Origin of the sequence: Mesorhizobium sp. B2-3-13 (assembly GCF_006442195.1) — a bacterium.
GTDB classification, from domain to species: Bacteria; Pseudomonadota; Alphaproteobacteria; order Rhizobiales; family Rhizobiaceae; genus Mesorhizobium; species Mesorhizobium salmacidum.
Genome location: NZ_VFVQ01000017.1, coordinates 54,156 through 109,105, shown reverse-complemented (window position 1 = coordinate 109,105; position 54,950 = coordinate 54,156). Strand labels below are relative to the sequence as shown.

The 54,950-nt window shown below is 63.9% G+C and carries 58 protein-coding genes (1 of these 58 only partly in view); 25 read left to right on the top strand and 33 right to left on the bottom strand.

The window, feature by feature from the left end; all coding sequences use genetic code 11:
• Both bchE and FJ941_RS20470 read right to left on the bottom strand, forming a co-directional pair.
• Positions 1-1,399, bottom strand: partial view of a magnesium-protoporphyrin IX monomethyl ester anaerobic oxidative cyclase gene (gene bchE, locus FJ941_RS20475; protein ID WP_140508398.1) — the 5' portion only. Its footprint begins 188 nt before the window's first position; 1,399 of the gene's 1,587 nt are visible here — the first part of the coding sequence; the start codon lies at positions 1,397-1,399; its stop codon lies beyond the left edge, outside the window.
• 109 nt (positions 1,400-1,508) lie between these two features.
• Positions 1,509-1,985 carry an Lrp/AsnC family transcriptional regulator gene (locus tag FJ941_RS20470; protein ID WP_027143838.1) on the bottom strand — a complete coding sequence of 159 codons (477 nt, stop codon included), beginning with the start codon at positions 1,983-1,985 and terminating at the stop codon, positions 1,509-1,511.
• Positions 1,986-2,124: 139 nt separating this feature from the next.
• On the opposite strand from FJ941_RS20470, the gene phhA reads away from it, so the two are divergent.
• Entirely contained in the window at positions 2,125-2,961 is an 837-nt protein-coding gene (phhA, locus tag FJ941_RS20465; protein ID WP_140508396.1) for a phenylalanine 4-monooxygenase, read from the top strand.
• A gap of 66 nt (positions 2,962-3,027) precedes the next feature.
• Here phhA and FJ941_RS20460 read toward each other — a convergent pair whose 3' ends face one another.
• Positions 3,028-3,474: an Lrp/AsnC family transcriptional regulator gene (locus FJ941_RS20460; protein WP_246673902.1), complete on the bottom strand. Its 447-nt coding sequence runs from the start codon at positions 3,472-3,474 to the stop codon at positions 3,028-3,030.
• A 430-nt stretch (positions 3,475-3,904) separates the two neighbouring features.
• On the opposite strand from FJ941_RS20460, the gene FJ941_RS20455 reads away from it, so the two are divergent.
• The 3 genes from FJ941_RS20455 (at position 3,905) to FJ941_RS20445 (ending at position 7,011) form a co-directional block, all read left to right on the top strand.
• Positions 3,905-4,669: a transporter substrate-binding domain-containing protein gene (locus FJ941_RS20455; protein WP_245262126.1), complete on the top strand. Its 765-nt coding sequence runs from the start codon at positions 3,905-3,907 to the stop codon at positions 4,667-4,669.
• 72 nt (positions 4,670-4,741) lie between these two features.
• Positions 4,742-6,046 carry an FAD-binding oxidoreductase gene (locus FJ941_RS20450; protein ID WP_140508393.1) on the top strand — a complete coding sequence of 435 codons (1,305 nt, stop codon included), beginning with the start codon at positions 4,742-4,744 and terminating at the stop codon, positions 6,044-6,046.
• Positions 6,043-7,011 carry an amino acid ABC transporter permease gene (locus FJ941_RS20445; RefSeq protein WP_140508391.1) on the top strand — a complete coding sequence of 323 codons (969 nt, stop codon included), beginning with the start codon at positions 6,043-6,045 and terminating at the stop codon, positions 7,009-7,011. Before FJ941_RS20450 ends, FJ941_RS20445 begins: the two co-directional genes overlap by 4 nt.
• Here the strand turns inward: FJ941_RS20445 and FJ941_RS20440 are convergent.
• The gene (locus FJ941_RS20440) at positions 7,008-7,520 is read right to left on the bottom strand and encodes a MarR family transcriptional regulator (protein WP_140508390.1); all 513 of its coding nucleotides are present in this window, start codon (positions 7,518-7,520) and stop codon (positions 7,008-7,010) included. The two genes, FJ941_RS20445 and FJ941_RS20440, sit on opposite strands and share 4 nt — an antisense overlap.
• 94 nt (positions 7,521-7,614) lie before the next feature.
• Here FJ941_RS20440 and FJ941_RS29040 point away from each other — a divergent pair, with 94 nt between their 5' ends.
• Positions 7,615-7,782 (top strand): hypothetical protein, encoded by a 168-nt coding sequence (locus FJ941_RS29040; protein ID WP_181169890.1) that lies wholly within the window; start codon positions 7,615-7,617, stop codon positions 7,780-7,782.
• 232 nt (positions 7,783-8,014) lie between these two features.
• On the opposite strand, the gene FJ941_RS20435 is transcribed toward FJ941_RS29040, so the two are convergent.
• Positions 8,015-8,776, bottom strand: coding sequence for a GGDEF domain-containing protein (locus tag FJ941_RS20435; protein WP_140508388.1), 762 nt, complete (start codon positions 8,774-8,776; stop codon positions 8,015-8,017).
• A 161-nt stretch (positions 8,777-8,937) separates the two neighbouring features.
• On the opposite strand from FJ941_RS20435, the gene FJ941_RS20430 reads away from it, so the two are divergent.
• A complete protein-coding gene (locus tag FJ941_RS20430; protein ID WP_140508386.1) occupies positions 8,938-9,642 on the top strand; it encodes a pyrimidine 5'-nucleotidase in 705 nt (234 codons plus the stop codon).
• 84 nt (positions 9,643-9,726) lie between these two features.
• Here FJ941_RS20430 and FJ941_RS20425 read toward each other — a convergent pair whose 3' ends face one another.
• A complete protein-coding gene (locus FJ941_RS20425; protein ID WP_140508385.1) occupies positions 9,727-10,572 on the bottom strand; it encodes an LOG family protein in 846 nt (281 codons plus the stop codon).
• A gap of 143 nt (positions 10,573-10,715) precedes the next feature.
• Here FJ941_RS20425 and dapD point away from each other — a divergent pair, with 143 nt between their 5' ends.
• From dapD to FJ941_RS20405, 4 genes are all read left to right on the top strand, one after another.
• Positions 10,716-11,570, top strand: coding sequence for a 2,3,4,5-tetrahydropyridine-2,6-dicarboxylate N-succinyltransferase (dapD, locus tag FJ941_RS20420; RefSeq protein WP_140508383.1), 855 nt, complete (start codon positions 10,716-10,718; stop codon positions 11,568-11,570).
• A gap of 72 nt (positions 11,571-11,642) precedes the next feature.
• Positions 11,643-12,005, top strand: a complete 363-nt coding sequence (locus FJ941_RS20415) for a DUF805 domain-containing protein (protein WP_027143827.1) — start codon at positions 11,643-11,645, stop codon at positions 12,003-12,005.
• Positions 11,998-12,381, top strand: coding sequence for a DUF805 domain-containing protein (locus tag FJ941_RS20410; RefSeq protein WP_246672860.1), 384 nt, complete (start codon positions 11,998-12,000; stop codon positions 12,379-12,381). Before FJ941_RS20415 ends, FJ941_RS20410 begins: the two co-directional genes overlap by 8 nt.
• An 85-nt stretch (positions 12,382-12,466) precedes the next feature.
• On the top strand, positions 12,467-13,243 hold the full coding sequence (locus tag FJ941_RS20405) for a hypothetical protein (protein ID WP_140508379.1): 777 nt from the start codon (positions 12,467-12,469) through the stop codon (positions 13,241-13,243).
• Here FJ941_RS20405 and FJ941_RS20400 read toward each other — a convergent pair.
• Positions 13,143-14,186 carry a 2-dehydropantoate 2-reductase gene (locus FJ941_RS20400; protein ID WP_140508378.1) on the bottom strand — a complete coding sequence of 348 codons (1,044 nt, stop codon included), beginning with the start codon at positions 14,184-14,186 and terminating at the stop codon, positions 13,143-13,145. The two genes, FJ941_RS20405 and FJ941_RS20400, sit on opposite strands and share 101 nt — an antisense overlap.
• A gap of 125 nt (positions 14,187-14,311) precedes the next feature.
• Here FJ941_RS20400 and dapE point away from each other — a divergent pair, with 125 nt between their 5' ends.
• Together dapE and FJ941_RS20390 are read left to right on the top strand one after the other, a co-directional pair.
• On the top strand, positions 14,312-15,505 hold the full coding sequence (dapE, locus tag FJ941_RS20395; protein WP_140508376.1) for a succinyl-diaminopimelate desuccinylase: 1,194 nt from the start codon (positions 14,312-14,314) through the stop codon (positions 15,503-15,505).
• Between the two features lie 2 nt (positions 15,506-15,507).
• Positions 15,508-16,140, top strand: a complete 633-nt coding sequence (locus tag FJ941_RS20390) for a transporter (protein ID WP_140508374.1) — start codon at positions 15,508-15,510, stop codon at positions 16,138-16,140.
• Positions 16,141-16,172: 32 nt separating this feature from the next.
• On the opposite strand, the gene truA is transcribed toward FJ941_RS20390, so the two are convergent.
• From truA to def, 6 genes are all read right to left on the bottom strand, one after another.
• Entirely contained in the window at positions 16,173-16,922 is a 750-nt protein-coding gene (truA, locus tag FJ941_RS20385; RefSeq protein ID WP_140508372.1) for a tRNA pseudouridine(38-40) synthase TruA, read from the bottom strand.
• A gap of 23 nt (positions 16,923-16,945) precedes the next feature.
• Positions 16,946-17,452 (bottom strand): N-acetyltransferase, encoded by a 507-nt coding sequence (locus FJ941_RS20380; RefSeq protein WP_140508371.1) that lies wholly within the window; start codon positions 17,450-17,452, stop codon positions 16,946-16,948.
• Positions 17,449-18,402 (bottom strand): methionyl-tRNA formyltransferase, encoded by a 954-nt coding sequence (gene fmt, locus FJ941_RS20375; protein ID WP_140508369.1) that lies wholly within the window; start codon positions 18,400-18,402, stop codon positions 17,449-17,451. The genes FJ941_RS20380 and fmt overlap by 4 nt, the downstream gene beginning before the upstream one ends.
• A 40-nt stretch (positions 18,403-18,442) precedes the next feature.
• Positions 18,443-18,868 carry a type II toxin-antitoxin system VapC family toxin gene (locus FJ941_RS20370; protein WP_140508367.1) on the bottom strand — a complete coding sequence of 142 codons (426 nt, stop codon included), beginning with the start codon at positions 18,866-18,868 and terminating at the stop codon, positions 18,443-18,445.
• Complete coding sequence (locus FJ941_RS20365) at positions 18,865-19,152, bottom strand: plasmid stabilization protein (protein WP_140508365.1); 288 nt, start codon at positions 19,150-19,152, stop codon at positions 18,865-18,867. Before FJ941_RS20365 ends, FJ941_RS20370 begins: the two co-directional genes overlap by 4 nt.
• 72 nt (positions 19,153-19,224) lie before the next feature.
• Positions 19,225-19,755 carry a peptide deformylase gene (gene def, locus FJ941_RS20360; RefSeq protein WP_140508364.1) on the bottom strand — a complete coding sequence of 177 codons (531 nt, stop codon included), beginning with the start codon at positions 19,753-19,755 and terminating at the stop codon, positions 19,225-19,227.
• Positions 19,756-19,858: 103 nt separating this feature from the next.
• Between def and FJ941_RS20355 the strand changes: the two genes are divergently transcribed.
• Positions 19,859-21,109 carry a DNA recombination protein RmuC gene (locus tag FJ941_RS20355; protein ID WP_140508362.1) on the top strand — a complete coding sequence of 417 codons (1,251 nt, stop codon included), beginning with the start codon at positions 19,859-19,861 and terminating at the stop codon, positions 21,107-21,109.
• A 3-nt stretch (positions 21,110-21,112) separates the two neighbouring features.
• On the opposite strand, the gene FJ941_RS20350 is transcribed toward FJ941_RS20355, so the two are convergent.
• The 3 genes from FJ941_RS20350 to FJ941_RS20340 all read right to left on the bottom strand — a co-directional run bounded on the left by FJ941_RS20350 (position 21,113) and on the right by FJ941_RS20340 (position 23,522).
• Entirely contained in the window at positions 21,113-21,517 is a 405-nt protein-coding gene (locus tag FJ941_RS20350) for a GFA family protein (protein ID WP_027143814.1), read from the bottom strand.
• A gap of 123 nt (positions 21,518-21,640) precedes the next feature.
• Positions 21,641-22,594 (bottom strand): cation diffusion facilitator family transporter, encoded by a 954-nt coding sequence (locus tag FJ941_RS20345; RefSeq protein ID WP_140508360.1) that lies wholly within the window; start codon positions 22,592-22,594, stop codon positions 21,641-21,643.
• 118 nt (positions 22,595-22,712) lie between these two features.
• Positions 22,713-23,522 carry a transglutaminase family protein gene (locus FJ941_RS20340; protein WP_140508358.1) on the bottom strand — a complete coding sequence of 270 codons (810 nt, stop codon included), beginning with the start codon at positions 23,520-23,522 and terminating at the stop codon, positions 22,713-22,715.
• A gap of 211 nt (positions 23,523-23,733) precedes the next feature.
• Here FJ941_RS20340 and FJ941_RS29690 point away from each other — a divergent pair, with 211 nt between their 5' ends.
• Positions 23,734-23,859, top strand: a complete 126-nt coding sequence (locus FJ941_RS29690) for a hypothetical protein (RefSeq protein WP_023772267.1) — start codon at positions 23,734-23,736, stop codon at positions 23,857-23,859.
• A gap of 201 nt (positions 23,860-24,060) precedes the next feature.
• Positions 24,061-24,375, top strand: a complete 315-nt coding sequence (sugE, locus tag FJ941_RS20330; RefSeq protein WP_135921973.1) for a quaternary ammonium compound efflux SMR transporter SugE — start codon at positions 24,061-24,063, stop codon at positions 24,373-24,375.
• Positions 24,376-24,619: 244 nt separating this feature from the next.
• On the opposite strand, the gene FJ941_RS20325 is transcribed toward sugE, so the two are convergent.
• Complete coding sequence (locus tag FJ941_RS20325) at positions 24,620-25,048, bottom strand: DUF6481 family protein (protein ID WP_015314444.1); 429 nt, start codon at positions 25,046-25,048, stop codon at positions 24,620-24,622.
• A gap of 221 nt (positions 25,049-25,269) precedes the next feature.
• Between FJ941_RS20325 and FJ941_RS20320 the strand changes: the two genes are divergently transcribed.
• Positions 25,270-26,331, top strand: a complete 1,062-nt coding sequence (locus FJ941_RS20320) for an LLM class flavin-dependent oxidoreductase (RefSeq protein ID WP_140508356.1) — start codon at positions 25,270-25,272, stop codon at positions 26,329-26,331.
• An 88-nt stretch (positions 26,332-26,419) separates the two neighbouring features.
• On the opposite strand, the gene FJ941_RS20315 is transcribed toward FJ941_RS20320, so the two are convergent.
• Positions 26,420-26,947 (bottom strand): hypothetical protein, encoded by a 528-nt coding sequence (locus FJ941_RS20315; RefSeq protein ID WP_246673900.1) that lies wholly within the window; start codon positions 26,945-26,947, stop codon positions 26,420-26,422.
• 490 nt (positions 26,948-27,437) lie between these two features.
• Between FJ941_RS20315 and FJ941_RS20305 the strand changes: the two genes are divergently transcribed.
• From FJ941_RS20305 to FJ941_RS20290, 4 genes are all read left to right on the top strand, one after another.
• Positions 27,438-28,607, top strand: a complete 1,170-nt coding sequence (locus tag FJ941_RS20305) for an AI-2E family transporter (protein WP_140508354.1) — start codon at positions 27,438-27,440, stop codon at positions 28,605-28,607.
• Positions 28,608-28,676: 69 nt separating this feature from the next.
• Complete coding sequence (locus tag FJ941_RS20300; RefSeq protein ID WP_140508352.1) at positions 28,677-29,510, top strand: arylamine N-acetyltransferase; 834 nt, start codon at positions 28,677-28,679, stop codon at positions 29,508-29,510.
• Complete coding sequence (locus FJ941_RS20295) at positions 29,507-30,508, top strand: LLM class flavin-dependent oxidoreductase (RefSeq protein ID WP_140508350.1); 1,002 nt, start codon at positions 29,507-29,509, stop codon at positions 30,506-30,508. Before FJ941_RS20300 ends, FJ941_RS20295 begins: the two co-directional genes overlap by 4 nt.
• 80 nt (positions 30,509-30,588) lie before the next feature.
• Positions 30,589-31,383, top strand: a complete 795-nt coding sequence (locus tag FJ941_RS20290) for an inositol monophosphatase family protein (RefSeq protein ID WP_140508348.1) — start codon at positions 30,589-30,591, stop codon at positions 31,381-31,383.
• 47 nt (positions 31,384-31,430) lie between these two features.
• Here FJ941_RS20290 and FJ941_RS20285 read toward each other — a convergent pair whose 3' ends face one another.
• Positions 31,431-32,450 carry a LacI family DNA-binding transcriptional regulator gene (locus FJ941_RS20285; protein ID WP_140508347.1) on the bottom strand — a complete coding sequence of 340 codons (1,020 nt, stop codon included), beginning with the start codon at positions 32,448-32,450 and terminating at the stop codon, positions 31,431-31,433.
• 219 nt (positions 32,451-32,669) lie between these two features.
• Between FJ941_RS20285 and FJ941_RS20280 the strand changes: the two genes are divergently transcribed.
• Genes FJ941_RS20280 through FJ941_RS20270 form a run of 3 tightly spaced genes read left to right on the top strand, consistent with a single transcriptional unit; the run spans position 32,670 to position 36,531 of the window.
• Positions 32,670-34,256, top strand: a complete 1,587-nt coding sequence (locus FJ941_RS20280) for a sugar ABC transporter ATP-binding protein (protein WP_140508345.1) — start codon at positions 32,670-32,672, stop codon at positions 34,254-34,256.
• Positions 34,253-35,566: an ABC transporter permease gene (locus tag FJ941_RS20275; protein ID WP_140508343.1), complete on the top strand. Its 1,314-nt coding sequence runs from the start codon at positions 34,253-34,255 to the stop codon at positions 35,564-35,566. The genes FJ941_RS20280 and FJ941_RS20275 overlap by 4 nt, the downstream gene beginning before the upstream one ends.
• On the top strand, positions 35,563-36,531 hold the full coding sequence (locus FJ941_RS20270; protein ID WP_140508341.1) for a substrate-binding domain-containing protein: 969 nt from the start codon (positions 35,563-35,565) through the stop codon (positions 36,529-36,531). Before FJ941_RS20275 ends, FJ941_RS20270 begins: the two co-directional genes overlap by 4 nt.
• Positions 36,532-36,577: 46 nt before the next feature.
• Here the strand turns inward: FJ941_RS20270 and FJ941_RS20265 are convergent, their stop codons facing one another.
• Genes FJ941_RS20265 through FJ941_RS20240 form a run of 6 tightly spaced genes read right to left on the bottom strand, consistent with a single transcriptional unit; the run spans position 36,578 to position 43,639 of the window.
• The gene (locus FJ941_RS20265) at positions 36,578-37,039 is read right to left on the bottom strand and encodes a MarR family transcriptional regulator (protein WP_140508339.1); all 462 of its coding nucleotides are present in this window, start codon (positions 37,037-37,039) and stop codon (positions 36,578-36,580) included.
• Positions 37,036-37,620 (bottom strand): amino acid synthesis family protein, encoded by a 585-nt coding sequence (locus FJ941_RS20260; protein ID WP_140508337.1) that lies wholly within the window; start codon positions 37,618-37,620, stop codon positions 37,036-37,038. Before FJ941_RS20260 ends, FJ941_RS20265 begins: the two co-directional genes overlap by 4 nt.
• Entirely contained in the window at positions 37,613-38,497 is an 885-nt protein-coding gene (locus FJ941_RS20255; RefSeq protein WP_140508335.1) for a UPF0280 family protein, read from the bottom strand. The genes FJ941_RS20260 and FJ941_RS20255 overlap by 8 nt, the downstream gene beginning before the upstream one ends.
• Positions 38,497-40,038, bottom strand: coding sequence for a 6-hydroxynicotinate reductase (locus tag FJ941_RS20250; RefSeq protein ID WP_140508333.1), 1,542 nt, complete (start codon positions 40,036-40,038; stop codon positions 38,497-38,499). The genes FJ941_RS20255 and FJ941_RS20250 overlap by 1 nt, the downstream gene beginning before the upstream one ends.
• Positions 40,035-42,788: a molybdopterin-dependent oxidoreductase gene (locus FJ941_RS20245; protein ID WP_140508331.1), complete on the bottom strand. Its 2,754-nt coding sequence runs from the start codon at positions 42,786-42,788 to the stop codon at positions 40,035-40,037. Before FJ941_RS20245 ends, FJ941_RS20250 begins: the two co-directional genes overlap by 4 nt.
• A complete protein-coding gene (locus FJ941_RS20240; protein WP_140508329.1) occupies positions 42,785-43,639 on the bottom strand; it encodes a xanthine dehydrogenase family protein subunit M in 855 nt (284 codons plus the stop codon). The genes FJ941_RS20245 and FJ941_RS20240 overlap by 4 nt, the downstream gene beginning before the upstream one ends.
• 331 nt (positions 43,640-43,970) lie before the next feature.
• Between FJ941_RS20240 and pncA the strand changes: the two genes are divergently transcribed.
• Both pncA and FJ941_RS20230 read left to right on the top strand, forming a co-directional pair.
• Positions 43,971-44,585 (top strand): bifunctional nicotinamidase/pyrazinamidase, encoded by a 615-nt coding sequence (gene pncA, locus FJ941_RS20235; protein WP_140508327.1) that lies wholly within the window; start codon positions 43,971-43,973, stop codon positions 44,583-44,585.
• Between the two features lie 34 nt (positions 44,586-44,619).
• Positions 44,620-46,038 (top strand): sodium:proton antiporter, encoded by a 1,419-nt coding sequence (locus FJ941_RS20230; RefSeq protein WP_140508325.1) that lies wholly within the window; start codon positions 44,620-44,622, stop codon positions 46,036-46,038.
• 84 nt (positions 46,039-46,122) lie between these two features.
• Here the strand turns inward: FJ941_RS20230 and FJ941_RS20225 are convergent, their stop codons facing one another.
• The 8 genes from FJ941_RS20225 to gcvA form a co-directional block, all read right to left on the bottom strand.
• Positions 46,123-46,845, bottom strand: a complete 723-nt coding sequence (locus FJ941_RS20225; protein WP_140508323.1) for an ABC transporter ATP-binding protein — start codon at positions 46,843-46,845, stop codon at positions 46,123-46,125.
• Entirely contained in the window at positions 46,842-47,567 is a 726-nt protein-coding gene (locus FJ941_RS20220) for an ABC transporter ATP-binding protein (protein WP_140508321.1), read from the bottom strand. Before FJ941_RS20220 ends, FJ941_RS20225 begins: the two co-directional genes overlap by 4 nt.
• The gene (locus FJ941_RS20215; RefSeq protein ID WP_140508319.1) at positions 47,564-48,526 is read right to left on the bottom strand and encodes a branched-chain amino acid ABC transporter permease; all 963 of its coding nucleotides are present in this window, start codon (positions 48,524-48,526) and stop codon (positions 47,564-47,566) included. The genes FJ941_RS20220 and FJ941_RS20215 overlap by 4 nt, the downstream gene beginning before the upstream one ends.
• Positions 48,523-49,404, bottom strand: a complete 882-nt coding sequence (locus FJ941_RS20210; protein WP_140508317.1) for a branched-chain amino acid ABC transporter permease — start codon at positions 49,402-49,404, stop codon at positions 48,523-48,525. Before FJ941_RS20210 ends, FJ941_RS20215 begins: the two co-directional genes overlap by 4 nt.
• A gap of 131 nt (positions 49,405-49,535) precedes the next feature.
• Positions 49,536-50,840, bottom strand: coding sequence for an ABC transporter substrate-binding protein (locus tag FJ941_RS20205; RefSeq protein WP_140508315.1), 1,305 nt, complete (start codon positions 50,838-50,840; stop codon positions 49,536-49,538).
• 156 nt (positions 50,841-50,996) lie between these two features.
• Positions 50,997-52,427 (bottom strand): hypothetical protein, encoded by a 1,431-nt coding sequence (locus tag FJ941_RS20200; RefSeq protein WP_140508313.1) that lies wholly within the window; start codon positions 52,425-52,427, stop codon positions 50,997-50,999.
• Between the two features lie 19 nt (positions 52,428-52,446).
• Positions 52,447-53,751: a nicotinate phosphoribosyltransferase gene (pncB, locus tag FJ941_RS20195; protein WP_140508311.1), complete on the bottom strand. Its 1,305-nt coding sequence runs from the start codon at positions 53,749-53,751 to the stop codon at positions 52,447-52,449.
• A gap of 119 nt (positions 53,752-53,870) precedes the next feature.
• On the bottom strand, positions 53,871-54,842 hold the full coding sequence (gene gcvA / locus FJ941_RS20190; RefSeq protein WP_140508309.1) for a transcriptional regulator GcvA: 972 nt from the start codon (positions 54,840-54,842) through the stop codon (positions 53,871-53,873).
• Between the last annotated feature and the right edge of the window lie 108 nt (positions 54,843-54,950).

The window sequence follows — 54,950 nt, the reverse complement described above, 5'->3', positions numbered from 1 at the left end:
AACCCCAGACTTCGCGGAACCAGACGCGGCGGCCCATTTTTGTGTACCAGCGCATCGAATGCCGCTGCTCGGGGTCGGGATGGAACAGGATGCGCGCCAGCGCCTTCGGCCGCGACTGCACCGCCAGTTCGATCAGCTTGACCGAAAAGAACAGCATCCACGGCTTGAGCCGGCTCATGTGCAGCACCTGGTGCTTGTAGTCCCACAGGCGGGCGTCCCTTTGGATGATCCTGCGGTCGCGAGCGATGCGGAAGAACGGCGTCCACCGATGCGGCGTCACATAGAGCGCCTGGATCTGGTCCGGGTCATAAGCGATGAGTTGGCGAAAGCCGCGCCAGAGATCGCGGAACCCCTCATCCTCGAAGCCGGCCACCCAGGTCGCCATCGACAGGATGCCGTGCCTTCGCAGCAGCCGTATCGCCTCGCGATCGGACGAAGTGCTGCCGCCCTTGCGGATCAATTGCAAGGTCTGCTCGTCGGTGTTTTCCATCCCGAGCAACCAGCGGATGACGCCGGCCTTGCGGTAAAGGTGCAGCATGTCGGCGTCGCGCACGATGTCGTCGGCGCGAGTCGAACCGACGATCAGCACCGGCACGTCCTCGGCGATCATCGCCTCCAGGAAAGCGCGCCAGGCCTTCTTCGAGACGGTCGGGTTCTCGTCGGCGAGGTTGATCAGCTCGACGCCGTGCTGGCGGTGCAGCCAGGCGATCTCCTTGGCGAACTTGACGGGGTCGCGATGCCGCCAGCGGGTCCAGAAACCGCGCTGGCCGCAATAGTTGCACAGATGCGGGCAGCCGCGCGAAAACTGCATGACCACGGCGCGCTTGCCGCCCCAGTAACTGTATCTGCGGTGGTCGATCAGTTCCCAACCGACGCGGTAGGCGTCGAGGTCGGCGATGGTCATCGCCGCTTGAGTGGCGAAAGGACGATTGAGATCGTCGCGATAGGCGATGCCGGCAACGCTTGCCGGCGGCTGGCGCATTTCCATCGCCTCGACCAGCGCCACCACGGTCGCCTCGCCCTCGCCGCACACGATGAAGTCGAAAACGTCCGTTTCGGCGAGGATGTCGCGCCAGTGATAGGTCGGGAACACGCCGCCGTAGAGGATGATCGTCGCCGGTTCGCGCGCCTTGATCATCCCCGCTATCAACAAGGCGGTCGGGTGCGCCGAGGTCGATCCGGAATGGCCGATCAGGACGAAGTCGGGGCAGTCCTTCAGGGCTTCCGCGACGACCGAGGCGAGCGGCATCGGCCCGAACTCGGCATCGACGAGCCGCACCTCGTGGCCGGCGTCGATCAGCGGGCCGCCGATCGCCAGAAGACCAAGCGGCGGCAAATGATCGTCAGGCACGCGGCTGCCGATGGCTGTGTGCGGCGGATTGATCAGGACGATGTTCATGGCGGACCTCCAGGGAGTTGGTCCGCGCATGCTGGCCGGCGATAGTGCCGCCCGATTGGCCCGTTTCAGCAGTTTGCTTGCAGCTTTTCCGCAAAAACGAGGAATAGCATCAGCGTCTGAGATGCGCGAGCGGCACGTGGCCGGGTCCCTTGATGTTCTGCAGCACCAGTTGCGTGTGGACGTCGCGCACGCCGTCGAGCCGCATCAGCCGGTGCATGACGAAGGCGTTGAGCTCGTCGACCGACGGCACCATGACATGCAGCAGGAAGTCATGGTCGCCGGTCATCGTCCAGCACGACGACACCTCGTCCATGCGCTGCACCGCGGCGATGAAGCTTTCGGGCGAGCCGTCGCTATGGCTAACGAGGCGCACCTGGATGAACACCTCGACCATCAATCCGACCGCGCGGCGGCTAATCATTGCGGCAAATCCCTTGATGATGCCGGCTTCCTGCAACGCTTCGAAGCGCCGCGCGCAGGGCGTGGTGGAGAGGCCGATCTCCTGCGCCAGCTCGGAGACGGGCTTGCGCCCGTCGCGTTGCAGGACATCGAGCATCCTGATTTCGAAATCGTCGAATTGAGGCATTTTTACTCCTCTCATGCGGATTATGAGTGAATGTTATCCCGAATATGGCGAGGGGTCCATCATCAAAACCGATTTGCCTCGGCAGATCCGGTTACGCTCCGCGTACGTTAGCCATTGATGCTTTGCGAGGAGAAAAACCATGACGACGATGAGCGTTGCCGAATATGCCCGCGACTGCGCGGCGCAGGGGTTGCGTGGTGACTACTCGGTATGTCGCGCCGATTTTACCGTGGCGCAGGGTTATGACTATTCGGCCGAGGAGCAGGCGGTGTGGCGCACGCTGTGCGACCGCCAGACCAAATTGACGCGCAAGCTCGCCCACCACTCCTACCTCGATGGCGTCGAGAAGCTCGGCCTTCTCGATCGCATCCCCGATTTCGAGGACGTCAGCGCCAAGCTGCGCAAGCTGACCGGCTGGGAAATAGTCGCCGTGCCCGGCCTCATTCCGGCCGCCCCCTTCTTCGATCACCTCGCCAACCGCCGCTTCCCGGTCACCAACTGGCTGCGCACCAGGCAGGAACTCGATTACATCGTCGAGCCGGACATGTTCCATGACTTCTTCGGCCATGTGCCGGTGCTGTCGCAGCCGGTGTTCGCCGACTTCATGCAGATGTATGGCAAGAAGGCCGGCGACATCATCGCGCTCGGCGGCGACGAGATGATCACCCGGCTCTACTGGTACACGGCGGAATACGGCCTGATGCAGGAGGCTGGCCAGCCGCTGAAGGCGTTTGGCGCCGGGCTGATGTCATCGTTTACCGAGTTGCAGTTCGCGGTCGAGAGCACGGAGGCACACCATGTGCCGTTCGACCTGGAGACGGTGATGCGCACCGGCTACGAGATCGACAAATTCCAGCGCGCCTATTTCGTGTTGCCGTCCTTCGACGCCTTGCGCGATGCCTTCCAGACCGCGGATTTCGAGGCGATCGTCGCGCGCCGCAAGGGCCAGCCGGCGCTCGATCCGGCGACGGTCTAGTCCGACTGCATGGCGGCCCCGGCTGGCGGAGCGTTCTCCTCCGCCGCCGGGACATCCCGCCACCTCCTACAATGCGTAGATGGTCCGGTTGAACTTCGTCTCCATCACCACATGGGAAGCGGTTTTGATGACGCCGCCGATTTCATTCAGCGCATTCACCTCCCGGTTCAGCTTCTCGAGCGTCTCGGCGGCAAGGTGGATGATCAGGTCCCATTCGCCGGTTATGGCGTAGACCGCCTGGATCGAAGGCATCGCCTTGATCTTTCTGGAGACGTCCGGATAGCTCTTGTTGTTCAGGGCGGCGAGCGTGAAACAGTGGACGGCGTTCTGGGACGCCGCCTTGGTCAGCCGCACGGTATAGCCTTCGATGATGCCGCCGGCCTCCAGCTTCTGGATCCGCTCCTGCAACGCTGTCCGCGATACGCCGAGCTGACGTGCCAGTGACGCGACCGGCTCACGCGCATTCTTCTGCATCAGCGCGAGCAGCTGACGATCCTTCTCGGTCAATTCCACAAACAAATCCTCTCGCTCGATCCGCGCTGCAACCATCACACCCGCCGCGCGATCCTATCGGCTGAACAGCCCCCGCGACAATCCGGAAGACGGGCCGGCGCGGACGGAACAAAGCGAACATATCCGGCATTTTGCCGTCTCAAGGCACGCAATGACTGCGCGATCGTCATTATCCCGCATTTCGCCGGGTAGAACCCTTCCTTTTGCGACCTGACTGTCTGGGGTCACAAACGCCGGTCCATCAGGGGAACCAGCTTCGGCTGTGGTGGGCACAAACCGAAACCGGTCCACGTTGAAGCTGTGGCTGAAAGCGCTGAGATCCGACGTCAAGCATCCTATCAGTTTCAACCACAAGGGAGGGATAACTTTGAAAAAGCTACTCGATTTAGCCGTTCTTGCCGCCGCGACATTCGCGATCACAACGGCTGCCATGGCCGGGGAAACCCTGGACCGCGTCACGTCGAAAAAGGCGATGGTCATCGCCACCAACGCGGCCTGGCCACCACAGAGCTTTCTCAACGACAGCAACGAACTCGCCGGATTCGACATCGATGTCTCGCGCGAGATCGGCAAGCGGCTTGGCGTCGAGGTCTCGTTCGAAACGCCCGATTGGGCGACGCTGACCGGCGGGCGCTGGCAGGGACGCTACGACCTCGGCGTCGGGTCGGTCACGCCGACGAAAGCCCGTTCCAAGGTGATCGACTTTGTCGGCATCTATTATTACAGCCCCTATGTCTACGTCCTGCACAAGGACAGCGGCGCGAAATCGGTCGCCGATCTGAACGGCAAGATCATCGGCGTCGAGACGGCCACCACGTCGGAGGATTTCATCCGCCGCAAGCTCGAAATCGACGCACCCGGCCTGGCTCCCATCGAATACAAGCTCGAGCCGGGCGAGATCCGCACCTATGCGGATTCCATGCTTCCCTTCGATGACCTGCGGCTTGGCGACGGCGTGCGCCTGAACGCCGTGATCGCCCCGGAGCAGACGGCGCAGAATGCCATCAAGAACGGCTATCCCGTGAAGATCCTGGAAGGCGAGTACGCCTTCCGCGAGCCGCTCGTCGTCATCGCCGAGAAGAAGGATCCCGAGTGGACCGCAAAGGTCGCGGGCATCATCACCGGGATGAAGACGGACGGCACGCTCGCCGCGCTGACCACGAAGTGGTACGGCAAGGACTACAGCGCCAAGTAAAGTCATTCCGCCGGCTGTCCTTGGGCAGCCGGCGGCGTCACCAAACGCAGGCCCCTCACCGCAAAGTCATCGATGGCCTATCCGGACACCTATTACGCCCGCACTCTGACCGACCGGAAGACGAGGCCTCCGCTGCAAGGCGAGGCGCAATGTGACGTGGCCGTCGTCGGCGCCGGACTGGCCGGGCTGACGACGGCGCTGCAGCTGGCGCGCGCCGGACTGCACGTCGCCGTGCTGGAAGCCCAGGTCGTCGGGTTCGGCGCTTCGGGCCGCAATGGCGGTTTCGTCACGCCCGGCTTCGCCACCGGCGGCGACAATATCGCCGCACGGGTCGGCGGGGAGGCGGCGCGCGACCTGCATCGGCTGTCGATCGAAGGCGTGGAATTCGTGCGCGACACCATCGAGACGCTCGGAATATCGGCCGCCCTGCCGCGTGCCGGCCTGCTCAGCGTCTTGCGCTATGACGACGGCGATGCGCTGAAGGCCTATGCCGACCAGATGGCCCGCGACCATGGCTATGAACTTCAGTATCTCGATAGAGAAGACGTCCGTGCGGTGCTGAAGTCCGTCCGTTACCACCAGGGCCTGCGCGACCCGAACGCCTTTCACATCCATCCGCTGAACTATCTGCGTTGCCTGGCTGACGAGATCGAGCGCCTAGGTGGCAAAATCCATGAAAGCTCGGAGGTCGTAGAATGCGATCTCTCGGGGTCGCAAAAGATGCTTCGCACCAGACAGGGCACGCTTCGGGCACCCCAGATCGTGCTCGCGACCGGCGGCTACACCGGCCCGGTGTTCGGCCAGCTCTACCGCGCCTTTCTGCCCATCGCGACCTATGTGATGGTTTCCGAGGCGGCTCCCCGCCTCATTGCGCAAGCCGTCGCCACCACGGATGCCGTCGGTGACAACAGGCGGGCCGGTGACTATTATCGCCTGGTCGAGGGCGGCAATCGCCTTTTGTGGGGCGGGCGCATCACCACGCGCGCCGCTTCCGCCGACGCGCTGGCGCACGAGTTGCGCCGTGAGATGGTCGGCACCTACCCGCAGCTTGCCGGTCTCAGGACCGAGCTGGCCTGGTCCGGGCTGATGTCCTACGCCCGGCATCTGATGCCCCAGATCGGAGAGCTGCGCTCAGGCGTCTGGTACTGCACCGCTTTCGGTGGCCATGGCCTCAACACCACGGCGATTGCCGGAAAAATTGTCGCGGAGGGCATTCTGGGCGTTTCCGACCGGTACCGGCAGTTCGCGCCGTTCGGACTGAGCTGGGCCGGCGGCGCCGCCGGCCTGGCCGCCGCGCAGCTCACCTACTGGAAACTGCAGACGCAGGACTGGTGGCGGGAACGCCGCGCCACCGCCAAGGACAAGGTGACGGCATGATCGGCAGGCTGATGCTCTCCTATCCAGGGCTTGTTCGCCACGCGGCGGCGGCGCTTTTTCCGGCGCTGCTGGCCGCGGCCCTCTACGCCATGGGAATCAAGTCGAGCTGGATCGGCTCGTTGATGCCGCTTGCATCCGACTGGTTGCATGCCAACCCAGCCCTGTCGCGCGCCCTCTCGGCCGTGTTGATCGCGCTCCTGGTGCTGGTGAACTGCAAGCTGCTGCTGCTCCTGCCCCGACGCCAGCAGATCGCCGGCGTCTGGATCGAGCTGTTCGCGCTGCTGATGCTGTTCTTCTATTCCTTCGACCTCTCCTTTGCCTTCATCGCCAGGAAGGTCGGCTTCCTGATCACCCAGGGCGTCACCACGACGCTTTACATTTCGGCGATCTCGATCCTTATCGCGACCTTGATCGCGCTGGTCGGCGCCATCGCCAAACTGACTGGCAACGGCATCGTTTACGGACTGGCCACCTTCTACACGTCGCTGTTTCGTGGCCTGCCGTTGCTGATGCAGATCTACATCATCTATCTCGGCCTGCCGCAGGTCGGCTACGTGATCGGCGCGGTGCCGGCTGGCATCGTGGCGCTGTCGCTGTGTTATGGCGCCTACATGACCGAGATCTTCCGCGCCGGCATCGAAAGCATTCCGCGCGGCCAAAGCGAAGGCGCAACGGCGCTCGGCCTGAGTCCGGGCCAGACCATGGCGCTGGTCATCCTGCCGCAGGCCATGCGCGTCATCATTCCGCCGACCGGCAACCAGTTCATCGCCATGTTGAAGGATTCCTCGCTGGTATCGGTCGTCGGCGTCTGGGAGATCATGTATCTCGCCCGCACGATGGGTCAGACGGTGTTCCGTCACATCGAGATGCTGATCACCGCCTCGATGATCTACTGGGTCCTATCGATCGCGCTAGAATTCGGCCAAGCCTATCTCGAACGGCGCTTCGGCCGATCGGAACGCTAGGCGGTTGACGATTCAAATCGGCGCGGTTGCGGCGCCTCGGCCTTCAGCCGCACAAGCTGGTCGCGTTGCAGATCGAGCGCGGCGGTGACGAAGCGCCGAATGGTGGCAAGCTCGGCGTCGCTGAATGAGGCAATGACCTTCTCGCCTTCCCGCGCGATGGCGCCGTAATATCGCGACGACAGCTCCCGTGTTGCCTCCGTTGCCTCGATGACCACCTTGCGCCTGTCCTCGAGGCTGCGCTTGCGCGTCAACAGGCCGCGCGCCTCCAGTCGATCGATCAGCGCCGTCACCGCGGCCGGTGTCAGCCCGGTCGCGGCTGCGATCGCACCGGCCGATTGCGGGCCGCCATGGAGCAAACCAATGCAATGGCGCTCAGCCATGTTGAGGCCGAGTCTCGCCCCCACCGCCTCGTCATAGGCCTGCGTCGCGTCCTGCCACTGCATGATGGCAAGGCCGATCGCGGTCGCCAGTTCGGTGCGATCTCCGCTTGACGAATTTGTTTCGATCATCTAATTATCAATCCGTCTAACATTTAGACTGTTATAGCAATATGCGGCCGCGGCTTGCTATAGGCAAGGGTCGGCCGCCAACGAGGAGTGGAAAATGAGCCCGATCCAACGGCATGCGCCTCTCTCGCATGAGGAAGAGTTCAAATATGCCAAGCTGGCGATGGAATGGTATGGCTGGGGCTCGCCCATCGGCGTCGGCATCCTGCTGGTGTCGCTGGCAGCCGCCGCCGTACTGATGCGCATCGCCGTCTACGGCCTGTAATGATGGCTGTCGCCGCCACCGAGGCATTGCCGGTCGCCATCATTGGCGCCGGCATCGCCGGGCTGGCTCTTGCGCCATGCTTCGTCGGCAAACAGTTGGCGTCTGCCTACTCGAGGCGCGATCGCGCGAAGCCTCTAGCGAAGGTGCGTTCCTCACCCTGGCGCCCACCATTGAGGACGCCGTGCTGTGGCCGCCTGCCTCGTTGCGACGGCCGACGGGCATTAGTGATCAGTCACGCGGCGGCCGAGATATCCGTGCCCAGGATCGTCAGGTTGCGGCCCGCATGCTTGGCCTGGTAGAGACACCGGTCCGCGGCGCGCATCAGCTCCGATACGTTGACATCCTCGCCGCAGACGGTGCCGCCTATGCTGACCGTCAACGGGATGGTCCGTTCATCGACAGGCCGGAAGCGGATCAACTCGACCTCGCGGCGGATCCGTTCGGCAACGCGCTTGGCCTCCTGTTCCGTGGCTCCGGTCAAAAACGCGCCGAACTCCTCGCCGCCGATGCGGCCGAGCACGTCACCGCTGCGCACGCCGCGCTCGATGGCGCTGGCGATCAACAGCAGCGCGTCGTCACCGGTCAGGTGGCCGAAATTGTCATTGATCGTCTTGAAATGATCGGCGTCGATGATCAGCAGCGCGCCGCGGTCGGACTTGCGCCGGGAGCCGTCCAGCGCGGCAAAGAAGCTTTCCCGGTTGAGCATGCCGGTCATGTCGTCGCGGCTCGCCTTTTCCGCCAGGCGGCGGTGCGCTGCGGCGAGTTGGGCATGGGCACGGGCAAGTTCGCGATGGGCGTTCTTCAGCCTGTCGCTCTGCCAGAACGTGCCGGCGCATGCCGTCCAGGCAAGGACCAGCGGACAGAGCGTCGATGTCAGCCAGATCGTGCGGGTGACCGGGAATCCCATGGCTGGCACGATGATCAACGTCAGCAGGAGAGAGGCCGCGACGGAGGCGAAGGCGATGGCGGCGGCTTTGAGAATAATGCTGTTCATCGCAGGCTCCCCACAGGACTGTCTCTGTGCCAGCAAGCCCTGAAGGCTATCTTTCCGGGATGCATAAAATTTGAATCGTGTGGCTATTTCTGCAACTTCAACGCGCAGAAGTTGTGGATAAAGTCCCTTTCAGAATCCCTGTTTCATGCCATAAGGAGCGCATGACCACGCTTCCCGACCCCGCCCGCTTCGCCCATGTCACCGACTGGGTATTCGACCTCGACAACACGCTCTATCCGCACCACTCGAATCTGTTCTCGCAGATCGACGTCAAGATGACCGCCTATGTCGGGGAACTGCTGGCGCTGCCGCGCGAGGAGGCGCGCAAGCTGCAAAAGGAGCTGTATCGCGAATACGGCACGACGCTGAACGGGCTGATGACGCGCCACGGCATCGATCCCGACGACTTCCTCGAGAAGGTCCATGACATCGATTATTCGTGGCTGGTGCCCGATCCCGTTCTCGGCACCGCCATCCGCCAGCTTCCCGGCCGCAAGTTCATCTTCACCAATGGCGACCGCAGACACGCCGAGCGCACCGCGCGCCAGCTCGGCATCCTCGAGCATTTCGATGACATCTTCGATATCGTCGCCGCCGGCCTCAACCCCAAGCCGGCGCGCCAGACCTACGAGAAGTTCGCAGAACTGCACGCCGTCACCGGCCACAATGCGGTGATGTTCGAGGATCTCGCCCGCAACCTTTCCGTGCCGAAGTCGCTTGGCATGACCACGGTTCTCGTGGTGCCGCGCAATTTCGAGCCGACCTTCTCGGAAATCTGGGAACGCGACCCGGCCAACGAGGATGACGTCGATTTCGTCACCGACGATCTCGCCACGTTCCTCACGACCATAATCGTGAGTGAGTGAGGAATTGAGGGATTGAGGAATTGGTCAGGACGCCCCAGTTCCTATTCATTTCCCCAGTTCCTCATTTCCCTGCTCCCGCAATTCCTATTCCCCTAGCTTGTAGAAGCGGTTGATGATGCTCCAGGCTTCGTCGGCTGTGTCGACGAAATCGATGATGTCCTGGTCGCCCGGGCTGATGGTGCCTTGCTCGGCGAGGAAGTCGAGGTCGATCGCCCGCTTCCAGAAGGATTTGCCGAACAGGATCACCGGCACGCGCTCCATGCGCCCGGTCTGGATCAGCGTCAGCGTCTCGAAGAACTCGTCCATCGTGCCGAAGCCGCCGGGAAACACCGCCACGGCCTTTGCGCGCATGACGAAGTGCATCTTGCGGATGGCAAAATAGTGGAAGTTGAAACAGAGCTCCGGCGTAACATAGGGGTTCGGTGCCTGCTCGTGCGGCAACACGATGTTGAGCCCGATCGACGGCGCGCCGACATCGGCGGCGCCGCGGTTTCCCGCCTCCATCACGCCAGGCCCGCCGCCGGTCACCACGACATATTCGCGATAATATGACGTGGCCGACTGCTGCGAGCAGAGGCGGGCGAATTTGCGCGCCTCTTCGTAATATTTGCTGTTTTCCTCGAGGTTCTTCTTCTGCGTCTCGTTCTTGGCGGCCCAGGCCTCGCCGCCCGGTTCGGGCAGGCGCGCGCCGCCGAACAGGATCACCGTCGAACGGATGCCGCGCTCGGCCAGGATCATTTCCGGCTTCAGCAGTTCCAGTTGCAGCCTGACCGCTCGCAATTCGCGCCGCGTCATGAAGTCGGGATCGTTCCAGGCCAGGCGGTAGGTTTCGGCCCGCGTCTGCGGCGTGTCCGGCACGCTTTTCGACCGCTCCAGATCCTCGTCCGAATGCGGCAGCGGCGTCCATCCCGCCTTTTCCATGGGAGTCATCGAATCCACCCGTCCATTCCTTTACTTGCGTCGTCCCGTGACGCAGCCGCGATTGACCCCCATTGAGCCTTAACATAGGGTCCGCGCGACTTTTAAACAGGTTAAGGCGCAGCCCCTTAACAGCTTGGTAATGGAGCAAATTCATGTCGAAGCCCGATCTGGCGAGCCTCGAAAAGACCATCGACAGGGCCTTTGAGGAACGCGACGCCATTTCGACCGCGACCCGCGGCGAGGTGCGCGACGCCATCCAGTCGGCACTCGACCTACTCGACCGCGGCACCGCCCGCGTCGCCGAACGGCAGGCCGACGGCAAATGGCACGTCAACCAGTGGCTGAAGAAGGCCGTGCTGCTCTCCTTCCGGCTCAATCCGATGGAGATCATCAAGGGCGGCCCCGGCGAGGCCGTGTGGTGGGACAAAGTGGCGTCCAAGTTCGACGGCTGGAGCGCCGTCGATTTCGAGAAGGCGGGCTTCCGCGCCGTGCCGTCATCGATCGTGCGCCGTTCAGCCTATGTCGCGCCCGGCGCCGTCTTGATGCCGTCCTTCGTCAATGTCGGCGCCTATGTCGATAGCGGCACCATGGTCGATACCTGGGCTTCGGTCGGCTCCTGTGCCCAGATAGGCAAGAATGTCCACCTTTCGGGCGGCGTCGGCATCGGCGGCGTGCTGGAGCCGATGCAGGCCGGCCCCACCATCATCGAGGACAATTGCTTCATCGGCGCGCGTTCCGAAGTGGTCGAGGGCTGCATCGTGCGCGAAGGCTCGGTGCTCGGCATGGGCGTCTTCATCGGCCAGTCGACCAAGATCGTCGACCGCGCCACCGGCGAGGTCTTCTACGGCGAGGTGCCGCCGAATTCCGTTGTCGTCGCCGGATCGATGCCGGGCAAGGCGTTTCCAAACAACGAACCGGGCCCAGGCCTCTACTGCGCCGTCATCGTCAAGCGGGTCGACGCCAGGACCCGGTCCAAGACCTCGATCAACGAATTGCTGCGCGATTGATCTTTCAGCCGGGCAGGTGCACCTTCCGCCGGCGCGACGATCGGTCGCGCTGGTTCAACATGGAGGGGTGACATGGACTGGAAATATCTGCTCACAAGCTTTGACGGTCGCATCAACCGGGGCAAGTTCTGGGCTGGCATCGGCGTATTCATCGTTATCGGCGTTATTGCTTTCATTCTCGATGCGATCCTCGGCACGCGTTTCACCACGGCCAGCGGTGCCCAGATCGGCATCATCGGCATCCTCTTCGCGCTGGCATCGATCTATTTCGCGATTGCCCTCTATGCCAAACGCTGGCACGACCGCAACAAGTCGGGCTGGTGGACGCTGATCGGCTTCGTACCCGTCATCGGCGGCATCTGGCTGCTGGTCGAACTCGGCATCCTCGAAGGCACCAGGGGTGCCAATCAATATGGATCGGACCCGCTTGCCTGAAAAATCGGATCTCAACTGGCTTTTCTTCAAGACCTCGGGCCGCGTCAGCCGCGCGGCCTATTTTCTCGGCGGATTGCTCGTCGCCATCATCCAGGCATTCCCGCTGTACCGCTTCACGCTGGTGCCGGAGGGCTCGGCCGAGAGCAACATGTGGTCGTTCATCTTTTTCATCGCCTTCATCGCCTCGCTGTGGTCGAACATCGCGCTGGCGGTGAAGCGGCTGCACGACCTCGACAAGCCGGGCATCGCCGCGCTGATCCTGTTCGTGCCGGTCGTCTCGATCGTCGCCTTCCTTGTGTTGTGCCTGTTTCCAGGGCAGCCAGGGCCCAACCGCTACGGCCGGCGCACCAACGAGCCGGCTGAATCAAAGAAATAGAGCATGATGTCGTCCGAAACCGCTTCACACTTTTCGGCATCACGCTCTAAGGGAGCCGACAAGGGGGCCGATCGGATATCTCGCCATGCGCTACCGCACGCTTGATCCGAAACTGATCATCGAAACCGCCGAGCGGCTTGAAGGCCGCGTGGCTGACCGTTTCCCGGACGCCGGGTTGCGCGGCGTCGCCGCCGAACTGGTGTCGTTGTCGCGCGATCTGGCCAAGGCCGCCAAGGCCCTGGAAGCGCCGATCTGGTGGCTGCGTGGCATCATTGTCGCCGCCGTGATCGCCGGTGGGCTGATCTTTCTCTTCGTCGGCACCATCCTGCCGCTCATTCACATCTCCCAGGCCGACGACGCGGTGCAGTCGGTGCAAGGCATCGAAGCCACGATCAACATGATCATCCTCGCCGTGCTCGGCTTCCTCGCCCTGATCCGCACCGAGGAGCGCATCAAGCGCAAGCAGGTGTTTCGCCAGTTGCACGGCCTGCGTTCGCTGATCCACGTCATCGACATGCATCAGCTGACCAAGGATCCGGCGGCGCTGTCGGCCAGTTTCAAACCGACCTCGCATTCGCCGGCCCGCATCACCAACGCCGCGGATCTCGCGCGCTATCTCGACTATTGCTCCGAAATGCTGTCGATCACCGGCAAGATCGCGGCGCTGTTCGCCCAGTCCGTCAATGACGCTGTCGTCATCGACGGCGTCAACGACGTCGAGAACCTGGCATCCAACCTGTCGCGCAAAATCTGGCAGAAGATCACGTTGATCGACGGCCGGCCGGCGACGCCACAACCTTCTCCGGCGCCAGGCCCGGCGAGCCGAGCCGCTCGGCTTCCGCCACGCGCACCAGGGCCCTGATCCGCTGGACCGTCGGCGCCGGCGTGCCGGCTTTTTCAGCGAGCCGCAAAACAGCACCCTGCAGGTCGTCGATCTCGGTCGGCCGGTCGCGCCGCAGATCGTCCCACATCGACGAACGCGCCTCGGGGTCGATCGCCAGCATGCGCCGCGCCAGCAATTTGAACAGCCAGTCGGGCAGCCTGAGCACCTTCGACAGCAGCGCCGGCCGCACGCCGGCGATGCGCGCCGGCTCAACGCCGGAGGCCTTCATGGCCCGCAGCGCCTCGTCGATCTGGCCGGCGAGGATCAGCCGCCAGCGCCTGTCGGCGAGTTCGGTTGCCAGCGGAAGGCCCGACAGCGCCACCAACGCATTGTTCAGGTTCATCAGAAGCTTGCCCCACAGCACGGCCTTCATGTCGCCATGCGCTTGGACAGCGAGACCTTCGACGTCGAGAAGGCCGGCAAGGCCGGCATCCCCATCCTCGACCATCACCTTGCCATCGCTGGCGCGGTGGACGCGCAGCGGCAGCTCTCCATCGGCTGATTGCACGACATTGAACGGCACCATGCCGGCCAGCACCGTTTGCCGGCCAAGCGCCGCGCGCAGCCTGTCGGCATTGTCGACGCCGTTCTGCAGGCTCACGACCACGGCATCCGGACCGGCATGGGCCCTGATGAGTGCTGCCATATCCTGCGTCGCGCCGCTCTTGACGGTGACCAGGATCACGTCGGCCTCCGCCAAGGCGGCGGCAGGATCGGTGGTGACGGCAAGCGCTTCGGGCTTGATCAGGCGATCGCGGCCGTCGAGGTCGCTGACGCGCAATCCGCCCTGCCGCAGCGCTGCCTCGACGCGCGGCCTGGCGAGCAGGACAACCCGCCGCCCGGCGAGCGCCAGGCAGCCGCCGGTATAACAGCCTATGCTGCCGGCGCCGGCAATGACGATCCTCTTTTCGTCGTTTGCCATCTCTTACTCCGCGTCGGCCAGAACTATACGACATGAAAACCATAATGTCGGCGGTATCGTCGGCCATTGGCTTGGCCCTATGTCTGGCAGTGACAGGCCTTTCGCTTTCGACTATCGCTTTTGCCATGACGCTGCCGACTGACCCCGCCGCAAACCTCGTCTCTCTCATCCGCTGTGCCTCGGTGACGCCAGCCGAAGGCGGCGCCCTGAGCGCGCTGGAGGCTATGCTGGAACCGCTCGGCTTTCTGGTTGATCGGCCGGTGTTCTCCGAGGACGGCACGCCCGATATCGAGAACCTCTATGCACGGCGCTCCGGCAACGGCCCGCATCTGATGTTCGCGGGCCATACCGACGTCGTGCCCATCGGCGACGAAGCCGCCTGGACGCATCCGCCTTTCGCCGCCGAGATCGCCAATGGCGAGATGTATGGCCGCGGCGCCGTCGACATGAAGGGCGGCATTGCCTGCTTCATCGCCGCGGTGGCGCGCCATGTCGAGGCAAATGGCGGCCCGAAGGGCTCGGTATCGCTGCTGATCACCGGCGACGAGGAAGGTCCGGCCATCAACGGCACGGTCAAGCTGCTCGAATGGGCCGCGTCCAAAGGCGAAAAGTGGGACGCCTCGATTGTTGGCGAGCCGACCAATCCGGACACGCTCGGCGACATGATCAAGATCGGCCGGCGCGGCTCGATGTCGGGCAGCATCACCGTCAATGGCCGCCAGGGCCATGCCGCCTATCCGCAGCTTGCCGACAATCCGGTGCGCGGGCTGATGAGCCTGGTGGACGCCTTGCTGCATCCCGTCTTCGACAAGGGAACCAAGGATTTCCAGCCGACCAATCTGGAGGTGACCTCCATCGATGTCGGCAACCCGGCCACCAACGTCATTCCTGCCAAGGCGACCGCCACCTTCAACATCCGCTTCAACGACAGCTGGACGGCAGAGACGGTCCAGGCGGAAATCCACAACCGCCTCGATCAGGCCGCGGGGCGCAAGAAATACCGGCCAGGCAAGAAGACGCCGGTCGACTATGACTTGGTCTGGCGCGACCGGCCGAGCCATGTCTTCCTGACCCGCGACGACAGGCTGGTCGAGACGCTGAGCGGCTCGGTCAAGGCGGTGGTCGGCAAAACGCCGGCGCTGTCCACCTCCGGCGGCACATCGGATGCGCGCTTCATCAAGGATTATTGCCCGGTGGTGGAATTCGGCCTGGTCGGCAAGACCATGCACATGGTCGACGAGCGCGTCGCCATCGCCGATCTGGAAACGCTGACGCGGATCTACCAGCGCTTCATCGATGACTGGTTCGGACAGGGCTGAGCATGCTTACCGCGGACGAAACCCAAGCTTCGCTGACCGGCGCCTGGCGGCTGATGCTCGGCAAGGTCGACGGGCTGCGCCTGCTCGACCTGTCGGCCGACGGCTTCTGGAATTCGTTCTTCGCCATCATCGTCGCGGCACCGGCGCTGATCGTCGGCTGGGTCGGCATCGCCAACGAGATCAGCGATCCCGATGCCTTCGCTGGCCGCTTCAGCATGCTGGTGCGGCTGGCGACGGTCGATATCGGCTCCTGGGTGCTGCCGCTGGTCGCGCTCGCCTTGGTGGCACCACGCGCCGGCATTGGCGGGCGCTTCGTCCACTATGTCGTCGCCAGCAACTGGGCCTCGGCCATCACCGCCTGGCTGATGCTGCCTTCGGCGCTGATCAGGCTTTTCCTGTCGTCGACAAGCCAGGTCGCGAGCCTGGTGTCGCTGCTGTTGTTTTCCCTGTCGATGGTGCTGACCTGGCGCATGACCACCGCCACGATCGGCAGGGGCGCGGCGGTCGGCACCGCCGTTTTCGTCGGCATGTTCATCGCTTCGCTGCTGGCGCTGTTCGGGCTGCAGATGCTGCTTGGGATCAGCGTGCCGGACGATGTCGGGCCCCAGAGCCTTTCCGGGCTCTATTCCGGATAGAGCGAGGCTCTTATCCCGGATAGAACCGTGTTCTATCCGGGATAATCGACGCCTATCAGGAAAAGTCCATCGGGCGGCGCTACCTGACCGCAGGCGGCGCGGTCTCGCGCCTCGAGCGCGGTCTTGAGATCGCCTGATGTCCAGCCGCCGTCGCCGACCCGCTTGAGCGAGCCGACCATGGAGCGCACCTGGTTGTGCAGGAAGGACCGCGCCGAGGCTCTCACCTCGATCACGTCGCCCGTCCGGCTCACATCGAGCCGCTCCAATGTCCTGAGCGGGCTGTTGGCCTGGCACTGGGTGGAGCGGAAGGTGGTGAAGTCGTGCCGGCCGAGCAGGAGCTTCGCCGCCTCATGCATGGCGGCGGCATCGAGCCGCTTCGGCACCCACCACACCTTACCCTTCTCCAGCGCCGAGGGCGCCCGCCGGTTGAGAATGCGGTAGAGATAGTGCCGGCCGATGGCCGAGAAACGGGCATCGAAATCGTCCGGGGCGATCGTGGCCTTCAGGATGACGATGCGCGCGCCGGCCACCTGCAGGTGTGCATTGATGGCATCGCGCACCTTGTCGTCGGGCCACGCCTTGGCAAGGTCGACATGCGCCACCTGCGCGGTCGCGTGCACGCCGGCATCGGTGCGGCCGGCGGCGCGCAGCCGGACCGCCTCGCCGCAGAATTTCTCGATCGCCTGTTCGATCGCCTGCTGCACCGAAGGCTGATCGGCCTGGTGCTGCCAGCCGGCAAACAGGCTGCCGTCATATTCGATATCGAGGCGAAAACGCGGCATGCCGGTCGGTTATACGCCCTCGCCTAGGCGGCGAGAGCGGTAAAGGCGGAGGCGTAGACCAGTCTGCCGGCTTCGGGTGCGTCGCCCCAGGCCAGCGCCTGCAGCGCTTCGCCTTGGTATTCGCTTTCGAACTTTTCAGCCCGGGCGTGGCTATAGCCGAAACGGCCGTAATAGGCCGGATCGCCCAGCACGATAGCCAGCGTCTCGCCGGCATCCCTGAGCCGGATATGGGCCTCGCGGATCAGCGCGCCGCCGATGCCGGAGCCGTGAAAAGACGGCTCCACCGCCAACGGGGCAAGCGCCACGGCGGCAAAACTGTTGCCGCCGTTCTGCACGAACAGCCGCGAAAACAGGATGTGGCCAACGGCCTGGCCGTCCTCCTCCGCCACCAGTTCGACGACAGCGTCACCGCCGGTTACCAACGCGTCGACCAGTCCGGCCTCCGTCTGCTGGCCGAATGCGTGTTCTTCGACGAGGCGAATGGCCTCGCGGTCCCGCGGCGTCGCCGCGCGTATCGACATCATACTCATGAGAATTTCAGTCCTTTTTCGATCTTGGCTCCGCGCAGGAACTCCGACGCGGCAGCGGGCCTTCCGCCCGCACGTTGAACTTCGACCACCCTGATCGCGCCTTTTCCGCAGGCGACCGTCAGCCGGTCATCGAGAATTCCTCCCGAGTCGCCCAAATCTTCCGAAAGCGACAGGCCTTCGGATAGCGTCGAGCGAAGCAGTTTCAGCCGTTCGATGCGGCCGCCAATGTCAATCTCGGACCAGGCGCCAGGAAAGGGCGACAGGCCACGAATGTGGTTGTGGACCTCGGCCGCGGGCCGTGTCCACTCCACGCGCGTCTCGGATTTATCGATTTTCCTGGCGTAAGTCACCCCTTCGGCCGCTTGCGCGGTAAATGTCAGGATGTTCTGTTCCAGCCGTGCCAGCGCTTCCGCCATCAGGGCAGCGCCAACACTCATCAACCGATCATGCAGATCGCCGGCTGTCATATCGGGGTCGATGGCGCATTTTTCAACCAATCCCACCGGACCCGTGTCGAGGCCCTCCTCCATGCGCATCACCATCATGCCGGTCTCGGTGTCGCCGGCCATGATGGCGCGCTGCATGGGCGCGGCGCCGCGCCAGCGCGGCAAAAGCGAAGCGTGGCCGTTGACGCAGCCAAGCCGGGGTGCCTCCAGAACCGCCTTGGGCAGGAGCAAGCCATAGGCGACAACCACGGCGATATCGGCGCCAAAGGCGGCAAAAGCGGCCTGTTCGGCCTCGCCCTTCAACGATGTCGGCGTGCGCACCTCGATACCCAGCCGCTCGGCCTCGCGCTGCACGCGGGACGGCGTCAACTCCAGCCCGCGCCGGCCTGCGGCGCGCGGCGGCTGCGTATAAACAGCTGCTATCTCATGTCCGGCTTCAGCGATGGCACGCAGCGTCGGCACCGAAAACTCCGGCGTGCCCATGAAGATGACGCGAAGGGGCATTTTCTTTTGCGGCCTTGTTCCTGCCTTGCCGTGACCCGGCTCAGGCACTCGTTTCAAACGGGTTTACGAGCTTAAGGTCAAGCCCGTCGAAGTCGCGAACATTGCGGGTTGCCAGCGTGGCGTCATGCGCGAGACAGATCGCGGCGATCATGGCATCAGCAAGGCTGATTGGGCGCCCGAGCCGTTCCCGCGTCGCTCGGAGCTTGCCGGCAAGGCGAGGGATAGAACCAGCAAATTCCACGACGCGACCGGAGAACTGCTTCGATATCAGGTGATCGAGAGCACGGACATGGCGATCGGAGCCGGTCTTGTTCAGAAATCGTCCGGCACCGAAGGATTGCTCCATGACGACAGGGCCGCACAGGTACAGGTCAAGCAACTCCTGTTTGCGAAACCATTCGACCACGTTCGCATCGGGTGCCGTCCTGCTCGTTTCGGAAATGACGTTGGTGTCGAGGACGATCACTCGAAATCCTCGGCCGGGCGCCCAAAGTCGCGTTTTCTATCCGCTTCGATCTCGTCCATGATCTCGGCGAATTCGTCGTCGATCGCATTCTCCGTCGCGAACGCGGAGCGTATATTGTCCCATGCCGACAGACCGGGCTCTGGCTTGGCCTCCTTTTCGGCGACCATGCCTTTCCGTAACAGATCGATTGCTTTTCCCGATAGGCTCTGGCCGCCGCTTCGTGCAGCCTGTTCGATTTCGCGTTTCAACGGCTCGGGAATGTCCCTGATCAGCATATCGCCCATGCAATTCTCCAACGTTGATATCAATGATATCACAGCGAAGATTGTTGCTCAATGGATTCTGCGCTCGGTACCCTATCCCGCCAGCTTGCCTGGCGCCTTGTCCCTGGCGAGCTTCTTGAACTTCTTCACCACCATGTCGCGCTTCAGCTTCGAGATGTGGTCGATGAACAGCACGCCGTTGAGATGGTCGATCTCGTGCTGCAGGCAGGTCGCCATCAGCCCTTCGGCCTCCATCTCCTGCAGCGTACCGTCGCGGTCGAGATATTTGACCCGCACCGAGGCTGGGCGCTCGACCTCGGCATAATAATCGGGGATCGACAGGCAGCCTTCCTCGTAGACGGACCGCGCGTCGGCGCTTTCGAGAATCTCCGGGTTGATGAAGACGTGCGGCGCCGGCGTTTCGTCTTCCTTGGCGAGGTCGATCACCAGCATGCGCAGCGGTTCGCCGATCTGGATAGCCGCCAGCCCGATGCCGGGTGCGTCATACATGGTCGCCAGCATGTCGTCGGCCAGTTTGCGCAAGGGCGCGTCGACGCGCTCCACCGGCTTGGAAGCCTGGCGCAGGATGGGGTCGGGAAGGATGATGAGCGGCTTGATCGGCATGGCGTTTCACCTAAGACCTCAAAAGAAAGGCGTCAACCGGTAGGCCTGAGCCTCGTTCACGTTTTGATCTGTGCCGGCCTGCCGAATCGGCTATGCTGTCCACATGAATGATCTGAGCACCATCCTTTCGGAGCCTGTCGTACGGCTCGGCGCCTCGACAATCACGCTCGGCCACGCGCTTGCCTTCGGCGTCTTGCTGTTTCTCGGTCTGTTCGTGGCGCTCGTCGCTGCGCTGTGGCGGTCGGCCAAGGCGCGCGCGGTCGCCGCCGCGGAAGCCGCCGACCATGCCCGCGACGCCGAGACACGCATGGCTGGTATTTTGCAGGCGCAGGCGGAAATGCAGGGCCGCATGGGGGCTATTGCCGAAGTGTTCGGCGCCCGGCAGGCCGAATTGACGCAATCGATCGGCCAGCGGCTCGACGCCATGACCGGCCGCATCGGCCAGACCATGACCGAGCAGACCAAATCAACGCATGAGAGCCTGGCGAAGCTGCAGGAGCGGCTGGCGGTCATCGACACCGCGCAAGGCAACATCCAGTCGCTTGCCGGCCAGGTCGTGCAGTTGCAGGCGATCCTCTCCAACAAGCAGACGCGCGGCGCCTTCGGCCAGTCACGGATGGAGGCGATCGTCGCCGACGGCCTGCCGCATGGCGCCTATGAATTCCAGGCGACGCTATCGAACGGCAGCCGGCCGGACTGCCTGGTGAAAATGCCAAACGGCGCGCCGTCGCTTGCCATCGATGCCAAATTTCCGCTGGAAGCCTGGAACGCCATCCGCGCCGCCGACGGGGCCGACCTGCAGAAGGTCGCCGCCCAGGCCTTCCGCCGCGACATCGAGGTCCATGTCCGCGACATTTCGGAAAAATACCTGCTCCAGGGCGAGACGCAGGACACGGCCTTCATGTTCGTGCCGTCGGAATCGGTGTTCGCCGAAATCCATGAGAATTTCGAAGCGGTTGTCCAGAAGGCGCACCGCGCCCGGGTCATCATCGTCTCGCCTTCGCTGCTGATGCTGTCGATCCAGGTCATCCAGGCGATCCTCAAGGATGCCCGCATGCGCGAACAGGCGCATCTGATCCAGGGCGAAGTCATCAGGCTGATGGAAGACGTCCAGCGTGTCGACGAGCGGGTGCGCAAATTGCAGGGCCATTTCGGCCAGTCGGCCAAGGACATCGAAGACATCCTCGTCTCGACCTCGAAAGTGACCAAGCGCGGCCAGAAGATCGAGGCGCTGGAATTCGGGGAAGGCGAGCCCGACGCCCCACACGGCGGCGCCAAGGTGGAGGCCGCACCGCGCGTGGCCGATTCCAAGACGGGACAGCTGAGGCTGAGGGTCGTCGAAGGCGACGACTGAACGCTACTGCTCCTCCACTGTGGTCATGCCCTCGAATTCCGGAAGCCAATGCAGCGCCGAGCGGTGCCATTTCTGGTGTCTTGGAACCAGGTCCTGGCGCTGCCGCGAGGTCCCGACCCTGATGCCATAAACCTTTGGACCGTCGCCGACCGAGGTCGCATAAAGATGCGAGCCGCAGTCGGCACAAAAAGCCTGGGCACGCTTGGCGCCGCTCGCCACGGTCTTGATATAGATTTTCGGCGCGCCCCTGGTGATCCGGTAGTGATCTTCCTGCGTGGGAACAGTGACGCGAAAGGCCGTACCGGTCAGCTGTTGGCAATCGGTACAGTGGCAGATCGAGGTCTTTTCCGGGTCGACCTCCGCCTCATAGGTGATGGCACCACAATGACAGCCGCCGTCGATCTTCATCGTCATTCCTCCAACATCGATCAGGTAATCTTAGCGGCGCGGCGACGCGAAGCAACGGCGCGGCGCTGGTCCAGAGGCCAAGGCATGATCAGGAAGAGGGGATTTTCGGATCATACTCAAACTCTATCCGGACGCGGATTCGATCAGCTTGCGCCGCTTTTCCCAGGTGCCTGACGTCTGCGGCTTGACGAACAGCCGCGTGATCTCAGGCATTTCCTTCCTTAGCCGGGCCTCGAGACGCTCGACGCAGGCCTCAATGTCCGGCGCCGCCAGATGGTCCTCGAATTCGATGCTCAGGGCGGCAACGATCTCTTCCGGTCCCATATGCACCGTCAGCACACCGTTCGCCCGCTGCACCGCCGGATCCTGCTGGACGATCGCCAGCACCTTCCTCTGCACCTCGGGTGAGGCCGGCTCACCGATGAGCAGGCCCTTGCTTTCACGCGCCAGGAAGATCGCTGTCGCGCCGAGGATGAGCGCGATGCCGATCGAGGCGGCGCCGTCGAGTTCGGGCATCTCGAAAATCTCCGCCGCCGATATGCCGGCAAAGGCGACCGTCAGGCCGAGAAGGGCCGCGCTGTCTTCAAACAGCACCGTATAGACGCTCGGGTCCTTGCTCGATTGCACGGCTTCCAGCCAGCCTTGCTTGCCCTTCTGCTTGCGGAATTCCTTCAGCGCCACCAGCCAGGAACTGCCTTCGAACAGAAAGGACAGGCCGAGAACGACGTAGTTCACCTTGACGTTGGCGACCGGTTCCGGCGCCATGATGTGGATGATGCCCTCGTAGAACGACACGCCGGCGCCCAGCGCGAAGACCAGAAGGGCGACGATGAAGCTCCAGAAATAGAGTTCACGGCCGTGGCCGAGCGGATGGGTGGGGCTGGCCGGGCGTTCGGCCCGGTGCATGCCGTAAAGCAGCAGGCCGCCATTGCCGGTATCGACCAGCGAATGCACGCCTTCCGACAGCATGGCCGAACTGCCGGTGAAAAAGGCCGCGGCGAACTTGGTCAGCGCTATGGCGAGGTTGCCGGCGAGCGCCGCATAGATGACCGTTCTGGAGCCGCCATGCCCTGCCATGCAGGTCTATCCTCTTGAGGTACAATGTAGCGGCCCTGCCGCGGAGCTGCACAGCCATCACAACGCGCCAATCGTCGGGTCGTTCAACGTCTTCGAAACCTGCTGGCAACAACGCCAGCTATTCCTGGATTTCGTCCGTCCATACCTTGAAGCCCGCAAGCATGCCTGGCCCGAAAATATGGGTCAGCGGCACGTCCGCCGCGTCACGGCCCGAGGCGATCAGGATGCGGCCGATACGTGGCGCGTTGTTGCGCGGATCGAAAGCGTGCCAGCGGCCGCCGAGGTAGACCTCCATCCAGGCGCAGAAATCCATGCTCGCCCAGGGCTTCGGCATGCCGATGTCGCTGATGTAGCCTGTGCAGTAGCGCGTCGGGATATTGAGTGCCCGGCAGAATGTGACGGCGAGATGCGCGAAATCGCGGCACACGCCACTCCGTTCACGCCAGGCTTCCGCGGCGGTGCGCGTCACCCGTGCGTTGCCGTAGTCGAAGGCGATGTGGTTGTGGACGAAATCGCACACCGCCTGCACGCGCGGGATGCCGGGCGGCGTATGGCCGAACAGCCGCCATGCCTCGCTTGCCAGGAGGTCGCTTTCGCAAAACCGGCTGGGCAGCAGGAACAGGAGCGTTTCCGCCGGCAGGTCGCGCACCTCGTGCTGCCACGCCATCAGCTCGCCCATCTCGAGTGTGCCGGGGTCGCGGATCACCGCATCGGTACCGAAAGTGAAACGCCCGGGCGGAGCGACGAACCGGTTGCACCAGTTTCCGAAACTGTCGCGATAACTTTCAATCGGCACCGGCGGGCTGGAGGTCAGAAAATCCGGGCGCTCAAGATCCGAAGCGCGGGAATAATGGACATTGAGCATTGCGATGAGCGGCGTCTCCTGCGGAAAATCGAAGCTCATCTCGCAGCCGATGTGGATCCGCATTGTCGTCCCGACCGGCCTGCCTGACGATCACCCGGCGGTGCACGGGTCGATGCAGCAGTGCGAAGACAACCATGGCATGGACCGCCCGGGTTTACGAGCAAATTAGAAACCGGTTGAAAGCGGCCTGCCGGCGTTGGCAGCAAGCACTAGCCTCTTGCAGTCCGGCGTTTGTCTTGTTTCACTCCGTCTCCCGCAACAGGAGGAACGAATCATGGCCAAAGGTGCGATGAAGGCAGGCAAGGAAGCCCGCAAACCAAAGAAAGACGCCAAGAAGCCTGTAGCCGCTCCGGCCCTGAAGGCGCCGCCGGTCAAGGCAATGAGGATCAAGGAAAAGTAAGTCTCGGCAACACGACGGGGCGGGACTTCACCGGCGGCATTCGACAATGCCGCCGGCACGTGTTGATCGGCGTTCGGACAGCCCTATGTCGACGACGCGGGGACGACCTCGCACTTTCCGAAAAATTCGGTCGGGACGACCCGCCATTGTCGACTGAGCATCCGAGGCCGGAGAGGCTGGATGTTCCGATGGAGCGTTGCGATGTCCTGGACTTTTCTGTTTTTCGCCGGCCTGTTCGAAATCGGCTGGGCGATCGGCCTCAAATATACCGACGGCTTCACCAGGCTTGTGCCGACCGTGCTCACGGTCGCTTCGATGATCGTCAGCCTCACCTTGCTCGGCCTGGCGCTGAAGGCGCTGCCTGTCGGCACCGCCTATGCGGTGTGGACCGGTGTCGGCACAGTCGGCACGGCGCTGCTCGGGATCTGGTTGCTGGGCGAGCCTGCCACGGCGATCAGACTCGGGTGCATCGCGTTGATCGTCTGCGGTATCATGGGGCTGAAATTCGCGGCTTGAACGGCCCTGTCCGCCGGCAGACGGTATCGACCGCGCCGATATCCCCGGACGTCAAGCCGATATCCCCGGACGTCAAGCCGATATCCCCGGACGTCAAGCCGACATCCCTGGATGTCAAGCGACATCCTGGATGTCAAGCCGATATCCAGGAATGCAGGGGCTTCCGGTGGCAACATGGACAACCGCGAAAAGGGCCGCGCCTTGGCGCGTCCCTTGTTCATCATCCGTCGCGGCGAGTGCGCTCTTAGCGACCCGTAAAGCCGGGAGGTGTCCTGCCGGTGCGCTGCTTGCGTGCCGCATAGCGCGCGTCGCGCTTTGCCTTGCGCTCAGCTTCATCGGCAAGCAAACGAGCAATACGCTCGTTCTCCTCGGCTTCCCGAAGCTTGGCATCCGCTTGCGCTGCCTCTTCGGCGGCAATGCGCGCCGCTTCGGCTGCGGCCTCACGCTCGGCCTTCTCAATCGCCTCGCGTGCCAGCTTTTCCTGCTTCAGCTTGGCCTTCTCGGCCTCGCGGATCTCCCGAGCCGCAAGGATCGCCTTGCGTTCGGCCTGTCGTGCCAGCACCGCAGGATCGTCTGCTGCCGGCTTTGACTTGAAGCGCTCCAGAAGCGCCTTCTTTGCCTCGGTCGCGGCATTGCGCCGCTCGAAAATGTCTTTTTCCCTGTAGATAGCCAAGTCCACTTCCTTGAAGTCTATTCGCGACGCTTACATACGCGCGAAAACCGGGAGTTCAAGCGCCAAAACGGCATGCCAGCCATGAAATTCCGGGATGTTGCACCGGGGAGACGCATTTCCCGCCGAAATCGACATGCACTGTTCACCAGCCGCCCTCTGGCGGCGTGGCGGGCGTGTCGCTACCTCTAGCGCGACAATCAACACACTGGGATGACATCCAAATGGAACTCGGCCTCTACACTTTTGCCGATGTGAGCCCTGTGCCGGGTCCCGGCGCCATCGGCCCGCATGAGCGGCTGCGCAACCTGATCGACGAGATCGAACTGGCCGACCAGGTCGGCCTCGATGTCTTTGGCCTCGGCGAACACCATCGGCCGGACTATGCCGCCTCGGCGCCGGTCGTGGCTTTGGCCGCGGCGGCGGAGCGTTCGAAGCGCATCAGGCTGACCAGCGCGGTCACCGTCCTGTCCTCCGACGATCCGGTGCGCGTTTTTCAGCAGTTTTCCACGCTCGACCTTCTGTCGGGCGGCCGCGCCGAGATCATGGCCGGGCGCGGATCGTTCATCGAATCCTTCCCGCTATTCGGCTATAACCTCGAAGACTATGACGAACTGTTCGCCGAAAAGCTCGACCTTTTGCTAGCCATCCGCGATCAGGTGAAGGTGACCTGGTCAGGCAATCTGCGCGCGCCGATCAACGATCGCGGCATCTATCCCAGGCCCTTCCAGGACAGGCTGCCGGTCTGGATCGCCATTGGCGGAACGCCGCAATCGGCCGCCCGCGCCGGCGCGCTCGGCCTGCCGCTGGCGCTTGCCATCATCGGCGGCGAACCAGCGCGCTTCGCGCCGCTGTTCGACATCTACCGTGAGGCAGCCAAGCGGGCCGGCAGCGATCCGGCAGGGTTGGCCACCAGCATCAACGTGCATGGCTTCATCGCCGGGACGACCGAGCAGGCGGCGGACGACTTCTACGGCCCGCAGGCGGAAGTGATGAACCGCATCGGTCGAGAGCGTGGCTGGGGCCCGACATCGCGCGCGCACTTCGATCAATCGCGTGGTGCCAATGGTGCCCTGTTCGTCGGCAATCCGGAGCAGGTGGCGGAAAAGATCGTCGCCCAGCACAGGATCTTCGGCAACGACCGCTTCCTGCTGCAAATGGCCATCGGCACCATGCCGCACGCCAAGATCATGAAGGCGATTGAGCTTTACGGCACCAAGGTGGCGCCGGTCGTGCGCAAGGAAACGGCGAAACCCCCGCCGGCCGTGGCGGCGCCTGTCGCGTGAACTTAGTGGGACTCCGCAAGGATAGGGCTGTTCCATGGGCCCTCCGATAGGTTTGGCTATCACGTTGCCCGGTGCGAGGCTGTATCCATCATCGCGGCATGATGGATTTCGGTCGCCTCGTCGGCTGGGAACATGCACTCCATGCGCAGTTCCTGGGCGGCGACGGTTTGGGGGGGCCCACCGTGGTAACCATCGAAAAATAGTTCAGGCGGCGACCGTCCTTGATGAAGCCGAGCGGAATGACCGGCATGAAGCCGATCGCCACCGGATTTTTCCAATCACTGTTCACGTCCGGATAGGCGAGCAGCGCCGCCAGCAACTCCCTGGTTTTTTCGTCGACGACGCGGCCGATGGATTCGCGATAGACCCGCTCGAACAGGCTCCTCGCCACGTCAGGCCAATTGGCGACGAACGGGCGCATGCCTTCGGGATCGAACATGAGGTGGAGCATGTTGCGCAGCCCTTCCCGAGCGGCCATATTTCGGGTCCGACGGCACCTGCCATCCCGGATCGCCTTGACTTCGCTTTCGGCAATCCCGTCCTCCATGGCGAATGTCGAATGCGCGGCGACGGTCCAGGGGCATTTGATGGTGACCGCGTTGGTCAGCAACAGCACCTGCTTCTCGATCTCGTCGAAGCTTCCGCCGTGAAAGCTGCCGAAGCTGCTGACGAAACCGTTGAGGAGAACCGGATTGTTGGCCATCGTCGCCATGACGTTCGGAAGAAAGCCAAACCTCTCCTCCAGCGCCTTCAACGCGGGCCTGGATTTCTCCGGCGCCGACTCGGTTGTTTGAAGGGTAAATCTTTGCATCGTGATGTCCTCTTTTCAGGGTAGCGCGTAATCGCACGGGCGATCTTCGCCACGCCAGCCTTGCGATCCCACGGTTGCGAAGGCCTGCTCCCGTACCAGGCCCGCCACGTGCCCGGACTCAATTACACGGCATGTAATACGGAACACTCGCAGCCGAGCGTCCGTTGAGCTACCGGCGGCAGGACCCCGCAACGGCGGCCCGTGCCGTCAGTGCCGGCTAACGGAACCTTGAAGCCGTGCCGGCGTTTTCCGTCTGCGGATTGCATCAGTTGTGGTGTGCCGCCGAGGGACCACGATGAAAGCCGAGTCCGCCGCTTTGGGCGCAGGCGTTGCCGAAGCTGAAGAGTCGCGTGTGGCGGCGCGCGCCGATACACGCCTGATGCGCTCGCTGCTCATCGGCATCTTCCTGTTCATGACCGTCTATGCGCTCTATTTCGCGCGCGCCTTTTTCATGCCGGTTATTCTGGCCTTCCTGCTGACACTGACACTGACGCCGATCGTGCGGCTGCTGCGCAAGCGCGGCATTCCCGAAGTGGTTTCGGCGACGCTTCTGGTGCTTGTGTCCATCATCGTCTTCGCGAGCGCCGGCTATGTGCTCAGTGGCCCCGTCATCGATCTCATCAACAACACCTCGTCCATCGGCCAGCAACTGACCGAACGCTTGGCGCAGCTGCGGCGGCCGGTCGAGAGGATCATGGATATTGCGCACCAGATCGAAGGGCTGACCGAGACATCGCAGGAACCGGGCGTGCAAAAGGTCGCGGTTGCGCAGTCAGGCTTCCTCTCATCGGCGGCGAGCAACATTCTGTCGGCCGGGACAAGCCTGACCATCATCTTCGTGTTGTCGCTGTTCCTGCTCGCCTCGGGCACGATGTTCTACGAAAAGATCATCCAGTCCTTCGCCAGCCTTACCGAGAAGAAGCGGGCGCTGCGCGTCGTCTACGATGTCGAGCGGGAAATCTCGCACTACCTGCTCACCGTCACCATCATCAACACCGGCCTCGGCACGGTCATCGGCCTAGGCCTGTGGGCGCTCGGCATGCCCAATCCGCTGGTCTGGGGCGCGGCGGCCGCCCTGCTCAATTTCCTGCCCTATGTCGGGGCCATGATCACGTTTGTCCTAGTCACGGTCATCGCGCTGATCAGCTTCGACACGATCGCCTATGCGTTATTGGCGCCTGCCTTCCTGGTATTGTGTGACATCATCGAAGGCCAGTTCGTGACGCCGATGGTGGTCGGGCGGCGGCTCGAGATCAACGCCGTGGCGATCTTCATCGCCATCGCATTCTGGTCATGGCTGTGGGGCTTCGTCGGCGCGCTGATGGCGGTGCCACTGCTGGTCGTCGTCAAGGTGTTCTGCGACCATTTCGAGAGCCTTAGCCATGTCGGCAATTTTCTCGCCGCCCAACATACGGCGGTCATCGAGGAGGAAGCCGAGGAGCAGGACGGCACGGCCGCCGGCTAACCGGCGTACGGTTTGCGGCGGCGGGTTCGAATGCCTATATCCGCCCGATCAGTGCCTGGTGCCCTTCCGATGAACGACGCTCCCTTCGATCTCGACGCCTATTTCGCCCGGATCGGCCATGCCGGGTCCAGGGATGTTTCGCTCGACACGCTGAAGACGCTCCATTTCCTGCATCCGCAGGCGATCCCCTTCGAGAACATGGATCCGTTTCTGGGGCGGCCGGTCCGATTGGACGCCGCATCGCTGCAGGACAAGATCGTCCTTGCCGGGCGTGGCGGCTATTGCTTCGAGCACAATCTCCTCTTCATACATGCGCTGAAGGCGCTTGGCTTCGAGGTCGGCGGCCTTGCCGCGCGTGTGCTCTGGGGTCAGAGCGAGGACGCGATCACTGCGCGCAGCCACATGCTTTTGCGCGTCGAGCTCGATGGCCGGACCTATATAGCCGATGTCGGCTTCGGCGGCCTGACCCTGACCGCCCCGCTGCTGTTCGAGCCTGGCCTCGAACAGACGACCCCGCACGAAACGTTCCGCATCGCCGAAACCGGCGATCACTTCCGCCTGCAGGCCGCCATCGGCGGCGACTGGCGCTCGCTGTATCGCTTCGACCTGCAGCCGCAATATGAGGTCGACTATTCCATCGCCAATTATTTCCTGTCGACCAATCCGGCATCGCATTTCCTGACCTCGGTTTTGGCGGCTCGCGCCGCGCCCGACCGGCGCTATGGCCTGCGCGGCGATCGCCTGTCCATCCATCACATCGATGGCCGCACCGAGCAGAAGCATATCGCCACTGCCGCCGAGCTTGCCGACGCGCTGGAAGGCCAGCTCGGCGTCACCATCCCCGACCGCACGGCCTTCGAGGCCCGGGTGCGCGAGAAGAAGATCGTGGAGACCAGCATATGACCGAACTTTCCGTTCTCGACCTGTCGCCGATCGTCGAAGGTAGCGATGCCTCGCGCTCGCTTGCCAATTCGCTCGATCTCGCTCGCCACGCCGAGCGGCTCGGCTACAAGCGCTACTGGCTGGCCGAGCACCACAACATGCCAGGCATCGCCAGTGCGGCAACGGCTGTCGTCATAGCCCATGTCGCCGGCGGCACCAAGACCATTCGTGTCGGCGCCGGCGGCATCATGCTGCCCAATCATGCGCCGCTGGTGATCGCCGAGCAGTTCGGCACGCTGGCCGCCTTGTTTCCCGGCCGGATCGATCTTGGCCTCGGCCGGGCGCCCGGCACCGACATGAACACGGCGCGGGCGCTACGCCGCAACCTCGAGGCCGGGGTCGACAATTTCCCGCAGGATGTCGTCGAGCTGATTGGCTATTTCCTGCCCGCCGAGGAGGGCCAGCGCCTGCGCGCCGTGCCCGGCGAAGGCCAGACGGTGCCGATCTGGATTCTTGGGTCGAGCCTCTACGGCGCGCAGCTCGCCGCCATGCTCGGCCTGCCCTACGCCTTCGCCTCGCATTTCGCGCCGGCGGAACTGGATCACGCGCTGGACATCTACCGTTCGCGCTTCCAGCCGTCCGAACAACTCGACAAGCCACATGTCATGCTCGGCCTCAACGTCTTTGCAGCACGCACCGACGCCGAGGCACGGCTGCTGTTCACCTCGCTGCAGCAGGCCTTCGTCAATCTGCGCACCGGCAGGCCCGGACGATTGCCGCCGCCCGTCGAGAATTATGACCGCGATCTCGACCCGATGGCCAAAACCATACTCGGCCAGGCGCTGTCCTGCGCCGTCGTCGGCTCGCCGGAAACGGTCCGCCAGGGCATCGATGCCTTCGTGAGCCGTACCAGTGCCGACGAGCTGATGGTCACCGCGCAGATCTTCGATCATGCCGCCCGTGTGCGGTCGTTCGAGATTTTAGCCGAGGCTCACAAATCTCTGTCACAGGCCGCCTGAAGCGAATAAGCGGCCAGCCGCTTTTGCCGACGTCGATGCTCTGCTAAATGCGGGTATCCTTCGCTACAACGAGCCTTGCCTTGCCCCATGATCTCGATAGACGCGAGCAGTTTGCCATTGATCTGGCGCGGCGTGCCGGCGAACTCGGCCTGAAATATTTCCGCGATCTCGACAGCCTGACCATCGAAAGCAAGGGCCACCAGGACCTGGTCTCGCAGGCCGATCGCGAGGTCGAGCTGTTCATCCGCGCGGCAATCGCGGCCGACTATCCGCAGGACGGCATCGTCGGCGAGGAGCACGCCTCGGTCGCCGGCTCGACAGGCCATGTCTGGGTGATCGACCCCATCGACGGCACCGCCAATTTCGTCCGTGGCATTCCGGCCTGGTGCGTGGTGATCGCCTGCGCCCGTGATGGAGAGACGATCGTCGGCGTCATCCACGAACCGTCGACCGGCGAGACCTTCCACGGGAGGCTGGGCGGCGGCGCCTTCGTCAACGGCAGGCCGGTCAAGACAAGTGCGGCGGCCAGCCTGGAAGAGGGCTCGGTGGGCACCGGCTTCTCAAACCGGGCCGAGGCCGAAAACATCGCCGTGCTGATCAAAAGGATCCTGGCCGAGGGCGGCGTCTTCTTCCGCAACGCGTCCGGCGCGCTGATGCTTGCCTATGTCGCCTCAGGGCGGCTGCTCGGCTATGTGGAAGAACACATGAACCCGTGGGACTGCGTGGCCGGCATGCTGCTGATCGAGGAAGCCGGCGGCACAATCCTGAAGGCGGATCCGAAGACGGTGCTGCAGAGCGGCACACAGGTCATCACGGGCGGCAAGGGCGTCTTTTCGAAACTGCAAGAACTGTGTTCTGGTGTTTTCACGTCCTGATCAATTTCAGCACGACGTTATCCGAAACCGCTTCACACTTTCGGCATTTAGGCACTCACGCTGTGCACCACCGCGCCCAGCGGCCGGCATGAATTGCGGATCATCAGCCGGCCCTTGAGGACGAGCTTGCGCGGTGGCGCATCCCGGTTGCCGGCGAGGCGGTCGAGCAGCAGATTGGCCGCCTGTTCGCCGATCGCCTGCACCGGCTGCGCCACCGTGGTCAGTTGAGGCTGGAACACGTCGGACCAGGGAAAATCGTCGAAGCAGGCTACCGAAATATCCTCCGGACAGGACAGCCCGATGTCGCGGATCGCCTTCATGGTTCCGATCACCATCGGGTTGTTGGCCGAGAAGATCGCGCTTGGCCGGTCATGCAGCGACAGCAGCTGCATGGTTGCGTTGTAGCCGTCGATCTCGTGGAAATTGCCGGAGCGAACCAGCTCTTCGGCCACCGGCAAGCCGGCGGCCTGGAGCGCCTCGCGATATCCGGTCATGCGGTCATGCATGGGTGAAATGTCCGAGGTGCCGGTAATGTAACCGATGCGGCGGTGGCCGAGATTGATCAAATAGCTCATGGCGTCGAACACCGCGCGCTGGTTGTCGAGAACCACGGCGTCGGTGTCGACGCCCTCGCACAGACGATCCATCAGCACGACCGGCACATTGGCGTCGGCGACGATCCGCTTGAGGATCGCGCCATCCCCGACGCGCGCCACGATCAGCCCGTCGACCATACGGTCGAGCAGCAGCCTGATCTGGTCGTCCTGGGTGTTCAAATCCTCGTCGGTGCAGCACAGCATGACGGCATAGCCGGCGCGGTCGAAGGCCTGTTGGATGACCGAGACGACATCGGTGAAGAAGGGGTTGGTGATGTGCGGAACGGTTAGGCCAATGGTGCGCGTCGTGCCCATCTTCAGGCTGCGGGCGATGGCGTTGCGCTTGTAGCCGATATCGCGGATCGCCTGCTCGATGCGGGCGCTGAGCTCGGGGCTGACAGTCGCCGTGCCGTTGATCAGCGCCGACACGGTGGCGACCGAGACACGCGCCGCTTCAGCCACGTGAAGCATGGTGGGCGCGGTGGATTTGCGGTGTTTTTTTCGCCCTGACGCTGTCATTTTCGAAACGTTTCGCCACCTATTGCCGCCAATACCTACGGAATCTTGTCGTTTTAGGCAAGAATCGAAATGCATCAAAGTTGCGCTACCCCCATATCGGCTTGACATGATCGAAACGTTTAGATTAGCGTTCAAGTAGCTGACGAGGACGGAAGGGAGGCCGCTATTGTCATGGAACAGAACAATTCCCTTTCTTCGACGCGCAGTGCGGCGTCGGATCGCTCGGACATCGTTCTGAGTGCCGAGCATATTTCCAAGAGTTTTGGCGGCATCGCCGCCCTGGTCGACGTCGGCTTCGAATTGCGGCGCGGCGAAGTCCATGCCTTGATGGGCGAGAACGGCGCCGGCAAGTCGACGCTGATGAAGATCCTGTCCGGCGTCTATACCGGCTACGAAGGCACGGTCAGTATCGACGGCCGGCCGGTCAGCTTCGCCGGCGTGCGCGATGCCGAGGACGCGGGCATCGCCATCATCCACCAGGAACTCAATCTGGTGCCGGAGCTGAGCGTCGCCGACAACATCTTTCTCGGCCGCGAGAAGCTGATTGCAGGACTGATCGTCGACCGCAAGGCGAGCAGCCGCGCGGCAAGCGCCCTGCTGCAGCGGCTCGGCATCGAACTCGATCCGGACGCACGCGTCGGCGCCTTGCGCGTCGGCGAACAGCAACTGGTCGAGATCGCCAAGGCGCTGTCGATGTCGGCGCGCATCCTGATCATGGACGAGCCGACCTCGGCGCTGTCGCCGGCCGAATGTCAGCGGCTGTTCCGCATCATCGGCCAGCTTGCCGATAGCGGCGTCGCCATCGTCTACATCTCGCACCGCATCGACGAGGTCATGCATCTGGCCGGCCGCGTCACCGTTTTCCGCGACGGACGCCATGTGCTGACGCGGCCGATGGCCGAGCTTGACGAGAATGCCATCATTTCGGCGATGGTCGGACGGGACCTGCTCGCATCCTCTCAAGGTGAGCGGGATCCCGGCGGCAGAACCGTGCTTTCGGTCAGCGACCTGTCGCTGTCGAAGCCCGACCGCCAGGGCTGGCGGCAGGTGATTAGCGGCGTCAGCTTCGATCTCGCCGCCGGAGAGATTCTGGGCATTGGCGGCCTGCTGGGCTCCGGCCGCACCGAGATCATGGAAGCGATCTTCGGCGCGAGCGATGGCCGTGCCGGCGGCGAGATCAGGCTCGACGGCCAGCCGGTGGATATCCGCTCACCACGCGATGCGCGGCGGCTGGGCATCGCGCTGGTCACCGAGGACCGCAAGACGCAAGGCCTGCACCTGCAGGCCTCGATATCGGACAATGTGGCGCTGCCGCTGGTCGGCGCGCTGGCCCGCTTCGGCATCCGCTCGCTGGCGGGCGAACAGGGGCTGGCGCGGCAGGCGGTCAAGGCGCTCGGCATCCGCTGCCGGGATATCGACCAGCCCGCCGGCACGCTGTCGGGCGGCAACCAGCAGAAGGTCGTCATCGGCAAATGGCTGGCGACGAGGCCGAGGGTGCTGTTGCTCGACGAGCCGACGCGCGGCATCGATGTCGGCGCCAAGCGCGAGATCTACGACCTCATCTTCCGGCTGGCGCGCGATGGCCTCGCCATCGCCGTCATCAGCTCCGAGCTGCCGGAATTGCTGCATCTTTCCGACCGCATCCTGGTCATGGCCGATGGCCGCCAGACAGGCATCCTTTCCCGCGACGCGGCGAGCGAGGAGGCCATCATGCGCCTCGCGGCGCCGCGCCGGACCCTATCGAGACCCGCCGCATGACCGCACTGAAACTCCTGTCCCGCACCAAGCTCTATTGGGGCCTGATCGCCATCTTCCTGATTGGCGTGCTCGGCTCGCCGGTGAGTTCCAAGGGCAACAACATCTTCCTCTCCTACGGCAATCTGCTCGACGTGCTGCGCCAGGTGTCGACCACCGGGCTGATCGCGACCGGCATGACGGCGGTGATCATCACCGGCGGCATCGACCTTTCCGTCGGCTCGCTGATGGCCATCTGCTCTGTGGTGTGCGCCATGCTGCTGACGGTTCCCGGCGTGACGCCGGGCGTCGTGCTGGGCGTGCCTACCGTTGCCCTGGTTGCGCTGTGCCTCGGCATCGTCGTCACGCGCTTCATCCTCCTCAATTTGCAGAAATCCCGCGCCGGCTCGGATGCCGCCGCGCGCGACGTCAGGCTGGACACCATTCGCGGCCTGGTCACGCCGGCGATCGTCGGCGTCGTCCTGTGCTGCCTTTCGCTCTGGTACCTGCTGCCGCAGATCGAGCCCAAATTCGGTGTTCTCGGTGTGCTGCTGGTGGCGCCCTGCGTCGGTCTGCTGTTCGGCGCCATCAATGGCTTCATCATCGTCGGCGGACGGCTGCAACCCTTCATCGTCACGCTGGCGATGATGGTGACGGCGCTCGGCATCGCCCGACTCACCGCCGGCCAGAACAATGCCGTGCTGCCGGTCTATACCGGTTCCAACGCCACCGCCGACTTCGAGCTGCTGCGCTCGCTGGTGTTCGGCGTCATCCCCATGCCCGGCCTGTTCTTCCTCGGCGCCATCGTCATCTATGGCGCGGTGCTGCGCTTCACGCCGTTCGGCCGCTATGTCTATGCCATCGGCGGCAATGAGGAGGCGGCCCGGCTTTCCGGCATCGCCGCCGGGCGCGTCAAGATCGCCACCTACGCCATATCAGGCCTGCTCGCCGGTATCGCCGCCGTGCTCTATGTGGCGCAATACCGGCAAGGCAAGCCGGACGCCGGCGCCGGGCTGGAGCTCGACGCCATCGCCGCCGTGGTCATTGGCGGCACCAGCCTGATGGGCGGGCGTGGCAGCCTGATAGGCACCTTCTGCGGCGTGCTGATCTTCGGGCTGCTCTCCAACATATTGCAGCTCCACAACATCAATTCGAACCTTCAGCTGGTGCTGAAGGGGATGATCATCATCGGCACCGTGCTCGTGCAGGAGCGCAATGCCGGTGATCTGCTGGCCTATCTGCGCCTGCCTGGAGCGGCGCACAAGGAAACGGCCGCCGCAAAACGGCCGTCGCAAGAGACACCGTCTCTCAATCTCGGAGGAAACAAGAAATGAAACGACGTGACATGCTGAAGCTTGCCGCACTCGGCGCGGCATTGCTGACCACCACGGCACTGCTCTCCACCGGCCATGCCTTCGCCCAGGACAAGAAGTGGAAGATCGGCTTCTCGCAGGTGACCACCATCGAGCCCTGGCGCGCCCAGTTCAACAAGGACATCATTGCCGAGGCCGCCAAGCATCCGGAGGTCGAGCTGATCATCACCGATGGCGAGGACAAGACCGAGAAGCAGGTCGCCGACGTCGAGAACCTGATCCGCCAGGAGGTCGACGCGCTGCTGGTATCGCCGAAGGAATCGGCTGGCCTGACCGGCGTCGTGCAGCAGGCGATCGACGCCAAGATCCCGGTCTTCGTGCTCGATCGCAATGTCGACACCAAGGACTACACGCAGTTCGTCGGCGGTGACAACAAGCTGATCGGCCGTGCGGCCGGTGAATATGCCGTCGAACTGCTCGGCGGCAAGGGCAAGGCGGCAGGCAATGTGGTCGAGATCTGGGGCGGCATGGGCACCCAGCCGGCGCATGACCGTCATGACGGCTTCCATGAATTCACCGACAAGGAGCCGGGCATCAAATATCTGCTCGACCAGCAGTCGGGCGACTGGAAGCAGGACCAGGCCTACAATTTGATGGCCAACGCGCTGAAGACCAACGAGAAGATCGATCTCGTCTACGGCCATAACGACCCAATGGCCTACGGCGCCTATCTCGCCGCCAAGGATGTCGGCCGCGAGAAGGACATCAAGTTCATCGGCATCGACGGCCTGCCCAACGAAGGCGTGCAAATGGTGAACAAGGGTGAGCTGACGGCGACGTTCACCTATGTCACCCCAGGTGCGGAAGGCTTGCGCCAGGCGATCAAGTTTCTCAACGGCGAGAAGGTCGAGAAGACCATCACCTTGCCGACCGAGAAGATCACCAAGGAAAACGCCGCCCAGGTGCTGAAGGACAACGGCCTCTGAGGCGATGCTCTTCTGCCGGGCGCTGATGGCGCCCGGCAGAATCAATCTACGCCAGCTTCGCCAGCAGCTTCATGAAAGTGGCGGCCTCCTTGACCGTGAGCGGCGCCAGCGTTTCCTGCGTGATCTCCCTTGCAAGCGGGATCAGGCGCTCGATCGCGTCGCGGCCCTCGGCCGTCAGGTTGACCAGCAGCCGCCTTTTGTCGACTTCATGCCTGGAAAGCTCGACAAAGCCACGCGCCTTCAGCCGGTCGATGACGCCCTTCACCGTCGCCGCATCCATGGCGATCAGCGTGCCGAGCTGGTTCTGCGAGGTCTCGCCGACATCGCGCAGCTTGGCCAGGGCCGCGAATTGCGGCGGCGTCAGATCGGCGATACGGGCGGCGAAGATCGAGACATGGCGCTGGTGCGCCTTGCGCAGGATGAAGCCGACCTGTTCCTGCAGCAGGTAGTCGTGGTCGTCGGCCTCTTCGGCCTCGACCAACTTGAGCAGGTTGTCCCCGCCGCTCACCGCAACCCGTCCCAGGCTTTTATGTCGTCCGCCGCGAGGCCACCCATGCGGTTATGGACGCGAGGGCCGCAGGTCATGACGAGGCAGAACAGGATCTCGTCAGGACGCGGGCCGTCGCTGATGCCGACTTCCATGGCGTCGAAATGGCTCCGCACATAGGCGGCGTTGATATGGCCGAGCGGCACGTCGAGCTTTGAGCCGAAGGCGCCGACCTTCTTGGCCGAGGGCACGATCGCCTTGGCATCGCCCAGCCGCTCGCGCATCGCGTAACCGCCCGGCACGTGCCACAGCGCACCATGTTCCAGTTCGCCAGCCGTGCCGACGATGGCGCCTTTGCCGTAGCCATCGATCTGCTTCACGTCGCCGCCGAGTGCGGCGATCAGCCGGTCGGCGAGCAGCAGGCCGAGCGGCTTCAGATCCTCCATAGCGCTTTGCAGATCTTCGACATAGTGCCCCGCGAACGGATTCCTGACCACGGCCATGGCGGCGGCACGCCGGCGCGGCACTTCCGCGACCGGGCCGCCTTCGTGAAAGATCTCTTCGCTCAGCACCGCGATCTTGCGGATCGGAAATTCAGGCATGGGCAACTTCCTCCGGTTCATGCTTGTTGGACGCGGCCAGTGCAACGGAGCCGCTGATACGGGCTTCCCCGCCAAGAAACAGCGCCGATGCGGCAATCAGGCCGCGGCGGCGAAAATCTTCCGCGACGGCAAGGCCATTGTCCAGCGCCCGCGCCACCTCATCAGGTGCAAGCGTGCCGACGCCTTGTGTCACCAGCCGCGCGCCAAGATCGCTGTCGGGCGACAGCTCGTGTGCGGGAATGCGCCTGATGGCGGCATTGCCGGGCAGGTCCACCGCGTTGGCGATGAGCGTCGCCGCCGCATCGGCCTCGGCGCCAGTCCGCGCGAGCACGGTGACGGCGTCGGCAATGCCAAGCGAGAAGGAGCGGCCACGCCAGCCGCTGGTTGCGACGCCACGCACGCCATCTTGCGCGCGGATCGTGATCCGGTCGGCCATGCCGTTGCCGGTGCCGGCGACCGCCAATCCCATCGACCGGCCGTTGTCGATGTGGAGGGCGCTGTCGCCGCCATTGTTGACATAGGCGCGGTCGAGCTTGCGGCCTGCAAGCAGCGCGGCGATCATTTCGTCGGCTACCGATCCGGCAACGGCGGCCATCGGTGTGATGAAGCATTCCGCCAGGGGCATGACGGCTGCTTCCATGCGGCGCGCGGTCGGGCCGGCGAAGGCGCGCGGCGCCAGGAAGAATGCAGGAAGGCGCAGTTCGGGAAGCTCCTCGACCAACTCGATCAGGATCGTCTGGAAGCGCGCGACGGCTTGGGCGTAGGCCGCGCGACACTCATCGGCATCACCGAAAGCCTCGACGATCAGGTCGATCGGCCCATGGTTGAGATGCAGCCGCTTGCCGTCCTGCAGCCAATGCGCTTGCGGACCTTGCATCAGCCGGCCCCGTCCGAGCCCGTGCGGCGCAACTGCGCCAGTGGCGGCCATGGATTTTGGGTTGCAGCACCCGTGCCGCGCCGGGGATTGAGATACTCGCCGCCCTTGGCGACGATGTCCGCGACGCTGCGTATCTCCGCCTCGTAGCCGCCGAGCCTGACGTAATCGTCGCGACGCAGGGTGAACTCGATCGGCGCCACCAGTGCCGGCGTCGGCACATAGCCGAAGGCGCCTTCCGGAACCCTGGTGACATCGACCATCAATGTGATGCCGCCGCCCGGCCAGACATAGACCGGCGCGCCGCCCACGGTGACATAGGTTTTCAGGCCTTGCACGGAGCGTGTGAGATTGACCGGGTTTTCGGTGACGCCGGCACGCAGCGAGCCACCGGCACCGCCGATGAACAGCACGGTGCACAAGGCCGGCTCGCAATTGTCCTCGATCAGGTTGACCGATTTCCGCAGCCGATCGGGAAACGGCTTCTGCACCGGTTTCAGCTCGTCGTCGAGCTCGTAATAGGCGAACTGCTCGCCGGTGGTCGAAACCATCAGCAGCGACAGGCCCGGGCGCGCGCCCTTCTTGGCATTCCACTCGCCGAGGATCGACAGCGGATCGGAAATACTGGTGCCGCCCCAGCCCAATCCTGGCTCCGAGACCTTGAAATAGCGGCCCGGTGTCGAGCGGCGGCCGATGATCTTGATGCCGGTATCCTGCCAGCCCAGCACCTTTCCCGCCTGGTGTTCGGAGACGACGCCGGTGATGTGGTCGTCGACCACCACCACCTCGTCGACCAGCCCGCGCCATTGCGTGGCGAACATGCCGATGGTTGCCGAGCCGCAGCCGACGCGCATGCGATGTTCCTGCTTGCCGTCGATGACGGGCGGTTTGCCGGCTTCGACAATGACCGTGGCGCCGCCGCCTATGCTGAGCTCCACCGGTTTGCGGTTGCACAGATTGAGCAGCGCGTCGCAGGTAGCGCGGCCTTCCGCCTTGGAGCCGCCGGTCAGATGATGCACGCCGCCCAGCGACAGCATCTGCGAGCCGTATTCTCCCGTCGTGACATGGCCGATCGCCTCACCCTCGGCCCGCACAATAGCCGTTTCGGGTCCGATATGGCGGTCGGTGTCGATCTTCACCTTGACGCCGCAATAGGAGAAGATGCCCTCGGTGACCACGGTGACGAGATCGACGCCCTCGACTTCCTGGCTGACGATGAAGGGAGCGGGCTTGTAGTCGGGATAGGTGGTGCCGGCGCCGATTGCCGTGACGAAGCGGCGGCCGGTGTTGACCAGCTCGCCGTCCCACTGCTCGCCCTCGGCGACAAAGGACACCATGGCGGCGCCGGTCTCGGCCGCATGGTCCAGGATGGTCAGCGGGTCCATGCGCACGATCCGGCCCGCGACATTGCCATAGCGGTCGCAGGCGCCGGTGCGGCCGTCAGCGATGTAGCACATGACGGGACAGGCATCGCAGCGGATCTTTTCCGCCACCAGCTTCTCGCCGGGATCATGGGTTTCGAAGCGTTCGGCAAGCTCGCTCATGTGCGTGCCTCCTTCTCGCGGATGGCCGCCAGGATGCGGCTTGGCGTTGCCGGCACCTTGGTGACCAGCACGCCGGTGGCGTGACGGATGGCGTTGAGGATCGCCGGCGCCGTCGGGATCAGCACGTGCTCGCCCAGGCCCTTGGCGCCGAATGGCCCTTCAGGATCGGGGACCTCGATAAGGATGGTCTCGATCGGCGGCACGTCGCCAATGGTCGGGATGAGATAGTCGTGTAGGTTCTCGGTGCGGCCGGGTATGTATTCTTCCATCAATGCCATGCCTATGCCTTGCGCGATGCCGCCTTCGATCTGGCCCTCGACCAGCAGCGGATTGATCGCCTTGCCGACGTCATGCGCGGCGATGATCCTGATCAGCTTGACCGTGCCGAGCTTGAGGTCGACCTCGAGTTCGGCGATCTGCGCGCCATAGCCATAGACCGCGTAGGGCTTGCCCTGGCCCTTGGCATCGAGGGGCAGCGTCGGCGGGTCATAGGTCTCCTCGGCACGGAAGACGAAGCTGTCGGCATCCATTTCGAGCGAGGCAAGATCGATATGGCGCGTCGCCTCGCCTTCGCGGATGACGATCGCCGGGCCATCCAGTTGGAGGGAAGCCTTGTCCGAGACATTGGCAAAGCGCAGGATTGTTTCGCGCAGGGCGCGGCCCGCCTTCTCGGCCGCCTTGCCGGTGACGAAAGTCTGTCGCGAGGCCGAAGTCTTGCCGGCGTCGGGGCTGATCGCCGTATCGGCGCTCTTCAACTGGAATTTTTCCAGAGGCAGGCCGAGCGCGTCAGCGCAAATCTGCGTGATGACGGTGTTGGAGCCCTGGCCGATATCGACCGCGCCCTGGTGCAGGATGACCGCGCCGTCAGCCACGATGCCGACCCGGATGGTCGACGGATTGGGCAGCGATGTGTTGCCGCAGCCATACCAGCACGAAGCGATGCCGACGCCACGCTTTCTGTCGATACTGGCACTATTGAAAGCATCCGCATCGGCCGTCGCCCGCGCCCAATGCGGCCGCAGGGCTTGAAGGCATTCGGCAATGCCGACGCCAGACTCCAGAAGCTGCCCGGTAACCGTTTCGGAGCCGTTCCGAAGACAGTTCTTCAGGCGAAAGTCGAGCCGGTCCATGCCGAGCTTGCCGGCGAGTTCGTCATACAGCGTCTCTTGCATGATCGTCGCCTGCGGCACGCCGAAGCCACGGAAGGCCCCGGCAATCGGGCCATGGGTGTGGATTGCGCGGCCCTCGGCGCGGTAGTTCGGCGTCGCATAGGGGCCGGAGGCGTGCACCGGCACGCGGTTGGCGACCGTTGGCCCCCAGCTGGCATAGGCACCGGTGTTGAAATCGCCTTCGAAGACCATGCCGGTGACGTAACCGTCGGCGTCGGCGCCGATGGTGGCCTTCATCCGCGCCGGATGGCGCTTGGTGGTCGACATCATGGATTCGTTGCGGGTGTACGCGAGCGCCGCCGCCCGCCCGGTCTTCAGCGCCACAAGGCCGATGAGAGGTTGCAGGGAAATGTCGAGCTTGGAGCCAAAGCCGCCGCCGGTCGCGGTCGGCACGATGCGCACCTTGTCGACGGCAAGGCCAAGCACCTTCGCCGTCTCGTCGCGGTCCATATAGGGCGCCTGTGTGCAGGCGACGACGACCAGCGTGTCGCCGTCGAGATAGGCATAGCCGGCTTCCGGTTCGATATAGGCGTGCTCGACATAGGAGGTGTCGATCGTGCCGCTCGCGGTGAAGGCCGCACTGGCAAGTGCTAACTCGGGATCGCCGCGTTCGACGAAGCCCTTGGTCAACAAATTGGCCGGGCGGCTTTCGTGGATCAGCGCCGCACCTGTGGCCTGCGCGTCGCAAGGCTGGAGAACATGTGGGAGCTCGGTCCAGCGGACCGGGAAATCCGACAGATCGAGATCGAGCATCGCCTCGCGCTCGCCGGCGACCAGGGCGACCGCCTCGCCGCGAAGCCGGGCAACGCCCTCGGCCAGCGCCGGCTGGTCGGCGAACGGGCCGATAACGCCAAAGCAGTTCTTGCCCGGGATATCGGCGGCCGTAAAAACGCCCGCAATACCGGGATGGCGGCTTGCCCAGCCATCGATGTCGCCGAAGGCGAAGCCGGCATGATAATGCGGCGAGCGGATCACCAGCACGGCAAGCGCATCGGCCGGGAAAGAATCGCCACCGAATTTCTCGGCCCCGGTCACTTTTGGTACACCGTCGAGCCTGACCGGTGACGCGCCGATGGCGTGGCAGGACCGAGGCAGACGGAAATCCAGGCTCGCAGCCTGGAGGGAAGCCTCCATCACCGCCGCGATGATCTTCCGGTAGCCGGTGCAGCGGCAGAGGATCCCGCCCAGCGCATCCTGCACCTCGGTCTCGGTCGGCCTGGGTTTCGTGTCCAGCAGCGCGGTTGCCGCTACCAGCAGTGCCGGCGTGCAGATGCCACATTGCGCGGCGCCATGCGCCAGGAACGAGGCTTGCAGCACCGACAGCCGGCCCTTGGCGAGGCCCTCGACCGTCGTCACCGCGGTGCCGGCAGCGGAGGCCGCCGGCGTCAGGCAGGCGCAGACGGGTTCGTCGTCGACCAGCACCGTGCAGGCGCCGCAGTCGCCGGCGTCGCAGCCGACCTTTGTTCCCGTCAGCCGCAATTCATCGCGCAGCACCGAGGACAGCCGGCGCAGCGGCGGCACGTTGACCGAGACGGCGGCGCCATTGACCGTGAAGGCGATATCGGCGCGATCCATGCTCATGCGGCCACCTTGTCGCCTGCCGGCTTTCCAGCGGCCTCGAGCATGGCGCGGGCAACGATCTCGCGCACCGCGTCCAGCCTGTATTCGGCGCTGCCGCGCACATCGGCGATCGGCGACAGCTCAGCCATCGGCGCCGAACGGACCGCGGCAACAAGCCCGGTATCCAGGGGAAGCCCGCGCAACGCCGCCTCGATACCGGCAAGCCGCCTGGCAACGGCGGAACAGGAGCCGACGGCGACGGCCGCATCCGCGACAGTGGCATTCTCGACAACCAGACGCACCGCCACCATGGCGATGGAGATGACGAGATAGCGCCGGGCGCCAAGCTTGACGAAGGCCGATGTGCCGGTGGGTTTCGGCACGCGGATGGCCGTCACCATCTCGCCAGGCTGCAAGGCCGTACGGCGGTTGCCCAGGATGAACTCCGCCAAGGGCAGATGGCGTGTCGCCGCCGCCGAGCGCAGCTCGACCTCGGCGTCGAGCACGAGCAATCCCGGCACGCCGTCGGCGGCCGGCGAAGCGTTGCAGAGATTGCCAGCGACCGAGGCAACGTTCTGGATCTGCGCCGAGCCGACCTCGCGCGCGGCCTGTTTCAGCGCATCGAAGGCCGGGGGCAAGGGATGGCGGATGATGTCGGTCCAGGTCGCGCGCGCGCCGATGATCCAGTGACTGCCGGTCTCGGCGATGCCGCGCAGCGCTGCCAGGCCGTTGATGTCGAGCACATTGTCGCGAAACGGCTTGCTGCCTTGCACCGGATAGAAATCCGTGCCGCCCGCAAGGATACGCCAGGCGCCCTCGCCAAGCAGCGCGAGCGCCTCGTCGACCGTGGTGGGTTTCGCGTAACGGATCACGCTTTGCCTTCCAACAAGATGGGCCTTCCCAATAAGATGGGCCTTTCCCGAAACCGGCCCTCCCAAGGAGCTTACCCCCGGGAATATCTTGCCGGTTTCAATCCGGCAAATTCATTCGTATGCAAATGATATCAAGACGGCGGAAATTGTCAAAGCCAGAGTTTACGCCGGCGCCAATGTGGCTGGCATCGCCACGCATTTGTTATGCCGCTGGAGGTTGACGCGGCCCGCCATCTGGTCAAGTTTCTCCCTCCGGTCGCGCCAGCGGCTTTTTCTTTCGCCGAGCCCCTCGTTCGGAGCCCGAGCCCTAGCCTGACAGGAAGGAAGCCCCATGGCCGACGAAGCGCTCGTTGTCATCGACCTGCAGAACGATTTTTGCCCGGGCGGCGCGCTGGCGGTGGCCGGCGGCGACGAGATCGTGCCGCTGGTCAATGACATGATCCGGCGAACCGACAATGTCGTGCTGACGCAGGACTGGCACCCCGCCGGCCATTCCAGCTTTGCCTCCAGCCATCCCGGCGCGCAGCCCTTTTCGATGATTGAGATGCCCTACGGCCCACAGACTTTGTGGCCGGACCATTGCATTCAGGGCAGTCTCGGCTCGGATTTCCATTCCGGCCTTGCGTGGACAAAGGCCGAGCTCGTCATCCGCAAGGGTTTTCGGTCCGCCATCGACAGCTACTCCGCCTTCTTCGAGAACGATCACGCGACGCCCACCGGGCTCGCCGGCTATCTCCGGGAGCGCGGTATCGACACGCTGACCCTGGTCGGCCTGGCGACCGATTTCTGTGTCGCCTTCTCGGCGCTGGATGCGGTCAAACAGGGTTTTAGAACCACGGTCAGGCTCGATGCCTGCCGTGGCATCGATCTCAACGGATCGCTCGAGACAATGCTGGCGAAAATGCGCGATGCCGGCGTGACGCTCGAAGATCACACGTCCGGCTGACCGCACCGTGGGGGGCAGAAGGGGATCTTTGCCGATGGCGATCGGGACGGCCGGTGCGATCGTCGTCGCGATGCTGTTTCCGGTATCGGCATTCGCGGCTGAAGAACACGGCCTGCCTGGCGCCACCATGTCGCTCTGGTGGGCGCTGCCTTTTGCCGGGCTGCTCCTGTCGATCGCCACCGGGCCCCTGTTGTTCCACCATGTCTGGGAACACCACTACGGCAAGATCACCGCCTTGTGGGCGGCGCTGGTGATCGTACCGCTCGCGGTCGCCTTCGGTGCCCCGGCGGCAACCGAGGCGGTGCTGCACGCGCTGCTCACCGAATACATGTCGTTCATTGTCCTGCTGTTTGCGCTCTACACGATTTCGGGCGGCATCCTGCTTGCCGGCAATATTCACGGCACACCGCTGGTCAATGCCGGACTGCTGATCGTCGGGGCGCTGCTTGCCTCGGTGATCGGCACGACCGGCGCCTCGATGATCCTGATCCGGCCGATCCTGCGCGCCAACGACAACAGGCGTTTCAATGCCCATGTCGTCATCTTCTTCATTTTCCTGGTGTCCAACATTGGCGGCTCGCTGACGCCGCTCGGCGACCCGCCGCTGTTCGTCGGCTTCCTGCGCGGCGTCGATTTCTTCTGGACGACCACCAACCTCTACCGGGAGACGCTGTTCGTCGGCGTCGTCGTGCTGGCGGCGTTCCTGGCGATCGACCTCATCCTGCACCGGCGCGAGGCCGGCGCGCCGAAGATCAAGGATCCGACCCCGGATACGAAGGTGCGCCTGCGCGGCCTGGCCAACCTTCCGCTGTTGGCCGGTGTGATCGGCGGCATCCTGCTGTCGGCAGCCTGGAAACCGGGCGTGAGCTTTTTGATGTTCGGCGTCAGTCTCGAGCTGCAGAACCTGATACGCGACGCAATCATCCTCGCGCTGGCCCTGCTATCGCTTCCCCTCTCGTATAAGAGCCACCGCGAAGCGAACGGCTTCAACTGGGGTCCGATCGCGGAAGTGGCCAAATTGTTCGCCGGCATCTTCACCTGCATCGTTCCGGTCGTCGCCATTTTGAGGGCCGGCCATGACGGCGCGCTGGCGCCGCTTGTCGCGCTCGTCACCTCGGCACAAGGCGCGCCAAACGACCTTGCCTATTTCTGGCTGACCGGGGCGCTGTCGTCCTTCCTCGACAATGCGCCGACTTATCTGGTGTTCTTCGAGTTGGCGGGCGGCGACCCTCAGCACCTGATGACCGAGTTCGCCTCGACGCTTGCCGCGATCTCAGCGGGTGCCGTGTTCATGGGGGCCAACACCTATATCGGCAACGCACCCAATTTCATGGTCTATGCCATTGCCAGGCATCGCGGCGTCAAGATGCCGGGCTTCTTCGGGTATATGCTGTGGTCCGGGCTGGTGCTGATCCCGACCTTTTTGATCGCGGGGTTTCTGTTCTTTGGCTAGATCCATTCGACGCAATTCCCAAGCGAAAGCGCTACACCCTTTTCCCGGAAAAACCGCTGCACACTTTTCCTGGAATTGCTCCCGTCAGCCGACACCGACATAGCGCCTGACCGCCGACGGGTCGGCGCGCAAGGTCTCGACATCGACCGTCTCGCGGTTGCGGCCGTTCTCGATAAAGCAAACGCGATCGGCGACCGACAGCACGGCATCGACCCGCTGCTCGACCAGGATGGTGGAGACACCCATCTCGCGCAGCTTTGACACCGTCTCGCGGATCTTGGCGATCATCGACGGCATCAACCCTTCGGTCGGCTCGTCGAGCAAAAGCACCTGCGGCTCGAGGCAGAGCGCACGCGCCATGGCCAGCATCTGCTGCTCGCCACCGGACAAGGTGCCGGAGCGCTGCCGCAGCCGCTGACGCAGCAGCGGGAAGAGGTCGAGAACGTTCTCGCGCGTCGCATTGCCCTTGCCGCGCGCCATCAGCCCGATCGCGATGTTCTCGGCCACAGTCATCTCGGCGAACAGCCGCCTTCCCTGCGGCACATAGGCGACGCCTGCCTTCGGCACGTCATGCGCCGGCAGGCCGGTCAATTCTTGCCCGGCGAGCCTGATCGAGCCGGCACTCGCTGGAACCAGGCCCATGATCGCCTTCAGCGTCGTCGTCTTGCCGGCGCCGTTGCGGCCGAACAGGCAAAGCACCTCGCCCTTGTTCAGCACGAGATCGAGCCCGTAGAGCACCTGGACCTCGCCATAGAAGCAGTCCAGCCCCGAGATCACCAGTGCATCGGTCTTGCTCGTCTCCCTCATGGGGCCGTCCCCAGATAGGCGTCCTGCACCGCGGCGTTGTCGCGGATCGCTTCCGGGGTGCCCTCGGCCAGGATCCTGCCGGCGTTGAAGACGGTGATGCGGTCTGCGAGTTGCATGACGACCGGCATGTTGTGCTCGATCAGCAGCACGGTGGCGTTCTTGGCGATGTCGCGCACGAGTTCGATGAAATTATCGATCTCGCTGTCGGCCAGGCCTTGCGTCGGCTCGTCGAGGATCAGCAGGCGCGGCTTCAGCGCCAGGCCCATCGCCACTTCCAGCAATCGTTGATGCCCGTAAGACAATTGCCCGGCCGGCATATGGGCGCGGCCGGCCAGCCCGGTGCGTTCGAGCGCCGACATGACGCCGGCCCGTACCGCACCCTTCGAGCGGCCGTCGCTCAGCGTGCGCTGCACCGGCAGCGCGACATTGTCATAGGCGCTGAGGTTGGCGAAGACGCTGGTGATCTGGAATGTGTAGGCGATGCCCTGGCGGACCCTGACATAGGCCGGCAGGCCGGTGATGTCGGCGCCGTCGAAGAGGATCGCCCCCGAAGAGGGCTGGATGCGGCCGCTGACAAGGCTGACGAAGGTGGTCTTGCCCGCGCCGTTGGGGCCGATGACGGCGCGGATTTCTCCGGGCATCAGGGTGAAGTCGACGCTGTCGACGGCGCGCAGGCCGCCGAAATTGCGCGACAGACCCTTGGTGGTCAAAAGCGGCGTCATGGCAACCACCCGAGCCAGCGCTGGCGGATGCTGCCGAGAATGCCCTTCGGGAAGAACAGCACAAGCAGGATCAACGCGATGCCGACGATGAGCAGATAGGCCGATGTGTAGCCGCTGGTGACGTCGATGACATAGTACATGAACAGCGTGCCGATCAGCGGTCCAAGCGTTGTGGCAGCACCCCCGAGCAGCACCCACAGCAGCGGCAGGATCGAATACTGCACCGAGGCGAAGCTCGAGCCGACATAGCCGAACAGCAGCGCGTAGGCGGCGCCGGACGCCGCGCAGATCGTGCCGGAGACGACGACGGCTGCGAGCTTGTTGGAGAAGGTGTCGTAGCCCAGCATCTTCGTGCGCTCTTCGTTTTCACGGATGGCGACCAGCACGCGGCCAAAGCGGGAGCGGACGATAGCGAGCATCATCAGAAGCACGAGCGAGAACAGCGTCAGCGCGCTCATGTAGCGCACGGTCGGATCGGTGAGGTCGAGCGAGGTTCCGCCGAAAGTGAGGACACGCGCCGGCTGCGGCACGACCATGCCCTGGTCGCCCCCGGTCCAGGCCGCGAAATAGAGGATGGCGAGATAAAACACCTGGGCGAACATCATGGTGACGATCATGAAGGCGACGCCCGTGGTGCGCAGCGCCAAGAGGCCGATGATCAGCGAGAGAACGGCCCCACAGCCGAGACCCGCGGCGAATGCCGCCGGCACGCTCCAGCCGAGCTGGATGACCGCAAGGCCGGCACCATAAAGCCCGGCGCCAAAGAACATGGCATGGCCGAGGCTGAGCAGGCCGACATAGCCGAACAGCATGTTGTAGCCCATCGCGAAGACCGCCAGCACCATGATGCGGGCGAGCAGGCCGTGATAATACTCCGGCAGCAGGAAGCTCAGCACGAAGAGCAGGGCAATCAAACCGAGGTGCAGCGCGTACGCCTTTGCCGGCGAAGCTTCGCTCATCGCGATGCCGTCCCGAACAGGCCTTGCGGCCGGAACACCAGCACCATGGCGACCAGCAGCGTGGCGATGATCTTGGCCAACGTCGGCGAGAAGAACATCGAGATGATGCCGTCGGACAGGCCGATCAGTACGGCGGCGACGACGGTGCCGCGCAGCGAGCCGAGACCGCCGATGATGACCACGATGAAGGACAGCAGCAGTGGGTCCTGCCCCATCAGGTAGTGCGCCTGGCTGATCGGCACGATCAGCACCGCGGCGATCCCCGCCAGCATGGCGCCGAGCGCGAAGACGCCGCCATAGACACGGCCGACAGGGATGCCGAAGGCCTGCGCCGTTTCGCTGTCATATTGCGTGGCACGCATGATCAGGCCGATTTTCGTGCGCGTCAGCACAAGCCATGTCGCTATCAACAAGAGAGCGGATACGGCGATAACAGACAGCTTGTAGCCGGAATAGCCGAACCACGGCAAAAGGATGCGGTAGCTGAAAGGCGGCTCGACGGGTCGCGCTTCGGGACCATAGAAAGTCAGCGCCAGCTGCTGGATGATGTAGAGCATGCCGATGGTGGCGACAATGGTGGCTTCCGGATTGTAATTGAGCCGGCGCAGCACCAGCCGTTCGGCAATCAGCGCGATGGCGCCGACGATCAGCGGCGCAATCACCAGCGCCGCCAGGAAGCCGAGGGCCGGGTGGCCGCCGATTGCCGATGTGATCGCCCATGCAAGCACGGCGCCGAGCATGAAGAACTCGCCATGGGCGACGTTGACGACACGCATGACGCCGAACACCAGCGACAAGCCAAGCGCGGTCAGCGCCAGCACGGCCGAGGTGACGAGGCCTTCGAGGGTTGCGAGGAGGAGGTGGGGGCCGAAGTGCATCGATTACACGTCCGATAGGGTGGCGCGAAGCGCGCCCCTCTGACCTGCCGGCCGGCCCGGAGCGATAGCGCAGGGCCGGGTCCGGCAGGACAGAGGGGGGTGGCTTGGCGCTCACGCTTGCTGGAATGAGCCTAGAGCGCCTGCGTCGTGTAATCCCCTTCGGCTTCGTAAAGCCCGTCCTCGATCTTGGTCTTGTGGACGACCTTCAGCTTGCCGCCTTCGACCTTGGAGATGTTCTGGATGCCAAAGCACTGGTGGATCTTGCCGTTGAAGGTTTTTGGTCCTTGCGGATGCTCCGGCCCTTCGGCGAATTCCTTCAGCGCTTCGGTCGCCTCGACCAGCTTGGCGCGGTCTTCCGGTCCCTTGTAGCCGGCGTCTTCCATCGCCTTCTTGACGACATAGAGCGTTTCCCAGCAGCCGAACATGTGCGCGGCGGTGGAGACGTCCTTGGGGTCGCCGACGGCGGCGCCATTGTCGTCGATGCCGACGGCGGCGCGATAGGCCTTCTGCGCTTCGGTGTCATCCGGCTGGGCGTAGCGCGGCGAGCCTTCCCAGAAATGGCTGCCGTCGAGGAATTCGAGGCCGGGGCTGTTGATGTCGACGGCTTCGAGCGAATCGATGAAGCCGAACAGCTGCGGCCGGTTCGAACCGTAGAACTCGCCGAGCTCCTTGACGAAGGTGAGCACCGCCGGACCGACCATGACGTGGTAAATCACCTCGGTTTCGGCCGGTATCTGCGGGAAATATTTGGTGAAGGAACTCTCCGTCGGCGGAATGGCGATCTGCGCGATCACCTCGGCGCCTTGCGCCTTCAGCGCCGGCGGCAGGTAATCGCGATGGTCGTAGCCGAAGGCGAAATCGGGGAATATCTGCGTCACCTTCTTGCCGGCATTGGCCGCGATCCACGGCGCCATCGACTGGATCTGGCTCTTCACGTCGGTGATGCCGGGCTGGAAGACGTAGCGGTTGAGCTTGGTCGAGGCGACATGATGCCCTTCGCTGACGACGAAATAGGGCATCTTGGCTTCGCCGGCGGCCGGAGCCGAACCGATGACGACGTGCGAGAACAGTGTGCCGAAGACGATGTCGGTCTTGTGCTGCGTGGCGAACTTGCCGACCACCTCGGCGCCGCGACCGGGATCTGTGCCGTCGTCCTCGATGATCACCTCGACCTGGCGGCCATTGATGCCGCCGGCGGCATTGATTGCCTTGATGGCGGCGGCGGTGGTCTTCTCGTACCAGCGGCCATAGGCGGCGCCGATACCGGTGCGGTGCGACTGGAAGCCAATCTTGATCGGCGCGGAGCTTTGCGCCTGGGAATAACGGACGAAACCGGGCGCCATGGCGAGGCCGGCACCAGCGGCGATCCCCTTCAGCGCGGTGCGGCGGGTGAATGTGGTTTTGGAGAGGTCGAAAAATCCGTTCTTGTCAGTCACGTTCGTTCCCCTGTTTTTGCGTTTTGACCAACGATAAGGCGGCTCGAACATCCTCGGCAAGAGGATGCAAAATTGCATGTGTACAAACTAAATCACCAAAGGCTTGGCCTGGCAAGCGAGCTTTCCGTCAGGGCATGCCATAGGAAGTAGCTTGTCTCATCCGACCGTCGGCGTGGCAAGCAGCCAGAGACCGAAAATGGTGTAGGCGATCATCAAAACGGTGAGCGGAAACTGGCTGAGCGCGGCGCGGGCAGGTTGCGGATGCAGGCGCCAGGCAAGGCCGTGGGCGACGAGAACCGCGAGCACATGGCCAAGGATGATGGCGCCGGCCTGGACATTCCACAGCCACCACGCTGACGCTGCGCCGGCAACGACGCCGGCTTCGACCTGCATGTCGGCGGTGCCGAACAGATTCCAGCGCAGCGCGAACGGATCGGACAGGGAGGCCAATGCATACTGGCCGTCGACCAGCAGCACCGTCAGATAGTGCGCGACATGGTAGGCGAGCGCGATCGGCACGATCGACCACACCAGCAGGCCCGCCGCCTGGGCGAGCGATCTATCGCCGCCGGCAAGGCACTGACCGAGGATTACCGCAACCAGGAACACTCCAGCGAGCAGCACGAATGCCAGGACAAGGCCAAAGCTGCCGCTGCCGATCACCGCCGTACGGCCTGGAAATTCGAGCGGGTTGATGCCGAACAGGCCGAGCCAGAAGAAGGTCTTCGACAGCCCGTCGAAGGAGACCGAGGACAAAGCGAGCAGCAGGAAGGCGATGCCGCTGGCGGGCAATGGCTCGGCCGTGAGCAGCCTGGCACCCGGCCAGCACAGCGCAAGACGGCCTTTGTCGCCGCGCTCGACTGGCGCGAAGCGGGCAACCATCGAGAAGAAGACGCCGAGGAATTCACCGCTGCGGCTCCACTTGTCAAAGCCGAACACCCGCATGGCCAGCAAGGTGAACAGCCAATAGAGGCCGGCTGCCCATGCCAGCCGCGCCGGATCGTCAGGGGATGGATAGACGAGTTCGAACCAGGCAAAGGCGAAGAACAGGATGACGGCCGGCCAGCAGCCAAGCCACTGCGGAAGTTGCGCGTCATCGCTTCTGCCGCGCGACAGCAGCCGCCACGGGCCGCACCAGGGATTGAGCCACGACCAGAGATCGCCGAGCACGCCTTGCAGCAGGGTCAGACCGGCCCATAGCAGCGTCCAGATCACCAATGGCAGCGGGTTGGAGAGGGGGTCGCGGCTGCCGAGCAAGCCGGCGGCGATGAAAATTGCAAAGCCGGCAAAGGAGATCAGGCTAATGGTGGCGCGGGTGCTGTCGCCGAAGGCGAATAGCGGCAGGCGCCGGCGCCAAAGGAGGCCGAGGGTGTCGGGTGGGAGCAATGCCAGGACGAGGAAACTGGCTGCTACGGCGAAGGCGCCGCCGATCAGGTAATAGCCGGTGGGGAGAAGCAGGACGTGGCCGCGTTCGGAGGCGTGGGCGAAGGCGGTGGTGGGGGAGACGAGCCACAAGGCGGCAAGCAAGAGGGCCAGTGACGGACAGTGGCGTTCTACGGCGGAACTCGACCTATCCAGGTTTTCCATCCCGCGCGAGCCTTCAACCTCAAACCTTGACCAGTTGCTCCACGCGATCCTTCTGCCCAAAAATCCTCAAATACCGCTCGATCTCCTTGAGATCGCCGGTCGCCTTGGCTGGATTGTCGGAAAGCTTCACCGCCAGCCGGCCATTGGCCTCGGTGACCTTGCAGACCAGCGATATGGCGTCGAGGTTCTTGGTTTCGGTCGGCGCGCAGCCTTCGAAATCATTGGTCAAATTGGTGCCCCAGCCGAACGACATGCGCACCTTGCCCTTGAAGTGGCGGTAGGTCTCCTCGATGGTTTCGACCTCGAGCCCGTCGGAGAAGATCAGCAGCTTCTGCCTGGGGTCCTTGCCCCTTTCGCGCCACCAGGACAGGATCTTTTCGCCGCCCTCGATCGGCGGCGCGCTGTCGGGGCGAAAGCCCGTCCAGTCGGCGACCCAGTCCGGCGCGTCGCGCAGGAAGGAGGCGGTGCCGAAGGCGTCGGGCAGCACGATCAGCAGATTGCCGCCATAGTAGCGCTGCCAGTCCTGCAGCACCTTATAGGGCGACTGCTTCAGCTCTTTTTCCGAATTGGCGAGTGCCGCGAACACCATCGGCAGTTCATGCGCGTTGGTGCCGAGCGCTTCGAGGTCGTTGTCCATGGCCAGCAGCACGTTGGAGGTGCCGGTGAACGCTTCGCCTATGCCTTCCTTCAGCGCCTCCACGCACCAGCGTTGCCACAGGAAGGAATGGCGCCGGCGCGTGCCGAAGTCGGAAATGCGGATGCCGGGCAGCGCCTTCAGCCGTTCGGTCTTGGCCCACATCTTGGCCTTGGCGCGGGCGTAGAGCACGTCGAGCGCGAAGGGCCCATAGGCCCGCATGGCCGCGCGAGATCGGAGTTCGTTGATGATGGCGAGCGCCGGGATTTCCCACAGCGTCGTGTACATCCAGGGGCCGGAGAAAGTCAGTTCGTATTGTCCGTCGTGCTTGGAAAGCTCATAGTCGGGCAGTCGAAAACCTTCCAGCCAGGCGAGGAATTCCGGATCGAAAATCTGCTTGCGGCCGTAGAAATTGTTGCCGCCCAGCCAGATCATCTCCTTCTTGGAGAAGCGCAGCGTGCGGGCATGGTCGAGCTGTTCGCGCAATTCGCCCTCGTCGATCTCGTCGGCGAGCCGCACCGAGGTGGTGCGGTTGATCAGGGAGAAGGTGGCGTCGACCTTGGGATACATTCCCCAGATCATCTGCAGCATCAAAAGCTTGTAGAAGTCGGTGTCGAGCAGGCTGCGCACGATCGGGTCGAGCTTCCAGGTGTGGTTGTAGACGCGCCGCGCAATATCGGTCTTGGCCATGTCTCGTTACCGCCTTCGCTGCCCTGCCACCACAATAGCGACAGGCCTCATAGCATCGAATTGACCAAAACGCTGCCCGCTTTCAGGCTGGCCCGACAAAAAGAAAGTCCTGCGTGCGGCTACGAAGATTTACCGCCCATCACCTTGAGCGCGGGACGTTTGCGGCGGGTGACGAGGCGGCCCGCCACCGGGGCGTCGGCGCGGCCGTCATCCCCGGCCTTCTCGGCGAACAGCCAGTCCATGAACACCTGCACGATCGGCGTCGCCCGCATCTCGTTGCGGCAAACGACATAGAAGTCGTCGACCGCCGGCACCGACAGGCTGAACGGCGCGACCAGCATGCCCCTGGCGAGCAGCGCGCTTGCCGTCACCGAGTCGCCCAGCGCCACGCCATGGCCGTGCACGGCGGCTTCCGCCGTCATGCGCGCATCGCCGAGATGATGGCGCCGGCCGCGCTCGAGGTCCAGCGCGTCGGCGGCGGCCAGCCAGGTGTGCCACTCGCGGCCGTCGTCACCATGCAGCAAGACATGGTCGGCAAGGTCGCGAACATTGCGGATCGGCCGGTTGTTGATCAGCGTCGGGCTGACCACGGGAAACAGTTCGAGGCCCGACCATTTGCGCATCCAGCAATCGGCCCAGCTGCCATCGCCATAGTGCACGCAGACATCGATATGCGGCGCTCGGATATCCCTGGGATCGTTGGAGGGAATGAGCGTCAGCTGGATGTCGGGGTATTGCGCGGTGAAGCTGCCCAGCCTCGGCGTCATCCACAAAAGCAGCAGCGCCGGCACGCAGGACACCGACAGCGCGCCGCTGCTTGCCGGTCGGGTCAGCCGTTGCGTGGCGGCGGCGATGCCGTCGAACGCAACCGATACCGCAGGCAAGAGCTCGGCGCCGTGCGGGGTCAATTTGACCCGCTGGCCGACGCGTTCGAAAAGCTTGACGCCAAGCGATTGCTCCAGCGCCTTGATTTGGTGGCTGACGGCGCCATGGGTGACATTCAGTTCGCTCGCAGCCTTGGTCAACGAGGCATGGCGCGCCGTTGCCTCGAAGGCGCGCAGCGGGTTGAGAGGTGGTAAGCGCTTGGCCATGGATGCTCGGCTTCATTGTGAGATTTTCTCACAGAAAACACCCTAACAATATCAATTGCTTTTTCAAGGCGGCTGCCGGACACTTTGCCCCAAGACAACATCAAGACG

Bases quoted from the DNA above. Each gene is read 5' to 3' on its own strand.
- FJ941_RS20470 (WP_027143838.1), bottom strand. From the start codon at position 1,985: ATGCCTCAATTCGACGATTTCGAAATCAGGATGCTCGATGTCCTGCAA.
- phhA (WP_140508396.1), top strand. From the start codon at position 2,125: ATGACGACGATGAGCGTTGCCGAATATGCCCGCGACTGCGCGGCGCAG.
- FJ941_RS20455 (WP_245262126.1), top strand. From the start codon at position 3,905: ATGGCCGGGGAAACCCTGGACCGCGTCACGTCGAAAAAGGCGATGGTC.
- FJ941_RS20450 (WP_140508393.1), top strand. From the start codon at position 4,742: ATGGCCTATCCGGACACCTATTACGCCCGCACTCTGACCGACCGGAAG.
- FJ941_RS20445 (WP_140508391.1), top strand. From the start codon at position 6,043: ATGATCGGCAGGCTGATGCTCTCCTATCCAGGGCTTGTTCGCCACGCG.
- FJ941_RS20440 (WP_140508390.1), bottom strand. From the start codon at position 7,520: ATGATCGAAACAAATTCGTCAAGCGGAGATCGCACCGAACTGGCGACC.
- FJ941_RS29040 (WP_181169890.1), top strand. From the start codon at position 7,615: ATGAGCCCGATCCAACGGCATGCGCCTCTCTCGCATGAGGAAGAGTTC.
- FJ941_RS20435 (WP_140508388.1), bottom strand. From the start codon at position 8,776: ATGAACAGCATTATTCTCAAAGCCGCCGCCATCGCCTTCGCCTCCGTC.
- FJ941_RS20430 (WP_140508386.1), top strand. From the start codon at position 8,938: ATGACCACGCTTCCCGACCCCGCCCGCTTCGCCCATGTCACCGACTGG.
- FJ941_RS20425 (WP_140508385.1), bottom strand. From the start codon at position 10,572: ATGACTCCCATGGAAAAGGCGGGATGGACGCCGCTGCCGCATTCGGAC.
- dapD (WP_140508383.1), top strand. From the start codon at position 10,716: ATGTCGAAGCCCGATCTGGCGAGCCTCGAAAAGACCATCGACAGGGCC.
- FJ941_RS20415 (WP_027143827.1), top strand. From the start codon at position 11,643: ATGGACTGGAAATATCTGCTCACAAGCTTTGACGGTCGCATCAACCGG.
- FJ941_RS20405 (WP_140508379.1), top strand. From the start codon at position 12,467: ATGCGCTACCGCACGCTTGATCCGAAACTGATCATCGAAACCGCCGAG.
- FJ941_RS20400 (WP_140508378.1), bottom strand. From the start codon at position 14,186: ATGGCAAACGACGAAAAGAGGATCGTCATTGCCGGCGCCGGCAGCATA.
- dapE (WP_140508376.1), top strand. From the start codon at position 14,312: ATGACGCTGCCGACTGACCCCGCCGCAAACCTCGTCTCTCTCATCCGC.
- FJ941_RS20390 (WP_140508374.1), top strand. From the start codon at position 15,508: ATGCTTACCGCGGACGAAACCCAAGCTTCGCTGACCGGCGCCTGGCGG.
- truA (WP_140508372.1), bottom strand. From the start codon at position 16,922: ATGCCGCGTTTTCGCCTCGATATCGAATATGACGGCAGCCTGTTTGCC.
- FJ941_RS20380 (WP_140508371.1), bottom strand. From the start codon at position 17,452: ATGAGTATGATGTCGATACGCGCGGCGACGCCGCGGGACCGCGAGGCC.
- fmt (WP_140508369.1), bottom strand. From the start codon at position 18,402: ATGCCCCTTCGCGTCATCTTCATGGGCACGCCGGAGTTTTCGGTGCCG.
- FJ941_RS20365 (WP_140508365.1), bottom strand. From the start codon at position 19,152: ATGGGCGATATGCTGATCAGGGACATTCCCGAGCCGTTGAAACGCGAA.
- def (WP_140508364.1), bottom strand. From the start codon at position 19,755: ATGCCGATCAAGCCGCTCATCATCCTTCCCGACCCCATCCTGCGCCAG.
- FJ941_RS20355 (WP_140508362.1), top strand. From the start codon at position 19,859: ATGAATGATCTGAGCACCATCCTTTCGGAGCCTGTCGTACGGCTCGGC.
- FJ941_RS20350 (WP_027143814.1), bottom strand. From the start codon at position 21,517: ATGAAGATCGACGGCGGCTGTCATTGTGGTGCCATCACCTATGAGGCG.
- FJ941_RS20345 (WP_140508360.1), bottom strand. From the start codon at position 22,594: ATGGCAGGGCATGGCGGCTCCAGAACGGTCATCTATGCGGCGCTCGCC.
- FJ941_RS20340 (WP_140508358.1), bottom strand. From the start codon at position 23,522: ATGCGGATCCACATCGGCTGCGAGATGAGCTTCGATTTTCCGCAGGAG.
- FJ941_RS29690 (WP_023772267.1), top strand. From the start codon at position 23,734: ATGGCCAAAGGTGCGATGAAGGCAGGCAAGGAAGCCCGCAAACCAAAG.
- sugE (WP_135921973.1), top strand. From the start codon at position 24,061: ATGTCCTGGACTTTTCTGTTTTTCGCCGGCCTGTTCGAAATCGGCTGG.
- FJ941_RS20320 (WP_140508356.1), top strand. From the start codon at position 25,270: ATGGAACTCGGCCTCTACACTTTTGCCGATGTGAGCCCTGTGCCGGGT.
- FJ941_RS20305 (WP_140508354.1), top strand. From the start codon at position 27,438: ATGAAAGCCGAGTCCGCCGCTTTGGGCGCAGGCGTTGCCGAAGCTGAA.
- FJ941_RS20300 (WP_140508352.1), top strand. From the start codon at position 28,677: ATGAACGACGCTCCCTTCGATCTCGACGCCTATTTCGCCCGGATCGGC.
- FJ941_RS20295 (WP_140508350.1), top strand. From the start codon at position 29,507: ATGACCGAACTTTCCGTTCTCGACCTGTCGCCGATCGTCGAAGGTAGC.
- FJ941_RS20285 (WP_140508347.1), bottom strand. From the start codon at position 32,450: ATGCTTCACGTGGCTGAAGCGGCGCGTGTCTCGGTCGCCACCGTGTCG.
- FJ941_RS20280 (WP_140508345.1), top strand. From the start codon at position 32,670: ATGGAACAGAACAATTCCCTTTCTTCGACGCGCAGTGCGGCGTCGGAT.
- FJ941_RS20275 (WP_140508343.1), top strand. From the start codon at position 34,253: ATGACCGCACTGAAACTCCTGTCCCGCACCAAGCTCTATTGGGGCCTG.
- FJ941_RS20270 (WP_140508341.1), top strand. From the start codon at position 35,563: ATGAAACGACGTGACATGCTGAAGCTTGCCGCACTCGGCGCGGCATTG.
- FJ941_RS20260 (WP_140508337.1), bottom strand. From the start codon at position 37,620: ATGCCTGAATTTCCGATCCGCAAGATCGCGGTGCTGAGCGAAGAGATC.
- FJ941_RS20255 (WP_140508335.1), bottom strand. From the start codon at position 38,497: ATGCAAGGTCCGCAAGCGCATTGGCTGCAGGACGGCAAGCGGCTGCAT.
- FJ941_RS20250 (WP_140508333.1), bottom strand. From the start codon at position 40,038: ATGAGCGAGCTTGCCGAACGCTTCGAAACCCATGATCCCGGCGAGAAG.
- FJ941_RS20245 (WP_140508331.1), bottom strand. From the start codon at position 42,788: ATGAGCATGGATCGCGCCGATATCGCCTTCACGGTCAATGGCGCCGCC.
- pncA (WP_140508327.1), top strand. From the start codon at position 43,971: ATGGCCGACGAAGCGCTCGTTGTCATCGACCTGCAGAACGATTTTTGC.
- FJ941_RS20230 (WP_140508325.1), top strand. From the start codon at position 44,620: ATGGCGATCGGGACGGCCGGTGCGATCGTCGTCGCGATGCTGTTTCCG.
- FJ941_RS20225 (WP_140508323.1), bottom strand. From the start codon at position 46,845: ATGAGGGAGACGAGCAAGACCGATGCACTGGTGATCTCGGGGCTGGAC.
- FJ941_RS20220 (WP_140508321.1), bottom strand. From the start codon at position 47,567: ATGACGCCGCTTTTGACCACCAAGGGTCTGTCGCGCAATTTCGGCGGC.
- FJ941_RS20215 (WP_140508319.1), bottom strand. From the start codon at position 48,526: ATGAGCGAAGCTTCGCCGGCAAAGGCGTACGCGCTGCACCTCGGTTTG.
- FJ941_RS20210 (WP_140508317.1), bottom strand. From the start codon at position 49,404: ATGCACTTCGGCCCCCACCTCCTCCTCGCAACCCTCGAAGGCCTCGTC.
- FJ941_RS20200 (WP_140508313.1), bottom strand. From the start codon at position 52,427: ATGGAAAACCTGGATAGGTCGAGTTCCGCCGTAGAACGCCACTGTCCG.
- pncB (WP_140508311.1), bottom strand. From the start codon at position 53,751: ATGGCCAAGACCGATATTGCGCGGCGCGTCTACAACCACACCTGGAAG.
- gcvA (WP_140508309.1), bottom strand. From the start codon at position 54,842: ATGGCCAAGCGCTTACCACCTCTCAACCCGCTGCGCGCCTTCGAGGCA.